The organism is Kiloniellales bacterium, assembly GCA_030064845.1.
GTDB lineage: Bacteria > Pseudomonadota > Alphaproteobacteria > Kiloniellales > JAKSDN01 > JASJEC01.
Window position 1 is genome coordinate 55,952 of sequence record JASJEC010000006.1, and the last position, 57,671, is coordinate 113,622.

49 protein-coding genes (2 of these 49 running past the window's edge) are annotated in these 57,671 nt (G+C 65.3%); 18 read left to right on the top strand and 31 right to left on the bottom strand.

The features are described 5' to 3' along the window. Nucleotides 1–386: the end of an alpha/beta hydrolase gene (locus tag QNJ67_03780; GenBank protein ID MDJ0608070.1), read on the top strand. It extends 421 nt beyond the left edge of the window; the window shows 386 of its 807 coding nt (coding positions 422–807); its start codon lies beyond the left edge, outside the window; its stop codon occupies nucleotides 384–386. Nucleotides 387–543: 157 nt separating this feature from the next. After that, the gene (gene acnA / locus QNJ67_03785) at nucleotides 544–3,216 is read left to right on the top strand and encodes an aconitate hydratase AcnA (GenBank protein MDJ0608071.1); all 2,673 of its coding nucleotides are present in this window, start codon (nucleotides 544–546) and stop codon (nucleotides 3,214–3,216) included. Nucleotides 3,217–3,298: 82 nt separating this feature from the next. Here the strand turns inward: acnA and QNJ67_03790 are convergent, their stop codons facing one another. Genes QNJ67_03790 through QNJ67_03820 form a run of 7 tightly spaced genes read right to left on the bottom strand, consistent with a single transcriptional unit; the run spans nucleotide 3,299 to nucleotide 13,751 of the window. Then, complete coding sequence (locus QNJ67_03790) at nucleotides 3,299–4,093, bottom strand: peptidylprolyl isomerase (GenBank protein ID MDJ0608072.1); 795 nt, start codon at nucleotides 4,091–4,093, stop codon at nucleotides 3,299–3,301. Nucleotides 4,094–4,098: 5 nt separating this feature from the next. Further along, nucleotides 4,099–4,836 (bottom strand): respiratory nitrate reductase subunit gamma, encoded by a 738-nt coding sequence (narI, locus tag QNJ67_03795; GenBank protein ID MDJ0608073.1) that lies wholly within the window; start codon nucleotides 4,834–4,836, stop codon nucleotides 4,099–4,101. Nucleotides 4,837–4,860: 24 nt separating this feature from the next. Continuing rightward, nucleotides 4,861–5,601 carry a nitrate reductase molybdenum cofactor assembly chaperone gene (gene narJ / locus QNJ67_03800; protein ID MDJ0608074.1) on the bottom strand — a complete coding sequence of 247 codons (741 nt, stop codon included), beginning with the start codon at nucleotides 5,599–5,601 and terminating at the stop codon, nucleotides 4,861–4,863. Beyond that, nucleotides 5,601–7,127, bottom strand: a complete 1,527-nt coding sequence (narH, locus tag QNJ67_03805; protein ID MDJ0608075.1) for a nitrate reductase subunit beta — start codon at nucleotides 7,125–7,127, stop codon at nucleotides 5,601–5,603. Before narH ends, narJ begins: the two co-directional genes overlap by 1 nt. Next, nucleotides 7,124–10,870: a nitrate reductase subunit alpha gene (locus QNJ67_03810; GenBank protein MDJ0608076.1), complete on the bottom strand. Its 3,747-nt coding sequence runs from the start codon at nucleotides 10,868–10,870 to the stop codon at nucleotides 7,124–7,126. The genes narH and QNJ67_03810 overlap by 4 nt, the downstream gene beginning before the upstream one ends. 25 nt (nucleotides 10,871–10,895) lie before the next feature. Continuing rightward, nucleotides 10,896–12,287, bottom strand: a complete 1,392-nt coding sequence (locus QNJ67_03815; GenBank protein MDJ0608077.1) for a NarK family nitrate/nitrite MFS transporter — start codon at nucleotides 12,285–12,287, stop codon at nucleotides 10,896–10,898. 60 nt (nucleotides 12,288–12,347) lie between these two features. Further along, nucleotides 12,348–13,751 carry a nitrate/nitrite transporter gene (locus QNJ67_03820; protein ID MDJ0608078.1) on the bottom strand — a complete coding sequence of 468 codons (1,404 nt, stop codon included), beginning with the start codon at nucleotides 13,749–13,751 and terminating at the stop codon, nucleotides 12,348–12,350. A 272-nt stretch (nucleotides 13,752–14,023) separates the two neighbouring features. Here QNJ67_03820 and QNJ67_03825 point away from each other — a divergent pair, with 272 nt between their 5' ends. Continuing rightward, entirely contained in the window at nucleotides 14,024–14,722 is a 699-nt protein-coding gene (locus QNJ67_03825) for a cyclic nucleotide-binding domain-containing protein (protein MDJ0608079.1), read from the top strand. A 178-nt stretch (nucleotides 14,723–14,900) separates the two neighbouring features. Here QNJ67_03825 and QNJ67_03830 read toward each other — a convergent pair whose 3' ends face one another. From QNJ67_03830 to QNJ67_03860, 7 genes are all read right to left on the bottom strand, one after another. Next, entirely contained in the window at nucleotides 14,901–15,206 is a 306-nt protein-coding gene (locus QNJ67_03830; GenBank protein MDJ0608080.1) for a nucleoside monophosphate kinase, read from the bottom strand. 171 nt (nucleotides 15,207–15,377) lie between these two features. Continuing rightward, nucleotides 15,378–15,704, bottom strand: coding sequence for a hypothetical protein (locus QNJ67_03835; GenBank protein MDJ0608081.1), 327 nt, complete (start codon nucleotides 15,702–15,704; stop codon nucleotides 15,378–15,380). A gap of 10 nt (nucleotides 15,705–15,714) precedes the next feature. Continuing rightward, complete coding sequence (locus tag QNJ67_03840) at nucleotides 15,715–16,161, bottom strand: phasin family protein (protein MDJ0608082.1); 447 nt, start codon at nucleotides 16,159–16,161, stop codon at nucleotides 15,715–15,717. A gap of 284 nt (nucleotides 16,162–16,445) precedes the next feature. After that, complete coding sequence (locus QNJ67_03845) at nucleotides 16,446–19,166, bottom strand: sensor histidine kinase (protein ID MDJ0608083.1); 2,721 nt, start codon at nucleotides 19,164–19,166, stop codon at nucleotides 16,446–16,448. Nucleotides 19,167–19,168: 2 nt separating this feature from the next. Continuing rightward, nucleotides 19,169–19,435: a hypothetical protein gene (locus QNJ67_03850; protein ID MDJ0608084.1), complete on the bottom strand. Its 267-nt coding sequence runs from the start codon at nucleotides 19,433–19,435 to the stop codon at nucleotides 19,169–19,171. Nucleotides 19,436–19,476: 41 nt separating this feature from the next. Beyond that, complete coding sequence (locus QNJ67_03855) at nucleotides 19,477–21,612, bottom strand: exonuclease domain-containing protein (protein MDJ0608085.1); 2,136 nt, start codon at nucleotides 21,610–21,612, stop codon at nucleotides 19,477–19,479. Then, nucleotides 21,605–21,970: a response regulator gene (locus QNJ67_03860; GenBank protein ID MDJ0608086.1), complete on the bottom strand. Its 366-nt coding sequence runs from the start codon at nucleotides 21,968–21,970 to the stop codon at nucleotides 21,605–21,607. The genes QNJ67_03855 and QNJ67_03860 overlap by 8 nt, the downstream gene beginning before the upstream one ends. A gap of 467 nt (nucleotides 21,971–22,437) precedes the next feature. Here QNJ67_03860 and QNJ67_03865 point away from each other — a divergent pair, with 467 nt between their 5' ends. Continuing rightward, complete coding sequence (locus tag QNJ67_03865; protein MDJ0608087.1) at nucleotides 22,438–22,854, top strand: response regulator; 417 nt, start codon at nucleotides 22,438–22,440, stop codon at nucleotides 22,852–22,854. Between the two features lie 14 nt (nucleotides 22,855–22,868). On the opposite strand, the gene QNJ67_03870 is transcribed toward QNJ67_03865, so the two are convergent. The 4 genes from QNJ67_03870 to QNJ67_03885 form a co-directional block, all read right to left on the bottom strand. Further along, nucleotides 22,869–23,399, bottom strand: a complete 531-nt coding sequence (locus tag QNJ67_03870; GenBank protein MDJ0608088.1) for a hypothetical protein — start codon at nucleotides 23,397–23,399, stop codon at nucleotides 22,869–22,871. 129 nt (nucleotides 23,400–23,528) lie between these two features. Continuing rightward, nucleotides 23,529–25,394: a putative nucleotidyltransferase substrate binding domain-containing protein gene (locus QNJ67_03875; GenBank protein MDJ0608089.1), complete on the bottom strand. Its 1,866-nt coding sequence runs from the start codon at nucleotides 25,392–25,394 to the stop codon at nucleotides 23,529–23,531. 100 nt (nucleotides 25,395–25,494) lie between these two features. After that, on the bottom strand, nucleotides 25,495–27,273 hold the full coding sequence (locus QNJ67_03880; GenBank protein ID MDJ0608090.1) for a cation acetate symporter: 1,779 nt from the start codon (nucleotides 27,271–27,273) through the stop codon (nucleotides 25,495–25,497). A 16-nt stretch (nucleotides 27,274–27,289) separates the two neighbouring features. Beyond that, a complete protein-coding gene (locus QNJ67_03885; GenBank protein MDJ0608091.1) occupies nucleotides 27,290–27,571 on the bottom strand; it encodes a DUF4212 domain-containing protein in 282 nt (93 codons plus the stop codon). Nucleotides 27,572–28,012: 441 nt separating this feature from the next. Between QNJ67_03885 and ppa the strand changes: the two genes are divergently transcribed. Both ppa and acs read left to right on the top strand, forming a co-directional pair. Beyond that, nucleotides 28,013–28,543 (top strand): inorganic diphosphatase, encoded by a 531-nt coding sequence (gene ppa, locus QNJ67_03890; GenBank protein MDJ0608092.1) that lies wholly within the window; start codon nucleotides 28,013–28,015, stop codon nucleotides 28,541–28,543. 90 nt (nucleotides 28,544–28,633) lie between these two features. Beyond that, on the top strand, nucleotides 28,634–30,577 hold the full coding sequence (gene acs, locus QNJ67_03895) for an acetate--CoA ligase (GenBank protein MDJ0608093.1): 1,944 nt from the start codon (nucleotides 28,634–28,636) through the stop codon (nucleotides 30,575–30,577). 130 nt (nucleotides 30,578–30,707) lie between these two features. Here the strand turns inward: acs and QNJ67_03900 are convergent, their stop codons facing one another. Continuing rightward, the gene (locus QNJ67_03900) at nucleotides 30,708–31,412 is read right to left on the bottom strand and encodes a helix-turn-helix domain-containing protein (protein MDJ0608094.1); all 705 of its coding nucleotides are present in this window, start codon (nucleotides 31,410–31,412) and stop codon (nucleotides 30,708–30,710) included. A 197-nt stretch (nucleotides 31,413–31,609) separates the two neighbouring features. On the opposite strand from QNJ67_03900, the gene QNJ67_03905 reads away from it, so the two are divergent. From QNJ67_03905 to QNJ67_03925, 5 genes are all read left to right on the top strand, one after another. Continuing rightward, nucleotides 31,610–33,640 (top strand): PAS-domain containing protein, encoded by a 2,031-nt coding sequence (locus tag QNJ67_03905; GenBank protein ID MDJ0608095.1) that lies wholly within the window; start codon nucleotides 31,610–31,612, stop codon nucleotides 33,638–33,640. A gap of 149 nt (nucleotides 33,641–33,789) precedes the next feature. Beyond that, nucleotides 33,790–34,524, top strand: a complete 735-nt coding sequence (locus QNJ67_03910) for a response regulator transcription factor (protein ID MDJ0608096.1) — start codon at nucleotides 33,790–33,792, stop codon at nucleotides 34,522–34,524. Between the two features lie 173 nt (nucleotides 34,525–34,697). Then, nucleotides 34,698–35,450 carry an ABC transporter ATP-binding protein gene (locus tag QNJ67_03915; protein MDJ0608097.1) on the top strand — a complete coding sequence of 251 codons (753 nt, stop codon included), beginning with the start codon at nucleotides 34,698–34,700 and terminating at the stop codon, nucleotides 35,448–35,450. Next, the gene (locus QNJ67_03920; GenBank protein MDJ0608098.1) at nucleotides 35,450–37,984 is read left to right on the top strand and encodes an FtsX-like permease family protein; all 2,535 of its coding nucleotides are present in this window, start codon (nucleotides 35,450–35,452) and stop codon (nucleotides 37,982–37,984) included. The genes QNJ67_03915 and QNJ67_03920 overlap by 1 nt, the downstream gene beginning before the upstream one ends. 128 nt (nucleotides 37,985–38,112) lie before the next feature. Beyond that, on the top strand, nucleotides 38,113–38,841 hold the full coding sequence (locus QNJ67_03925) for a Bax inhibitor-1/YccA family protein (protein ID MDJ0608099.1): 729 nt from the start codon (nucleotides 38,113–38,115) through the stop codon (nucleotides 38,839–38,841). A gap of 74 nt (nucleotides 38,842–38,915) precedes the next feature. Here the strand turns inward: QNJ67_03925 and QNJ67_03930 are convergent, their stop codons facing one another. Then, the gene (locus QNJ67_03930) at nucleotides 38,916–39,674 is read right to left on the bottom strand and encodes a glucose 1-dehydrogenase (GenBank protein ID MDJ0608100.1); all 759 of its coding nucleotides are present in this window, start codon (nucleotides 39,672–39,674) and stop codon (nucleotides 38,916–38,918) included. A gap of 45 nt (nucleotides 39,675–39,719) precedes the next feature. Further along, nucleotides 39,720–40,370, bottom strand: coding sequence for a protocatechuate 3,4-dioxygenase (locus QNJ67_03935; GenBank protein MDJ0608101.1), 651 nt, complete (start codon nucleotides 40,368–40,370; stop codon nucleotides 39,720–39,722). Between the two features lie 131 nt (nucleotides 40,371–40,501). Here QNJ67_03935 and QNJ67_03940 point away from each other — a divergent pair, with 131 nt between their 5' ends. The 3 genes from QNJ67_03940 (at nucleotide 40,502) to QNJ67_03950 (ending at nucleotide 42,501) form a co-directional block, all read left to right on the top strand. After that, entirely contained in the window at nucleotides 40,502–40,798 is a 297-nt protein-coding gene (locus QNJ67_03940) for a DUF1330 domain-containing protein (protein ID MDJ0608102.1), read from the top strand. A 146-nt stretch (nucleotides 40,799–40,944) separates the two neighbouring features. Next, nucleotides 40,945–42,150, top strand: a complete 1,206-nt coding sequence (locus QNJ67_03945) for a PAS domain-containing sensor histidine kinase (GenBank protein MDJ0608103.1) — start codon at nucleotides 40,945–40,947, stop codon at nucleotides 42,148–42,150. A 105-nt stretch (nucleotides 42,151–42,255) separates the two neighbouring features. Further along, entirely contained in the window at nucleotides 42,256–42,501 is a 246-nt protein-coding gene (locus QNJ67_03950; GenBank protein ID MDJ0608104.1) for a hypothetical protein, read from the top strand. Nucleotides 42,502–42,520: 19 nt separating this feature from the next. Here QNJ67_03950 and QNJ67_03955 read toward each other — a convergent pair whose 3' ends face one another. The 7 genes from QNJ67_03955 to QNJ67_03985 are packed head-to-tail and all read right to left on the bottom strand — an operon-like array spanning nucleotide 42,521 to nucleotide 47,873. Further along, on the bottom strand, nucleotides 42,521–43,159 hold the full coding sequence (locus QNJ67_03955; protein ID MDJ0608105.1) for an ABC-type transport auxiliary lipoprotein family protein: 639 nt from the start codon (nucleotides 43,157–43,159) through the stop codon (nucleotides 42,521–42,523). Further along, nucleotides 43,159–44,160 (bottom strand): MlaD family protein, encoded by a 1,002-nt coding sequence (locus tag QNJ67_03960; GenBank protein ID MDJ0608106.1) that lies wholly within the window; start codon nucleotides 44,158–44,160, stop codon nucleotides 43,159–43,161. The genes QNJ67_03955 and QNJ67_03960 overlap by 1 nt, the downstream gene beginning before the upstream one ends. A 17-nt stretch (nucleotides 44,161–44,177) precedes the next feature. Next, nucleotides 44,178–45,032: an ATP-binding cassette domain-containing protein gene (locus QNJ67_03965; protein ID MDJ0608107.1), complete on the bottom strand. Its 855-nt coding sequence runs from the start codon at nucleotides 45,030–45,032 to the stop codon at nucleotides 44,178–44,180. A gap of 4 nt (nucleotides 45,033–45,036) precedes the next feature. Continuing rightward, entirely contained in the window at nucleotides 45,037–45,825 is a 789-nt protein-coding gene (locus QNJ67_03970; GenBank protein MDJ0608108.1) for an ABC transporter permease, read from the bottom strand. Between the two features lie 15 nt (nucleotides 45,826–45,840). Next, nucleotides 45,841–46,194, bottom strand: coding sequence for an STAS domain-containing protein (locus QNJ67_03975; protein MDJ0608109.1), 354 nt, complete (start codon nucleotides 46,192–46,194; stop codon nucleotides 45,841–45,843). 3 nt (nucleotides 46,195–46,197) lie between these two features. Then, the gene (locus QNJ67_03980; protein ID MDJ0608110.1) at nucleotides 46,198–46,641 is read right to left on the bottom strand and encodes an ATP-binding protein; all 444 of its coding nucleotides are present in this window, start codon (nucleotides 46,639–46,641) and stop codon (nucleotides 46,198–46,200) included. Next, nucleotides 46,638–47,873, bottom strand: coding sequence for a PP2C family protein-serine/threonine phosphatase (locus tag QNJ67_03985; GenBank protein MDJ0608111.1), 1,236 nt, complete (start codon nucleotides 47,871–47,873; stop codon nucleotides 46,638–46,640). Before QNJ67_03985 ends, QNJ67_03980 begins: the two co-directional genes overlap by 4 nt. A 277-nt stretch (nucleotides 47,874–48,150) precedes the next feature. Here QNJ67_03985 and QNJ67_03990 point away from each other — a divergent pair, with 277 nt between their 5' ends. Both QNJ67_03990 and QNJ67_03995 read left to right on the top strand, forming a co-directional pair. Next, nucleotides 48,151–49,233: a patatin-like phospholipase family protein gene (locus QNJ67_03990; protein ID MDJ0608112.1), complete on the top strand. Its 1,083-nt coding sequence runs from the start codon at nucleotides 48,151–48,153 to the stop codon at nucleotides 49,231–49,233. A 242-nt stretch (nucleotides 49,234–49,475) separates the two neighbouring features. Beyond that, a complete protein-coding gene (locus QNJ67_03995) occupies nucleotides 49,476–49,970 on the top strand; it encodes a GNAT family N-acetyltransferase (protein MDJ0608113.1) in 495 nt (164 codons plus the stop codon). Between the two features lie 152 nt (nucleotides 49,971–50,122). Here QNJ67_03995 and QNJ67_04000 read toward each other — a convergent pair whose 3' ends face one another. Continuing rightward, a complete protein-coding gene (locus QNJ67_04000) occupies nucleotides 50,123–51,406 on the bottom strand; it encodes an FAD-binding oxidoreductase (GenBank protein MDJ0608114.1) in 1,284 nt (427 codons plus the stop codon). 12 nt (nucleotides 51,407–51,418) lie between these two features. Continuing rightward, nucleotides 51,419–52,765 carry an FAD-binding oxidoreductase gene (locus QNJ67_04005; protein ID MDJ0608115.1) on the bottom strand — a complete coding sequence of 449 codons (1,347 nt, stop codon included), beginning with the start codon at nucleotides 52,763–52,765 and terminating at the stop codon, nucleotides 51,419–51,421. Between the two features lie 235 nt (nucleotides 52,766–53,000). Between QNJ67_04005 and QNJ67_04010 the strand changes: the two genes are divergently transcribed. Both QNJ67_04010 and QNJ67_04015 read left to right on the top strand, forming a co-directional pair. Then, nucleotides 53,001–53,576, top strand: a complete 576-nt coding sequence (locus tag QNJ67_04010; GenBank protein ID MDJ0608116.1) for a DUF3365 domain-containing protein — start codon at nucleotides 53,001–53,003, stop codon at nucleotides 53,574–53,576. A gap of 156 nt (nucleotides 53,577–53,732) precedes the next feature. Further along, nucleotides 53,733–55,259, top strand: coding sequence for a GH3 auxin-responsive promoter family protein (locus QNJ67_04015; GenBank protein ID MDJ0608117.1), 1,527 nt, complete (start codon nucleotides 53,733–53,735; stop codon nucleotides 55,257–55,259). Between the two features lie 230 nt (nucleotides 55,260–55,489). Here the strand turns inward: QNJ67_04015 and QNJ67_04020 are convergent, their stop codons facing one another. Next, nucleotides 55,490–57,671, bottom strand: the 3' portion of a protein-coding gene (locus QNJ67_04020; protein MDJ0608118.1) for a hypothetical protein. The gene runs 245 nt beyond the window's last position; 2,182 of the gene's 2,427 nt are visible here — the last part of the coding sequence; the start codon falls outside the window, past its right edge; it ends in the stop codon at nucleotides 55,490–55,492.

The following is a 57,671-nucleotide window of genomic DNA, read 5'->3' on the forward strand; positions in this document are numbered from 1 at the left end:
ACGTCTTCGTCGAGGCCGTCACCCTGGCCGGCATCCGCCAGGCGGTCGCCGCCTGGGACGCGGGGGAGCTGCGCTGGCGCCTGGAGCGCTACCACGGCGACAAGACCGAGAGCGCCTTCCGCGGCTGGGCCGAGACCTGGCTGAGCCCCGCGTTCCGCAACTGGAACATCGTCGAGCGGCTGCCCGGCATCACCTGTCCGCTCCTGGTCATGCAGGGCGCGGACGACGAGTACGGGACGCCGGCCCAGGTCGCCGCGATCGCCGAAGGCGCCGCCGGCCTGGTCGAGACCTGCCTGCTGCCCGACTGCGCCCACATTCCCCACCTCCAGGCGCGCGACCGGGTGCTGGCGGAGATGTCCGCCTTCGTGAATGCGGTTAGGGCCTAAAGCGCGGTCTCACGAGGCGTTCAACAACTGGACATTGCCCCGCAACTGCACCATTTTTCGCAGGGGAACACCCGGCCGTGCACCGCAAAGGGCGCTCGGGCCGACAAAGCGCATTCAGGAAGAAACCTCGTCTGAACCCTTGGAAGGAGCACCCGCCGTGAGCCTCGGCCAAGACACACTGAAGACCCGCCGCAAGCTGACGGTCGGCGGCAAGGACTACGACTACTTCAGCCTCGAAGCCGCGGAGGAAAGGCTAGGCGATCTCTCGCGCCTGCCGTTTTCCCTCAAGGTGCTTCTGGAGAACCTCCTGCGCTACGAGGACGGCCAGACCGTGACGGTCGAGGACATCGAGGCCATGGCCGGCTGGCTCACCGAGCGGCGGTCGAGCCGCGAGATCGCCTACCGACCCGCGCGGGTCCTCATGCAGGACTTCACCGGCGTTCCCGCCGTCGTCGACCTGGCCGCCATGCGCCAGGCGATGGACGACCTGGGCGGCGACCCCAAGAAGATCAACCCGCTGTCTCCGGTCGATCTGGTGATCGACCACTCGGTCATGGTCGACGCCTTCGGCACGGCGAACGCTTTCAGGCAGAACGTGGAACGCGAGTTCGAGCGTAACGGCGAGCGCTATTCCTTCCTGCGCTGGGGCCAGGGCGCGTTCGACAATTTCCGGGTCGTGCCGCCGGGCACGGGGATCTGCCACCAGGTCAACCTGGAGTATCTGGCCCAGGTGGTCTGGACCAAGGACGACGCCGGCAAGATCGTGGCCTACCCCGACACGCTGGTCGGCACCGACAGCCATACGACCATGGTCAACGGCCTGGCGGTGCTCGGCTGGGGCGTCGGCGGCATCGAGGCCGAGGCGGCCATGCTGGGTCAGCCGGTGACCATGCTGATCCCCGAGGTGATCGGCATGAAGCTGACCGGAACCCTGAACGAAGGCACCACGGCGACCGACCTGGTTCTGACCGTGACCCAGATGCTGCGCGCCAAGGGCGTGGTCGGCAAGTTCGTCGAGTTCTACGGCCCGGGCCTCGATCACCTGACCCTGGCCGACCAGGCGACCATCGCCAACATGGCGCCGGAGTACGGCGCGACCTGCGGCTTCTTCCCGGTCGACGAGGAGACGATCCGCTATCTCACCTTCACCGGCCGCGACCCGGAGCGGGTCGCGCTGGTCGAGGCCTACGCCCAGGCCCAGGGCATGTGGCGCGACGCCTCGACGCCCGATCCGGTGTTCACCGACACGCTCGAGCTGGACCTGGGCAGCGTCGAGCCGAGCCTGGCCGGGCCGAAGCGGCCCCAGGACCGGGTCGCGCTCTCCAGCCTCGCGGGCGAGGCCGGCAAGATCATTGGCGACTCGGTCGGCCAGGCCTCGACCAAGGCGGTCGGGGTCAAGGGCGCGAACCACGCTCTCCGCCACGGCGACGTGGTGATCGCGGCGATCACCAGCTGCACCAACACCTCGAATCCCAGCGTCCTGATCGCGGCCGGCCTGGTCGCCCGCAAGGCGCGCGAACGCGGCCTCGAGACCAAGCCCTGGGTCAAGACCTCACTGGCGCCCGGCTCCCAGGTGGTGACCGACTACCTCGAGGCGGCCGGACTCCAGGCAGAGCTGGACGGGCTCGGCTTCGATCTGGTCGGCTACGGCTGCACCACCTGCATCGGCAACTCCGGCCCCCTGCCGGAGCCGATCGCCGAGGCGATCGAGACCGGCGACCTGCACGTCGCCGCCGTGCTGTCCGGGAACCGGAACTTCGAAGGCCGTGTCAACCCGCTGACCCGGCTGAACTACCTGGCGTCGCCGCCGCTCGTCGTGGCCTACGCCCTGGCCGGCTCGATCACCCTCGACCTGATGACCGAGCCGCTCGGCAAGGGCAGCGACGGCGAGCCGGTCTACCTGCGTGACATCTGGCCCAGCAACCGGGAGATCCAGGATGTCATGGACAGCGTCCTGACGCCCGAGATGTTCCGCAGCCGCTACGCCGACGTCTTCCAGGGGCCGGCCGAGTGGCAGTCGGTCCAGGCCGCGCCGAGCCTGACCTACAAGTGGCAGGACGGCAGCACCTACGTGCAGTACCCGCCGTTCTTCGAGGGCATGGGGCCGGAGCCGGGCGAGGTCGGCGACATCGTCGGCGCCCGGCCGCTCGCCCTGCTCGGCGACTCCGTCACCACGGACCACATCTCGCCGGCCGGCGCGATCAAGCAGGACAGCCCGGCGGGCGGCTACCTGATCGAGCATCAGGTGCGGCCCTACGACTTCAATTCCTACGGCTCCAGGCGCGGCAACCACGAGGTCATGATGCGGGGCACCTTCGCCAACATCCGCATCCGCAACCTCATGGTGCCCGGGGTCGAGGGCGGCGTCACCAAGCACCAGCCCTCGGGCGAGGTCATGCCGATCTACGACGCGGCCATGCGCTACCAGGCCGAGGGCGTGCCCCTGGTGGTGATCGGCGGCAAGGAGTATGGCACCGGCTCGTCACGCGACTGGGCCGCCAAGGGAACCCGCCTCCTGGGGGTCAGGGCGGTGATCGTGCAGAGCTTCGAGCGCATCCACCGCTCCAACCTGATCGGCATGGGCGTGCTGCCCCTGCAGTTCAAGCCGGACCAGGCCCTGGCGCTGGGCGGCGAGGAGATCTTCGACATCGAGGGCATCGCCGAGGGCATCACGCCGGGCATGGACGTCGCCTGCCGGATTCACCGGCCGGGCGGCGAGACCGAGGAGATCACGCTCACCTGCCGCATCGACACCGCCGACGAGGTCGAATACTTCCGCCACGGCGGCATCCTGCACTACGTCCTTCGCAACATGCTCAAGGCGGCGTGAAGGGGGAATCGAGCCAAACGTCTAGAGCGGATCGGGAACGGGGCCTACCGCAGCCCCTTGGCCACCCCGCCGCGCAAGGTTCTCATTGGACCAGCGGCGTCCTGGCACCCTCCAGGTCGATTCCGTGGATTTCCGCCCGGCCGGCGAGGATATGGATGTACTGCGCGACCGCCCGCTGCCAACTTGCCGTCTGCAGATAGTCGGCAATACGGTCCCGCACCGCTTCGAAAGGCAGTTGCCGGCCGTCGATGCGGCGGTCGAGCCGCAGGACGTGGACGCCATAGCGTGAGCGCACCGGCACCGGACAGAGCTGCCCTTCCTCGAGATTGGCCAGGAAGGTCTCGAACTCCGGCACCGTGTCGCCGCGCGATACCTGCCCCAGCCGGCCGTCGTTCTGTGCCGAGCTGCAGGCCGAGAGCCGGCGCGCGAGATTTGCGAAAGCGCCGGGGTCTTTCTGAAGGGCGGCGATCACCTGCTCCGCCTCGGACACCGCCTTCTCGTAGGCCGCCCCATCGTCGGGCGCCGCGGAGAAGAGAATGTGGGCGGCCTCGAAGAGGTCCGGGCTGCGAAAGCGTTGCGGGTTGTTGTCGAAGTACCGCCGGCAGGTCGCCTCGTCCGCCTCAGGAACCGTCACTTCGCGCTCCAGCAGGGTGCGGATCGTGGCTTCCTCACCGATCTCCTGCCGGCCTTTGTCGTCGGTTTCCGGGGCCGCCGCGATGCCCTGGCGCCCTGCCTCCTGGAGCAGCAGTTCGCGGACAGCCAGGGCTTGGGCCGCGGCCGCCAGCGCCGCTTCCGGGGTCTCTGCCGGATGGTTCTGAGCTTCGGCCTGGATCGCCGCCTGCGAAATGCAGGCGGCGTTGATCTTGATGCCCTCCACCGGCCCTATTCCGCAGGCGTCGCCGTGCCAGCCGCACGATGGGCGCCGGCTGCACGATGGGCGCCGGCCGGACGACGGGAGCGGACGACCTGATAGCCCGGCCGCCAGACATAGCGGATGGGCACACTGAGCATGTGCACCAACCGGGTGAAGGGGAAGAGGAGGAAGATTGTCAGCCCCAGGAAGATATGCAGTTTGAAGATCGGATGCGCACCAGCCATCAGGGCGGCGGCACCGAAGTCAAAGGTGAAGATGCCCTGTGCCCAGTTCATAAAGCGCACCATCTCCTCGCCGTCGAGGTGACCCAGGGAAACGGGGATGGTCCCCAGGCCCAGGGCCAGCTGGATCCACAGCAAGACGATAATGGCGCTATCGCTGAAGCTGGAGGTCGCGCGGATACGCGGATCGAAGAGCCGGCGATGCGCCAGCATAGTGGCGCCGATGATGGCCAAGACCCCCGCGATGCCGCCCAGCCCGATGGCCATCAGCTGTTTGAAGGTGTGGCTGACACCGATGAAGTCGAACACCGCGATGGGTGTCAGCAGGCCGACGAAATGCCCGAGAAAGATGAAGAGCACACCGGCATGAAACAGCACGGAACCCACCACCAACTGGCGCCGGCGCAGAAGCTGGCTGGAGCCCGAGCGCCAAGTGTAGGGCTCACGGTCATAGCGGACAATCGATCCGAGGACCATGACCGTCAAGGCGATGTATGGGTAAATCCCGAAGACGAGCGTGTTCATAAAAGAGCCCATAGCGCGAACTCCTCAATCCGAGTTGTTGGCCGCAAGGCCTGAAGCGGAGGTTTGAACGTTGGGTGCATCCATGCGGGCAAGGCTGTCGCGGGCGACCGGGCAGCCTCCTCCCGGCGAGACGCCGCCCGATCCCGAACCCGGCCCGAAGGTAACCGGCTGGTCTTCCCAGGCGCGATCCAGCGCCTCGAGGTCGCTTGGATCCTCATCCGGTTCGGCCAGCAGGTCATCCATGGCCGCTTTCGCCGGCTTTCCCGTGGCGATGCCCTCCAAGGCAAGGAAGACCCAGTTATAAGGGCTCTTGCGTTTGCGCAGCCGCTCGGCCAAGGCAGCGATGACATGGAGCGGCTGACTCAGCAGATCGCGCGCCTCCTCTGCGGGCCGGGTGCCGAGGAACTCGAGAAACAGCGGCAGGAAGTCTGGCAGTTCCCGCGCACCGATCACCAGACCATGCTTCTCGTAGTGCGCCGCCAAGTCGACCAGCGCCTGGCCGCGGTCGCGGCTTTCGCCGTGAATGTGCTCGAAGAGATGTAACGACAGCGAACGGGTGCGGTCGAAGAGCAGGACATAGCGCTCCTGCAGGTCGTAAAGGTCGCCGGCCGCAAGCTCATCGATCAGGCCAAAAACCCCTTTCGCGCAGTTGGCCGGCACCATTTTCTCGTCCGCGAGGACCTGTTTCATTTCGGCAGCCGCCGCCTGGATTTCCTTCTCGGGATAGGTCAGCAGCAGGGAGAGCACCTTGAAGGTCTTGCCCATCACATGACCTCCGTGGGGGTGTGCACTTTCTTCTTGCGTCCGGCGCCGAAGAGGTTGGTGTCGCTGGCACCTTCCGAGCAGCCGTTGCCGAAGCTGAAGCCGCAGGAACCGCGCAGGTCGTAGGCGTCTTCGCCGACCTCGCGATGTGCCGTCGGGATGACGAAGCGGTCCTCGTAGTTGGCGATCGCCATGACGTGGTACATGTCCTCGATCTGCCTTGGCGTGAGACCTACGCGCTGGGCCACCGCCTCGTCCAACATGCCGTCCACCGTTTTGGCGCGCATGTAGGCGCGCATGGCGAGCATACGTTGCAGCGCTTTGGCCACCGGCTTCTCGTTGCCGGCCGTCAAGAGATTGGCGAGGTAGCGGATGGGAATGCGCAGGGAGTTGACGTCGGGTAGCCCGTCGTCCCAGGCAATCTTGCCGGCCTCGGCCGCCGACTGAATTGGCGAGAGCGGCGGCACGTACCAGACCATCGGCAGCGTCCGGTATTCCGGGTGCAGCGGGAAGGCGATCTTCCAGTCCATTGCCATCTTCCAAACCGGAGACCTGCGCGCGGCCTCCAGCCAGTCTTCCGGAACCCCGTCTTCACGCGCCTGGGCGATCACCTCGGGGTCGTTGGGGTCAAGGAAGATGTCGAGCTGGGCCTGATAAAGGTCGCCGGGATCTTCGGTCGCCGCCGCGTCGCTGATCCCGTCGGCGTCGTAGAGCAGCACACCCAGATAGCGGATACGTCCGACGCAGGTCTCGGAGCAGACCGTCGGTTCGCCGGCTTCGATGCGTGGATAGCAGAAGATGCACTTCTCCGACTTTCCGGAAGACCAGTTGTAGTAGATCTTCTTGTAGGGGCAGCCGGATACGCACATGCGCCAGCCGCGGCATTTCTCCTGGTCGATGAGGACGATCCCGTCCTCCTCGCGCTTGTAGATGGCGCCCGAAGGACAGGCAGCCACGCAGGTCGGGTTCAAGCAGTGCTCGCAAAGCCGCGGCAGATACATCATGAAGGTGTTTTCGAAGGCGCCGTAGATCTCCTTCTCGACCCCTTCGAAGTTTACGTCCTTGGAGCGCTTGGCAAACTCGCCGCCGAGGATCTCTTCCCAGTTCGGCCCCCATTCGATCTTCTCCATGCGCTCGCCGGAAATGAGCGACCGCGGCCGGGCCGTCGGCGTGGCTTCAAGCTCCGGCGCAGTCTGGAGATGCTCGTAGTCGAAGGTGAAGGGCTCGTAGTAGTCGTCGATCTCCGGAAGGTCCGGATTGGCGAAGATCTTCGCCAATATGCGCCATTTGGCACCCATCTTCGGGCGCAAACGGCCGTTTCCGGTGCGCTCCCAGCCGCCGTTCCAGCGTTTCTGGTTCTCCCATTCCTTGGGATAGCCGATGCCCGGCTTGGTCTCGACGTTGTTGAACCAGGCGTATTCCATGCCTTCCCGGTTGGTCCAGACGTTCTTGCAGGTGACGGAACAGGTGTGACACCCGATACACTTGTCCAGGTTCAACACCATGCCGATTTGCGCGCGGATCTTCATTCTGCAGCCTCCATGTCGTCGCGGGCCGGCCGCTCGAGCCAGTCGACCTTGTCCATCTTGCGGACAATGACGAACTCGTCGCGATTGGAACCGACCGTTCCGTAATAGTTGAAGCCGTAAGACTGTTGGGCATAGCCGCCGATCATATGGGTCGGCTTCAGCACCGTGCGGGTCACCGAATTGTGGATGCCCCCGCGCTGGCCCGTGGTTTCTGCCCCCGGCGTGTTCACGATCTTCTCCTGCGCGTGATACATGAAGATGGTTCCCTCATGCATGCGCTGAGAGACGACGACCCGCGCCGTCAGTGCGCCATTGGTGTTGTAGACTTCGACCCAGTCGTTGTCTTGGATCGCCGCCTTCTTGGCGTCTACCTCGCTGATCCAGACCACCGGGCCGCCCCGGTTCAACGTCAGCATCAAAAGGTTGTCGGTGTAGGTGGAGTGGATCCCCCACTTCTGGTGTGGTGTGATGAAATTCAACACCACTTGCGGGTTTCCATTGTCCTTCTCGGCAATGACCGGATTCACCGACTTGGTATCGATCGGCGGGCGGTAGACGCAGAAGCCCTCGCCGAACGCCCGCATCCAGAGGTGATCCTGATAGAGCTGCTGGCGGCCGGTCAAGGTGCGCCAGGGAATCAGCTCATGCACGTTGGTGTATCCGGCGTTGTAGCAGACCGACTCCGACTCGATTCCCGACCAAGTCGGTGACGAGATGATCTTGCGCGGTTGGGCGACCACGTCCCGGAACCGGATCTTCTCATCCTCCTTGGGCAGTGCCAGATGCTGGTGATCGAGGCCGGTCGCCTTGCCCAACGCTCCCCAGGCTTTGACTGCTACCTCGCCATTGGTCTCGGGCGCCAGCATCAAGATCACTTCGGTGGCATCGACGTCACTCTCGATGCGCGGCATACCCTGGGTCGGACCCTCCTCGGTCACCACGCCATTCAGACTGCGGAGGTGGTCGACCTCATGCTCGGTGTTCCAGGAAATGCCCTTGCCGCCGTTGCCCAGTTTGTTCATCAGCGGCCCGAGGGCGGTAAAGCGCTTGTGGAGGTTCGGATAGTCGCGCTCGACCACCGCAACCTGCGGCATGGTCTTGCCGGGAACGGGCTCGGTCTCACCCTTCTTCCAGTCCTTCACGTCCATCGCCTGAGCAATCTCAGCGGGGGTGTCGTGCAGGATCGGCACCATGACCACATCCTTCTCGACGCCCAGAACCTCGGGCGCGACCTCGGAGAAGGCCTTGGCGATTCCCTTGTAGATCTCCCAGTCGCTGCGGCATTCCCAGACGGGGTCCGCCGCCGCACTCAGCGGGTGGATGAAGGGGTGCATGTCGGAGGTGTTGAGGTCGTTCTTCTCGTACCAAGTCGCCGTCGGCAGCACGATGTCGGAATAGACGCAAGTCGTCGACATGCGGAAGTCGAGCGTCACCAAGAGGTCGAGCTTGCCTTCCGGCGCCTGATCGTGCCAGGCGGCTTCCTGCGACCGCTGACGGCCGTCCTCGCCAAGGTCCTTGCCGAGCACGCCGTGCGAGGTGCCGAGCAGATGCTTGAGGAAGTATTCATGGCCCTTGCCCGAGGAACCCAGCAGATTCGAGCGCCAGACAAAGAGGTTGCGCGGCCAGTTCACCGGATTGTCCGGATCCTCGCAGGAAAGTTTCAAGTCGCCGGCCTTGAGCCGCTCGGCCACGTAGTCCTTGGGATCCTTGCCAGCCTCCGCGGCCGCCTTGGCAACCTCGAGCGGGTTGGTTTCCAGCTGCGGTGCGGAGGGCAGCCAACCCATGCGCTCGGCCCGGATGTTGTAGTCGATCAGGGCGCCGTCCCAGGGGCCTTCGGGCGCCGTGGGCGACAGGATTTCGTCGACCCCGAGGCTCTCGTAGCGCCACTGGTCGGTGTGAGCATAAAAGAACGAGGTTGAGTTCATGTGCCGAGGCGGGCGGCCCCAGTCGAGGGCGAAGGCCAGGGGCTGCCATCCGGTCTGCGGCCGCAGCTTCTCCTGGCCGACGTAGTGTGACCAGCCGCCGCCCGACTGACCGACGCAACCGCACATCACCAGCAGATTGATGATGCCGCGGTAGCTCATGTCCATGTGGTACCAGTGGTTCAGGCCGGCGCCGAGGATGACCATCGAGCGGCCCTTGGTCTTTTCGGCATTGCCCGCGAATTCCCGCGCCACGGTGACGATGTGGTCCGCCGGCACGCCGGTGATCTGCTCCGCCCAGGCGGGGGTGTAGGGCAGGTTGTCCTGGTAGCTCGTGGCGCAGAGGTCGTCGCCGAGGCCCCGGTCGAGACCGTAGTTGGCAACGAAGAGGTCAAAGACCGTGGCGACCAGGGTTTCACCTTCAGAGCCTTGAATCGCCTTAACCGGCACCTTGCGGACCAGCACGTCCGGATGATCCGTGCCCTTGAAATGATCGTGCTCGCGGTTGCCGAAATAGGGGAAGCCGACGTCGGCGACATCGTCGTGGTCCCGATCGAGGATCAGGCTGAGGCGCAGGGCGATCTCGCGGCCTTCAGCGTCTTTCTGCTCCAGGTTCCATTTGCCCTGTTCGCCCCAACGGAATCCGACGGAACCCTGAGGGGCGACGATCTGGTTGCTGTTTTCGTCGATCGCCAAGGTCTTCCATTCCGGATTGTTCTCCTGGCCGAGGTTGCCGTCCAGGTCGCTGGCGCGCAGCAGACGCTCGGGCACGTAGTGGCCGTTCTGTTTCACAAGGCGCACTAGCATCGGCATGTCGCTGTAACGCCGGGCATAGTCTTCGAAGTACTCGGCTTGGCGATCGAGATGGAATTCGCGCAGGATCACATGGCCCATTGCCATGGCCAGCGCGGCGTCGGTGCCCTGCTTGGGGTGCAGCCAGAGATCCGCGAACTTCGAGGCTTCGGAGTAGTCCGGGCTGACCACCACGGACTTGGTGCCCTTGTAGCGCGCCTCGGTATAGAAGTGGGCGTCGGGAGTGCGGGTCTGGGGTACGTTGGAGCCCCAGAGCATGAGGAAGCCGGCATTGTACCAGTCGGCGCTTTCCGGCACGTCGGTCTGCTCGCCCCAGGTCTGCGGCGACGCCGGCGGCAGGTCGCAGTACCAGTCGTAGAACGACATGCAAACGCCACCGAGCAGCGAGAGATAGCGCGCACCGGCGGCATAGGAGACCATCGACATGGCCGGGATCGGCGAGAAGCCGATCACCCGGTCGGGGCCATAGGTCTTCGCCGTATAGGCGTTGGCGGCGGCGATGATCTCGTTCACCTCTTGCCACTTGCCGCGCACGAAGCCGCCGAGGCCGCGCTTACGCGTATAGGCGGCCCGCTTCACCGGATCCTCGACGATCGACTGCCAGGCCGCCACCGGTGTCATGACCGCCCGGGCCTCGCGCCAGAGCTTCACGAGGCGCCCGCGGACCAAGGGATACTTCACCCGGTTGCCGGAATAGAGGTACCAGCTGTAGCTGGCGCCGCGGCTGCAGCCGCGCGGTTCGTGGTTCGGCAGGTCCGGGCGGGTGCGCGGATAGTCGGTTTGCTGGGTCTCCCAGGTGACAATGCCGCCCTTGACATAGATCTTCCAAGAGCAGGAACCGGTGCAATTGGCGCCATGGGTGGACCGTACGATCTTGTCGTGCTGCCAGCGCTTGCGATAGGCGTCTTCCCAGCTGCGGTCCTCGCGGGTGGTCGTGCCGTGGCCATGGGAGAACTCGCCCACCGACTTGTCGGCGAAGAAGTTCAGGCGATCGAGCAGTTGGCTCATGGAGAGTCTCCTTTCTCAGCCGCGGTCAACACGGCACAGGGGCGTTGCGACGGGTGTAGAAGAACCACGTGATCACCACGCAGAGCCCGTAGAAGATTAGGAAGGCATAGAGCGCCAGTTCCGGCCCTCCGGTCATGGCGATCGAAGTGCCGTAGGCCTTGGGAATGAAAAAGGCACCGTAAGCGGCGATCGCCGAGGTAAAGGCGATTATGGCCGCCGACTCGCCCGTCGACTGGCGCTTGTATTGTTGCTCATCGAGCTCCGGCATCAGCAGCTTGACCTGCTGGCCCATGATCACCGGGATCATCTGGAAGGTCGATGCATTGCCCACGCCGGTTCCAAAGAACAGCAGCATGAACATAGCGAAGAAGCCCCAGAAGGCGCCGGGCTGGTCCTTTATGCCGAGGAAGAAGAGCACGCCGGCCACCGCAGCGATCATCAGCAGGAAGGTCCAGAACGTGACCCGGCCGCCGCCGTACTTGTCGGAGATCCAGCCGGTGGCCGCCCGGCTGAGGGCGCCGACCAGCGGCCCGAGGAAGACGTACTGCAGAGAGTCGACCTCCGGAAACTGCGTCTTGGCCAGCAGCGGGAAGCCGGCCGAATAGCCGATGAAGGATCCGAAGGTTCCGGTGTAGAGCACGCACATGATCCAGTTGTGCCGGCGCCTGAAAATGATCGCCTGCTCCTTGAAGGACGCCTTGACCGAGGCAATGTCGTTCATGCCGAACCAGGCCGCCAGGGTGGCGACGACCAGGAATGGCACCCAGACGAAGCCGGCGTTCTGAATCCAGACTTTGCCGCCGTCGCTGATCGTCTGGGGCTCTCCGCCGATCGCCCCGAACACGCCGGCGGTGACGACCAGGGGCACCACGAATTGCATGACGCTGACCCCGAGGTTGCCGAGGCCCGCGTTCAGCGCCAGAGCGTTCCCCTTCTCCTTTTTCGGGAAGAAGAAGGAGATGTTGGACATGGAGGAGGCGAAATTGCCGCCGCCGAAACCGCACAGCAGAGCCAGGATCAAGAACACCGCGTAGGGCGTTTCAGGATCTTGCACGGAGAGTCCGATGCCCAGAGCCGGCAAAAGCAGCGAGGCGGTTGTCAGCGTGGTCCACAGGCGGCCGCCGAAAATCGGCACCATGAAGGAATAGAAGATCCGGAAGGTTGCGCCGGAGAGGCCGGGCAAGGCCGCCAGCCAGAACAGCTGATCGTGGGAGTAGGCAAAGCCGATTGCCGGCAGCTTGGCGACCACGACGGACCAGACCATCCAGACGGAAAAGGCGAGCAGTAGGCAGAAGATCGAGATCCAGAGATTCTTGGAGGCGATTCTGCGCCCGCCGCCTTCCCAGAAGCTGGTGTCCTCGGGGTTCCACTCGGTCAGCGTGTGTCCGCTGGTGGTTGTTCTTGGCGTGACACTCATCGTCTTTTCCTTCTCAGCGGGCGCGACCGGCGTCGGACTTCGGCCCCCAAGGCTTCGGATTCACTGGGCTGGGTGCATGCGCTCGACGCTGTCGCCGCGGTCGCCCGGATCCTTCTTCCGGGCCGAGCCCGGGCCGAGCACGCCGACGTGCTCCGGTCCGTGAAGCTCGGCCAATTCGGGCAGTTGGGGCAGGCCGGCCAGCTGTTCGCGGGCCACCGCCTTCTCCATGCGCAGGATGGCGAAGTGCATCCATAGCAGGGCAACGCCGACAAGGACGAAGAGCAGCATGAAGCAGCTAGTCCAGACACCGATGAAGTCGTTCATCAACCCGAAGCAAATCGGCAGAATGAACCCGCCAAGGCCGCCGATCATGCCGACCATACCGCCGACGGAGCCGACGTTCTCCGGGTAATAGACGGGAATATGCTTGTAGACGGCTGCCTTGCCGAGCGACATGAAGAAGCCGAGCGCAACGGTCAGCGCAACAAACAGTGGTAGCCCGATGGTCAGGTTGAAGGTGATCGGCCCGTCGATACCGCGTACGATATAGTTTGTCGAGGGGTAGCTCAGGAAGAAGCAGATGACGACCGAGGCGAAAAAGGTCCAATACATCACCCGGCGCGCGCCGAAGCGATCGGAGAGATAGCCGCCCAGGGCTCGAAAGACGCTGCCCGGCAACGCGTAGGCCGCCGCCAGCATGCCGGCTGTCTTGATGTCCAAGCCGTAGACGCCGACGTAGTAACGTGGCAGCCAAAGCGCGAGAGCAACGAAGGCGCCGAAAACGAAGAAATAGTAGAGCGCGAAACGCCAAACCTGCAGCTTTCGCAGGGGTGAGAGCTGCATGAGGGCCGACTTCGGCTTTTCGCCCCCGGCCTTGCGCTGAGCGGTGGCGGGATCGTCGCGCGTCGACAGGAAGAAGACAACCGCCATGGTCAACAGGATGACGGCGTAGACCTGGGCGGTCCTCTCCCAGCCGAAGGCGACAAGCAGGAAGGGGGCGCCGAAATTCGTCACCGCCGCGCCGACATTGCCCATGCCGAAGATGCCAAGCGCCGTGCCCTGGCGATCCTTTTCGTACCAGCGGGAGACATAGGCGATGCCGACGGCAAAGGAGCCGCCGGCCAAGCCGACACCCAGGGCAGCGACCAGGAACATCTCGTAGGTGGTCACCGTCGAGAGCATCCAGACCGCAACCGAGGTCAGCGCCATCACCGCGGTGAAGACGACGCGGCCACCGTACTGGTCGGTCCAGATTCCCAGAAAAATGCGGCTCAGCGAGCCGGTCAGGACCGGGGTCGCCACCAGGATGCCGAACTCGGTATCGGACAGCCCGAGCTCCTGTTTGATCCTCACGCCGATGATGGAAAAAATCGTCCAGACGGCAAAACAGACGGTGAAGGCCAGCGTGCTGATGCCAAGCACCTGATGCTGCTGGCCTCGCGTAACCCCTTGCAGGTCTTGCATCGCCCCTCTTTTCCCCACTCCCACCAGAACGCTGGGAACATTGGGGTTCCCTGCGCGGGCACAGGCGTAGAGGCATCGTAGCGAACGAGTGTTGACTCAGGTCAAATTGACTGCGTCTAGATCCAATAAATAAGCCTGGCGTACAAACTAGTGCGTTCGGGAATTGCGCTTTCTGCTTGGCAAGCTTGCGGTGTTGAGATCCGTCGCTTGAATTATGTCAAGCAAGGGCAATAATTCTGGTGTTCCCCTGGGCGCGTGTTTGGGAGGGCGCGGTGCGATCGAATGAGATTCCCATGGTACGGGAACTCGACCTCTTCGCTGAAATGGCGGAGGCCAATTTCGACGACCTGATGCAGGTCGCCTACCTGCAGCGCTTCCCGCCGCAGGTCCAGCTCATCGCTGAGGGCGACCCGGCCGACTTTCTCCATCTCGTCATCGAAGGGGGCGTCGAACTCTTTGCCAGAGCCAACGGGCGTGAGACTTCCGTGGAGATCGTCCGCCCCGTGTCGACTTTCATCCTGGCGGCGGCGCTCGAGGACCAGCCCTTTCTGATGTCGGCGCGCACCGTTGCGAATGCGCGGATCTTGATGATTCCCTCCAAGAACGTGAGAGCGGTCTTCGCGCGCGACGCGGATTTCGCGCGGGCCGTGGTGCGCGAGCTCTCGGGACGATTCCGCGACGTGGTGAAGTCGCTGAAGAACCACAAGCTGCGCAATGCCGTCGAGCGCCTTGCCAACTACCTTTTACACGAAGAATCCGTGCAGGGGTCGAATGGCACGGTGAGCTTGGGAATCGACAAGCGGACCCTGGCCGCCCTCTTGGGCATGACCCCGGAAAATCTCTCGCGCGCCTTCGGGACCCTGAAACCTTATGGCGTTGAAACGAACGGTCGCTCCATACGTCTGACCAATATCGATGACCTCCGCGTCCTGGCAAAGCCCCATCCGCTGATCGATGATCCAGCGAGCTGACTGAAGTTGACCTTCATCACTCGTCTCCTTTACCTGCCAGGAGAACGGTCTTTCGACGGCTTCCCGGTGCGGGTCAGCCGGCAGCGGCACTACGTCCTGCGCAACATGCTCAAGGCGGCATAGGCGGGACCGTCCGAACCGGATCTGCTCCGGGACGATGCGGCGAGAGGAGGGCTGGTTATCGGGTCAGCCGACCGTCAATCTGGCGCGCGACCTGGTGGGTATCTCCGATTCCTTGGGCCAATGTTTGTGGAAAGCCGTCGAGGATGAAAACGTCGTGATCGAGGTTGCGGTCGACCGCATCGGAAATCAGCGTGATGAGGATCCGGTCGGGCACGAGATCGCCTCGCGCCATGATCGCCGCGGCCTCCTGGCCGATTTGGCTTCCCGCCGAGACCGCGGCGCGCAAGAGGTGCCCGCTCGGGAGCTGCTTCAAGCCCAGCTCACGCTGCAGCCGGCCGGCCCCCGCCGAGGCGGACGGCAAGCCGGCGTTCTGCCTGAATCGCCAGGCGCCTTGCTAGAGCGGATCATGTCTTGACGGAAACGCTTCGCGGTTCCGGCAAAACATGTGAATCCGCTCTACGTCTATGGTTTAGAGCAGATTCACCGGGTTTGATGGATCGCCTCCGGCGATTCAGTCGAACCCGGATCTGCTCTAGGCGAATGTCCGGCTCGGGTAGGCCGCCTTGATGGCGGCGGCGGCAGGGCCGACGCCGCTTTCGCGGGTCACCGACCAGACGTGCTTGACGTACCAGCCGGGATGATTGGCCTCGAAGCTGTCGGTCAGCTCCCGCGGAGGCCGGTAGGAGGTGATGACCCGTCCACCGCTCGGACCGGTCTCGCTGAGCACCAGATATAGGTAGATCTTCTTGTGCATGGGTCCGCTTTCGGAAGCGGAGGTCGACTTGCGCCGGCCGCTGCGGTTGCGGTTCGCCGAGGGCCCGGCGATGGCGCCTTGCCCTCGGACGACGGCGGACTGCACGCCCACGACTTTAGGCCGCGTGCGGCGTGAAGAGCTTGTCGACGGCAACCTTGGTCCGGGCCTGGAGCGGCGCGGCAATCTCGTTCGCGGCGACAAGCGCCAACTCGGAGACCTTGGCGCTCTCGGCCATCGCCTTGTCCAACGCGGCCTGCATGTAGCCGGTCTGGAGATCGACCGCCTGCTGCACCGACTTGGCACCGCTCAGGGCCTTGGTGGCCGCGAGATTGGCCTCGTAGGCGCCTTTGACATAGGCCGCGAACTCGGCATTGAGCCGCTGCGCGCCGGCCAGGGCCGCCGTGTTGGCCTGGACGACCGCGTCCAGGTTGTCTTTGCCGATCACGACCAGCTCGTCGTAGCCCTCGAGGGCCTTGGTCACGGCCTCGACCGACTTCGCGCTAGCGGCTTGAAGGACCGCATAGGGCGCATCGACGGCGGCTTTCTGCTTCTTGGTAGCCATCGCTTGATCTTCCTCTCGTTCGTCACTTGGACGCTGGGTTGGTCCTCGCCGCGGCGCGCGTCCTCTGCACCGCCATCTGATGATGCTGCACTGCAGCATGGCGGAAACATATCTATTTAATGAGAAACTTCAAGCAAAATTGTGCAGTGCAGCATAACTTTTGCGAATCGTGATGCGAAAACTGAAGCCGGCTTTTTGGATCTTCCGCGAAGCGCGCCGATACGTGTCAGCGGGCTTCAGCTGGTTGGGCCCGCCGCTTCAGCCGTTCAAGGATGGCAAGCGAGTCATCGCGTGCGGGGAATGGCGAATATGAAGTCCGCGCCCTCGCCTTCCACGCTCTCGACCCAGATGCGGCCGCCCATGCGATCGACAATGTGCTGGCAGATGGCGAGGCCCAATCCGGTTCCCTTGGGATTTCCGGTCTGGCCAGCCCGCACTTGATGGAACTGGTCGAAAATTGCTTCGCAGTCCGCCTTTGGGATACCGGGTCCGTTGTCCTTTATGTGCGTGACCAGCTCGCTCCCCGTGCATTCAAGCGCGACCTTGACCCGGCCGGTGCCAGGGGGACAGAACTTTTGCGCATTGGAGAGCAGATTGATCACGACCTGTACGAGCCGGTCCCTGTCGGCGTGGATCAAGGGCACCGATTCGGGAAGTTCCGCCTCGAGCCGGACGTCGGCCTGCTCGAATACGCGGGAGAGCGTCGTAACGGAACTCTCGACCACGTCCTTCAGGTCGACATCCTCCATCTTCCACTGCATACGGCCAGCCTGGATCTTGGCGAGCTCGAGCACCTCGTTGATCAGACGGGTCAAGCGTTCGCTCTCGCTGATTATGATCCCCAGGAACTCCTTCTGCTCCTCCGGTTCGATTTCTGGGTCGTCGTGCAGGATCTCCGAAAAGGAGCGGATCGAGGTGAGCGGCGTACGCAGTTCGTGCGTGACCGTCGACAAGAACTCATCTTTGAGACGGTCCAATTCCCTCAGGCGCTCATTGGCCTCCTGGAGATCGCGGGTCGCGGCTTCGAGCGCTTCGGACTTCTGCTCGAGCTGACGGCTGTACTCGAGCACTTGGGTCGTTTCGTCCAACAGGCTCATGACCTGCTCGGGGCTGACGCCCTCGCCCTTCACGGCGGAAGCAATGGTGATCCGGGCCGAGGCACTGCCGATCGATCCGGCGATCAGTCTCTCGACTACCTGAACCAAGGCCGCGTCCCCATAGGCAGAGGCATCGAGGGTCACCCCACGCTCACGGGCGTGGCGCGCGAAGGCGGCCTCGGCGCGCTCCTTTCCCACGAACTTCTCGGCGAGCGCACGCAAATCCTTGACCAAGGCACTGCCTTGCCAAGCCCCGGCTGGCGCCTCGGTCTGGCCCCCCTGGCGAAACACCTCGACGAAGAGCGTTGCCTGGTTTTGTTCAAGGCTGCTCGGCCGGTCCAGAAGGGAAACCACAAGAAACGCGCCGGTGTTGAGGATCATGCTCCAGAACATCGCATGAGAGATCGGGTCCAGGCCCCCGATGCCGAGGAGCGCGTAGGGCCGAAGGAACTCCAGCCCGAAGGGTCCCGCGGTCAGAAAGCTCTCTGCGATCCAACCGGAGCGCGCAAATGAGGGAAGCAGGAGCGTATAGAGCCAAACCGCGAAGCCAGCCGACAAGCCGGCAATAGCGCCCCGGCGGGTCCCGCCCCGCCAGAAGATGCCCGCCAGCATCACCGGGGCAAACTGGGCGGCGGCGGCGAAGGACACCAGTCCGATGGAAACCAGGGCGTAGGAATCGCCGACCAGACGGTAGTAGACATAGGCCAGAAGCAGGATGACCAGAATGGCGCTCCGCCGGATGCCCAAAAGCAATCCGGACAGGTTGGTCCGTTCGGCGATCTGCAGCCGCCCCATTTGAATCAGGGCCGGCATTACGAGGTCGTTGCTCACCATGGTGCTGAGCGCGACCGTGGCGACAATGACCATCGCGGTCGCCGCGGAAAGCCCGCCGATGAAGACCAGCAGCGCCAGGAACGGCCGCTGCTCCGCCATGGGGAGCGCGAGGACAAAGGTGTCGGCATCGACCCCGCCGTCAGGGAACCAGAGGAGTCCGCCGAAGGCGATCGGCAGCACGAAGATGTTGATCAGCAAGAGATAGAGCGGAAACATCCACATGGCCTTGGTCAGGTGGCTCTCGTCGACATTCTCCACGACGGTGACCTGGAATTGACGGGGCAGGCAGATGATCGCCAGCATGGCCAACAAGGTCAGGGTCACCCAGTTGGTTCCCGCGGCATCGAACGTCATCAGCCGGGCGAGTTCCGGACGCTGCAGCGCCTGGCCAAAGAGGTCGCCGAATCCGTCGAACAGCCCGAAGGTGACGAACAGCCCGACAGCCAGGAAAGCGACAAGCTTGACCACGGACTCGAAGGCGATGGCGACGATCATGCCACCATGATGTTCCGTCGCATCCAGGTGGCGAGTGCCGAAGAGGATGGAGAACAAGGCCAGCACGGCGGTGACCACCAAAGCCGTGTCCGCAAGACCGAGCGCGCTTTGTGTCGCTCCCGAGAGCTCCGGATAGTGCAGGAGAACGTCGAAGCTGGAGGCCACCGCCTTCAGCTGCAGGGAGATGTAGGGCACGATCCCGATGGTCGCGATGATCGTGACCAAGCCGCCGAGCGCCTGGCTCTTGCCATAGCGCGACGCGATGAAGTCGGCGATCGAGGTAATTCTCTGAGCCTTGCTGATCCTGATGATCTTGCGCAGCAGAAACCAGCCGAGAACGAAGCTCAGAGTCGGCCCGAGGTAGATCGGCAGGAAGCCGACGCCGGTTTGAGCGGCCCGTCCAACGCTGCCGTAAAAGGTCCAGCTAGTGCAGTAGACGGCGATCGACAGGGAATAGATGTAGGGCGTCGCCTCGAGGCCCCGTCCCGCCTCGGTTCGCTTGTCGCCGTAGTAGGCGATGGCGAACAGCACGAGGAGATAGACCAGGGCCGTGAGCAGTATGATCCAGCCTGACAGCATCGCTAGACCGAGTCCCTCCCGTCCCGCTCGCGATCTGCCGGCGGCGCGGCTGGCTGTTGGTTCCCGCCACGCGAGGATTCCATGACCAGCGCCAAGAGGCCGATGAGGAGGGCCCAAGCGACGAAGAGGTAGAGGTAGAGGGCTGGTATCCCGAACAGCAGATGCTCTTCGGCGGCACCGAAGCTGTTGAGCACTGGGACGGAAAAGAGAACCGCTCCCAGCAACGCGAGGGCGATCGTCCGCTCGCCATACCTTCGCGTGTCATTCACGAGACTGGCCCCGGCGATTCACGGTTCGGCTCCTCATCCCTTCAGTAGCGTGCCTGCTGCCGGCGAATTTCGACGATCTTGTTCGACACCTCGATGGCCTGCCCGAGGCTGACAATGTTCCGCGCTTCCAGCAGCTCGATCATCCTGAGGAAGGCTCCGGCGGTAACCAGGGAGTCGCCCAGAGCCGTGTGCCGCCCCTGGATTTCGATTCCGAAACGCTCGGCAACCGCGTCCAGGGTATGCTGGTTCGTGTGATCGTGCAGAAAAGCCGAAAGGAGCACCGTATCCAGCACGGCGCTGTCGAACTTCACGCCGCAGAGATCCTGCTTTAGTGACAGGAACTTCAGATCGAAGGCCGCATTGTGAGCAACCAGCACCGCGTCGCCCACGAAGTCGTGGAATCGCTGCAGCACCTGCTCGATCTTCGGCTTGTCCCGCACCATCTCTTCCGTGATGCCATGGAACTTGATGGATTCCTTGGGAATCCCCCGCTGCGGGTTGACCAACTCGCTAAAGGATTCGCCGGTCAATATTCGGCCGTTCACGATCCTTACGCCGGCGATTGAGATGATTTCGTCGCCCTTCGAGGGCTCCAGGCCGGTCGTCTCGGTGTCGAAGACCACGTAGGTCAGCTCGCGCAGCGGCCGGTCGACCGCCGCCGAGGCCTCGATCCGCCGTAGGAGATCGAAGTCGTAAAACTCCGGCCGCTCCGGCAGGACCGCGCTGTCTCGTTTCGCCGCGCTGTGGTCTTCGACGGGGGCCGGGAGCGGCAGGCGAATTCTCGCCCAGCCCTCCCGGTGGACATCGCACCAAACTTCCGAGCGGTGACGCTCGAGCACGTCGCGGCCGGTCAAGCCGCCCAATTGCTCTTCGAGTGGCTCGTCCAACCAGGTTTCCAAACGGCCGGAGGGAACCACCTCGCCCTGCCAGGAAATGTCGATGTAGCACCTTCGGCTGGCCGAAGAGGCTTCGAGATCGAAGGTGGCGACATCGGAGTGCTTCGCGACCCGATGAACCATGTGATCGAGCAGTTCGACCACGCTGTGACTGTCGCAATGCAGCCAGATCGGGACTCCGGTCATCATGGAGTCGACAAGACGCTCGTCGCGCAGACGGCGGACGACGCAGTTGAGCACGTTGGCCGAATAGACGTCACTCATCGGCCAGTGGCCGGTCACCAGGTCGCGGTACTCGTCGTTGATGCCCTCCAGATGCCGCGAGAGGGCCTCGCACTCGCTGTCGAGAACGCCTTCGAACTCTTTCCGGTCCTCGGCATCCATGTCCATATCGCCGACCAGCATTTCCGTCGCTGCGCGCAGGTTCGCCAGGGGCCTTCTGAGACCGTCGATCGCCTCGCGAAGGAGGCGGTCTCGCTTGCCGAGAATGGCCAGCTTGCCGGTTGCGTCCTGGAAGGTGACGACGTAGCCGCTTGCCGTGCCCTCGTCCGCCTCGACGATGAGGCTGACCCGACCTTCCAGGACGTAGCGACCGTCGACCGTGGCGCAGACGACCAAGGCGGAATGGTCGAACCGGCCGGCATCGTCCTCCGCCTGGGCCAGGCTGTTGAACAACTGCTCCAGCGCATGGAGGAAGGGTTGCCGGTTCACCACCGTGAACAGCGATCGGCCCAGGCCGAGATCTCTGGTGAGCCGCAGGATCTGCAGTGCGCGCTGGTTGTAGAGCAGGATCTGGTGGTCGAAGTTGCAGATCATCACGCCTTCATGAAGATCCCGCAGAACGGCTTCCAAACGATTCCTCTGCTCTTCGGCCGCGCGAGTCGCCCGCGAGACCTGATCTTCAATCTGCCTGCGCGCGGTGGTCAGCGCTTCGCCCGCATCCCTTGTCGCGGCGAACAAGGCGCCGAGGGTGCCCGTCTTGGCCGATTGGATCTCGTGGTCGGGATTGGAATGGGTGAGCGTCTCCAGATCTCGGGTCAGGCGCTGAAGGGGTGCGACAAAGTCGACATCGAACCGCATCCAGACCCAGGTGATCACACCGATCAGCGCGAAGCCGGCGGCGCCGCCGAAGAGCACGAGCGGCGGCCCCGGGTTGCCGGTCAGCCGGTCCGCGGCGAGCCAAAGGCCCAGGCCCAGCAGAACCGGGACGGAAAGCGCAATGAGGGCGAAAAGGAGAAAGACACGAAACCGCAGGCCCAGTCTGTCGACCGGCTCAGTCACCCTCGTCTCCAAGCAGCGATCTGACCTTGCTGACCAGTTCCTTGGTCGAAAAGGGCTTGGTTATGTAGGCGTTGGCCCCGAGCGCCATCCCCTTCTCGATTTCGACCTCCTGTCCTCTGGCCGTTGCCATGATGATTTGGATGTGCTTAAGCGCCGGATCCGACCGGATCGTCTGACAGACGTCGTAGCCGTCGCGTTTCGGGATCATCACGTCGAGGATGATCAGATCGGGCACAGATGACTGGGCAATCTCCAGCGCCTCCTCGCCATCGCTGGCCTGAAGCACGTTGTATCCGGCCTTCTTCATCAAGTGTCGGAGCGAAAGCATGATGTTTCGCTCGTCATCGACAATGAGCACGGTCCTCTTCAACGACGCAGATTCCCCCTTCAATGCCTGCCGCCCCCTTTGCCGAGGCGAAACGGTCCAGGCTCAAGGTGGTCGGGTACAAAACCGGCCCGACACCGCTATTGGCAGCCGCTGCAGCAAACCTGTGCTTTGGCCATTGTGCCGCACTGACAGCTATCAGTGCGGACTCGAGAGCCTAGCACATAGACTTTTCCGAGCGAGAGTCTCGCGGCGGCCATTGGCGAACGGCACCGCGGGGCGGCAGGCGAGCCGAGTCGCTTCCCTGCGCCTGACGTCTCCTCGATTGGGCCTTGCACCGAAGTCACGGGCCTTACGAAGGACTGAGAAGCGCGGTGACCGAAGACTAAGTCGAAGTACTTGTTTCTACTCTGGTAAATCGAACGAGTATGGTCCGATAGGACCGCGCCTTTCTCGGGGGAGCAAGAGACAAGATCGACGGGATGTAGCCGTGATTGTCTGTGCGGCTCCAGCAATTACACGGAATTGCCATGACAAGTATGGTATTAATAGTTGAGGATGAGCCTGAGATTTTGAAGGCGCTTACATTTCTACTGAGCCGGGCAAATTTCGAGGTCCGCGTCGCCCGCGACGGGGAGGAGGCCATTGAGGCCATCGAGGAAGCCTGTCCGGCGCTTGTCCTGCTCGACGTCATGCTGCCCAAGAGAGACGGCTTCGAGGTCTGTGAGTTCATCCGCGCCAATCCGAAGTGGAATGACCTGCGGATTATCATGCTGACCGCCCGGGGACGAGAGGAAGATCGCGAAAGAGGTCTCGCGATGGGGGTCGACGCCTATTTGACCAAACCCTTTTCGACCCGCGAAGTCCTGGCGCAGGTTCAGCGCCTGGTTTCCATGAGTCCGCAGCGACAGGGGTAGGGCGGCACTGCCGGTCATTCGGCCGGCGTCGTCGAGCAGACCGCCTTGAACAGCGGGCTGTCCGGCTCGACCGCGGTCCAGTTCTGCTCCAGCGGCAAGCCGTTCTCGTCGACGCCCCCTGACGCCATGAAATCCGTCCGCCTGGCGTTCGGGCAGTCGAAGAGCTGCTGGGTCACGACCGTGGGACTCCGGCGATTGACCAGAATGACCTCGGCGAGGACATAGCCCGGCAGTTTCTCGTTCCGGCGAAGCTTCGATCGATCGACCGAGATGAAACGTTCGGTTTGCGGGAAGAGGTAGGTCCAAGGCTTCCAGGCGGCGGAGGTGCCAAAGGTCTCCACGACCTCGATCTGCGCCGGCAGGCTCGCGATCGTCCGGGGGCCCCATGAATACTCGTCCCACAGATTGTAGGCGAGCATCGCAAGGCCGGCCGCGAGCGGAATCAGATAGCGGGGCGATTTCCGGCCGCGCAACCGATAGAACAGAAGAATGACGCCGGCCGCGCAGATACCCGCGGAGAAGGTCGCCAGGAGATGGATCAGCACGGGCCGGTGTTCCGGAGCTGGCTGGCCTGCTCCAGGTCCAGAGCGCAGCGCGCAATCACGCTTCCAATCAAGACTGGGAAGCGATCCCAACTCAACACACCACGCTCCTGGACGACTGGCTTCATGGGATCAAAGAGTGCCCACGTGATAGGCGTTGGCCATGGAAGACTGGATTGTCTTTACGACGTCGAAGGCATCCTTCAAGTGGTTTCGCTCGAAATGGGACAGGTCCTCGGGAGACATGAAATTGTCCGGGGCCCGGCCATCGCGAATCTGCCTCGCCTGGTGCTTCAGCCGGGTGATCGAAATGAACTCGAAGACATCCAAGAGGTCCTGCGCACCGGATTTGCTCAACGCGCTGGCCTCGCGCTCGGCGAGCAATCGGTCGCGCGTGTTGACTTCCTTGATCCCCGCGGCCAGGGCATAGACCCGGGCGATATCGATGACCGGCACGACACCGCTGTGTTTCAGGTCAAATCGGTGCTTATGTTCGCCGCCGCGAATGAGCACGAAGTTGCGAAAGAAGCCGAGCGGCGGCGTGTGGGTCAGCGCGTTGCTGACCAGATGGGCGAGGAAAATGCTGTTCGACTTCGCCTTGGCCACGGCCTGGTCGTGAAGCGCCTCGAACAGGCCGGTCTCGCCCCAGATGGGTCTCAGGTCGAACATAACGCTGGTCAGCATCTGCGCCATGGGTTCGGGCTCATCGATCCAGGATGCGAAGTACTTTTGCCACCGGCTTAATGGCTGGCGCCACTTGTCGGTCATCGCCATCATTTCCCCGGGGCAGTAGACGTAGCCGCAGGCATTGAGGCCGTCGCAGACCCGAGTTGCCAGGGACTTGAAGTAGTCCCCGTGCAGGGCCGGATCGAAGCCGTCGTCGATCACCATGCAGTTGTCCTGGTCGGAAACGCCGGTCTGCTCCTGTCGCGCCTGGGAACCGCTGGCAAGCCAGACATAGGGCAGGGGCGGCGGCCCCAGTTCTCTCTCGGCCAGGGTCAGCAGTCGCCGGGTCGTCGCATCGCAGATACTGGTGACGATGTGCCCGATGCTGTCGGCCGTGGCGCCGGACTCGACGAGGTCCATAAGCAGTTTAGGCACTTGCGCGACGACCTCCGCCAGTTGGTCGTGAGTCACGCGCCTGGCGATATCCCCCACCATGAAGACCGCTGATTGGGTCTGTTGGCGAACCAGGTTGGTGTTGGTGATGATGCCGGCCAGCCGCCCTTTGTCGGTCACGGGAAGGTGGCTGATGCCTCTCTGGGTCATGGTCAGGAGCGCGTCGAAGGCTGCGCTCTCCGCGTCGAGCGTCACCGGCGCCGAAGTCATGACGGAATCGACCGGCCCCTCGACATCCAGGCCTTCCGCCACCACACGGTCCCTGAGATCTCCGGTGGTCAGAATACCGACCAGTTCCTCGCCTTCCACCACCGGCAGGCAGGAGATGTCGTGTTGGCGCATGAGCTTCGCCGCATCGCGCAGGGTGGTGCCGCGTTCGATCGTGATCGGCTCTCGTTCCAAGAGATTGCGTAGCGTCAGCGACATCAGCCCGAACTGCGCTTTCGCGCGGGCTCTAGCCCAGGGTTTCCCGCGTCGGAATTCGCCGGCCTTCATGGGAACGAAATAGTCGGCGAACTCGGTGTGCGCTTTTCTCAGTCGCAAAAAGTCGGCCCGGGGTATCAAGTAGAGTTCGATGTCTTCCAAGGCCGACACTTCGTTGGGCGCCGTACCGTCGCCCAGCATGGCCCGCACGCCGAAGGCCTCGCCGTCGCCAATCTGCATCAGGAGTTCACCGTCGGACGTCTTGATCTCGACCGCGCCGGAGCGAACCAGATAGAGCGATTGGATCTTCTGGCCTGGCTCGAGCAAGATCGCGCCGCGCTTCTCACGCACCACCTGGATCGCCGCGCACAAGGCGCCGAGATCCGCCGCATCCAGAAGGCTGAAAGGATGACAGTCGGCCAGGTAGTCACGGATAGTGCTGAGTTCGGCCACCATTGACTCTCCGCCAAAAGAAAGAACAGACCCTACCGGAAGCAGGGTCTGTTGAGTTCAACTTACGACAAGTACAGGGAGGATTTCTCCGGTTTTTGCCCCCTTAGTGGCTGGTCGCGGCACCCGCGCCCTTCGGGATGCGGATATCCTCGACCAGCTGCTGGATATGCTCCGGCGGCGCCTGGGTCATCTTCGACACGGCGAAGGCCACACCGAAGTTGATCATGGCACCGACCGCTCCGAAGGCCTCCGGAGCGATGCCCAGGAACCAGTTGTCCGGCGTATTGGCCATCATCTCGGTTCCCTTGATGAAGAACCAGCCCTTGAACCAGAAGATGTAGATCAAGGTGCACCCGAGGCCCGTCAACATGCCGGCCACGGCGCCAACGTTGTTCACGCGCTTTGAGAAGATCCCCATCATCAGGGCCGGGAAGATCGAGGAGCCGGCAAGGCCGAAGGCGAGCGCCACGACCTGGGCGGCGAACCCCGGTGGATTGAGCCCGAGATAGCCGGCCACGGCGATAGCCCCCGCCATCGATATACGCGCGGCCATAAGCTCGCCCCGCTCCGAGATGTTCGGCATGAACATGCCTTTCAGCAGATCATGCGAGATCGCCGAGGAGATCGCCAGGAGCAGGCCGGCGGCAGTCGACAGGGCCGCGGCCAGGCCGCCCGCGGCGACCAGGGCGATCACCCAGTTCGGAAGGCTGGCGATCTCGGGATTGGCGAGGACCATGATGTCGCGGTCGACCTTGACCATCTCATTGCCCTGCCAGCCCCAGGCCTCTGCCTTCTTGGCGAAGTCCGCGTTCTTGTCGTTGTAGTACTGGATACGGCCATCGCCATTCTTGTCTTCGAAGACCAGAAGGCCGGTCTTCTCCCAGTTCTTGAACCACTGCGGACGTTGCTCATAAGCGAGATTGCCTTCCGGCGAACCGATCTCGCCGATTTGAATGGTGTTGGTGATGTTGAGCCGCGCCATTGCTCCGACCGCCGGCGCGACGGTGTAGAGAATGGCGATGAAGACCAGGGCCCAGCCCGCGGAGAAGCGCGCGTCCTTGACCTTGGGCACGGTGAAGAAGCGGATGATGACGTGCGGCAGGCCCGCCGTTCCTATCATCAGCGACAATGTATAGAGCACAAGATTGAGCGTGCCCCCCGCTTGGGCCGTGTATTGCTTGAAGCCCAGATCCGTCACCGTCTGGTCGAGCCTCTCCAACAAGGGTGTCCCACTGCCCTCCACCCCGCTGAACAGTCCAAGCTGCGGCAGCGGATTGCCCGTCAGCTGCAGAGAAATGAAGACCGCGGGAATCGTGTAGGCCAGGATCAGCACGCAATACTGGGCGATCTGCGTGTAGGTGATGCCCTTCATGCCACCCAGCACCGCATAGACGAAGACGATGCCCATGCCGGCGAAGAGGCCCGTCGCGAAGTCCACCTCGAGGAAGCGGGAGAAGGCGACGCCGACGCCCTTCATCTGTCCAATCACATAGGTGATCGAGGCTACGATCAGGCAGATGACCGCCACGACCCTTGCGGCGTCCGAGTAGTAGCGGTCGCCGATGAACTCGGGGACTGTGAACTTGCCGAACTTGCGCAGGTAAGGCGCCAGAAGCATGGCGAGCAGAACGTAGCCGCCGGTCCAGCCCATGAGGAAGATCGAGGCATCATAGCCGCGGAAGGCAATCAGGCCCGCCATCGAGATGAACGAGGCCGCGGACATCCAGTCCGCCGCGGTCGCCATGCCGTTGGCCACCGGATGCACGCCCCGGCCCGCAGCGTAGAATTCACCGGTGCTGCCGGCCCGTGCCCAGATCGCAATGCCGAAGTAGAGCGCGAAGGTCGCGCCCACGACAATGTAGGTAAGGGTTTGAAGATCCATCGTTCAGTTCCCCCAATCAGGCCTTTTCTTCTTCGTCTTGCTCTTCGACGCCGAAGCGGCGGTCCAAGCTGTTCATCTTCACGGCGTAGACGAAGATCAGTATGAGAAACACGTAGATCGAGCCTTGTTGTGCGAACCAGAATCCCAATCCAGCACCACCCACATCGACCACGTCCAACATCGGGCGCAGGACTATGCCGAAGCCGTAAGAAACCAATGCCCAGATGACGAGGCAGATGGCCACGAGCCTCACGTTCGCTTTCCAATACTCCTGTCCGGATTTGTCGGCTTCAGCCATAACGATTATTCCCTTCCAGAAACCTTGATCCCGGCCAGGCGCCTGCCCTGATCGAGTCGATCATCAGCCCGGTGACGCGCGGACGGTTTGAAAGGCCTTATAGGTCGCTCGCCGTGGCGGCGCGCTGATAGGTGTCAGTGTGCGGGCCAGAAATGTGGCCTATCGGAAGATCGGACCACTTGGTCGGCGCCGTTCGCGAGATGGTCGAGGTCCGCAACAAGCTGCGAAGGCCCCATAAGGCCAAGGGCAAGGCCGCCTGAGGCGCGGCGTGCCGGCCTTGGCCGCGGCGCTGCGCCGTTCAATTGATAGGTGTCAGTGACAGGAGGCCCGCGAGTGGTCTCAATGCGCCCGACGGGAGCAGACGTTTCCGCGAATTGCGCCGCGGGCCTGCCGGACAGGACGGCGGCCGCCGCATCGCGTCGAGCGAGGAAGGGAAGAAACTTGGATCTCAACAAAGTCGCCGTCGGCAACAACCCGCCTTGGGAGGTGAACGTTGTCATCGAGGTGCCACTGGGCGGTGAGCCGATCAAGTACGAGCTCGACAAGGACTCCGGCGCGATCTTCGTCGACCGCTTCCTTCACACGGCGATGCGCTATCCCTGCAACTACGGGTTCATTCCGCACACGCTGGCGGACGACGGTGATCCGGTGGACATCCTGGTCGTCGCCGGCACGCCGGTCGTTCCGGGCGCGATCGTGCGCGCCCGCCCGATCGGCGTGCTCATCATGGAGGACGAAGCGGGAGAGGACGAAAAGATCCTCTCCGTCCCGGTCGACGAACTGCACCCCTTCTACTCCAACATCAGCTCATACCGCGGTTTACCGAAGATCCTGCTGGAGCAGATCGAGCACTTCTTCGCCCACTACAAGGATCTCGAGTCCAACAAGTGGGTCAAGATCAAGCGCTGGGGTGAGGCCGAGGAAGCAAATCGCATGATCGAACAAGCCATCATCAAGGAAGCCGAAGCCTAGTCCGGGCCCCTCCCCTCCGGGCGGCACGCCAGACCTTGCCAGGCCATGGGCCGGATGTTCACGGCCTGACTGTTGGAAAGGGACATTGACATGACGGAAGCCACGCTCTTCGAAGTTCCGGAATTAATCGCCCAGCAAGCCTGGTGCGACACGGCCAAGTACCGCGACCTCTATGACAAGTCGGTCAGCGATCCCGAAGCCTTTTGGGCCGAAGAAGGAAAGCGCATTCATTGGTTCAAGCCCTACACCCAGGTCAAGGACGTCTCCTTCGGGCCGGGCGATGTGCACATCCGCTGGTTTCACGACGGCACGACTAACGCCTGCTACAACTGCGTGGATCGGCACTTGGCCGATCGCGGCGACCAGGTCGCCATCATCTGGGAAGGCGACGACCCTTCCGAGAGCCGGAAAATCACCTACCGCGAACTCCACGACCAGGTTTGCCGGCTTGCCAATGCCATGAAAGAACGCGGGGTCAAAAAGGGCGACCGGGTGACAATCTATCTCCCGATGATTCCAGAGGCGGCCTACGCCATGCTGGCTTGCGCCCGGATCGGCGCGGTTCACTCGATCGTCTTTGGCGGCTTCTCGCCGGACTCACTGGCGGATCGGATCAATGGTTGCGAGAGCAGCTGCGTGATCACCGCGGACGAGGGCCTCCGCGGCGGCCGCAAGGTTCCGCTCAAGGCCAATGCCGACAAGGCGCTCGAGCGTTGCCCGGGCGTCGAGACCGTCTTCGTGGTGCGCCGCACCGGAGGCGAGATCGATTGGACCGACGGCCGGGATGTTTGGTGCCATGAGGCCTGCGCCGCCACCACGGCGGACTGCCCGGCGGAGGAAATGGGCGCGGAGGATCCGCTCTTCATCCTCTTCACCTCGGGCTCGACCGGTCAGCCGAAGGGCGTGCTGCACACCACCGGCGGCTATCTGGTCTACGCCGCCATGACTCACCAGTACATCTTCGACTACCACGACGGCGAGGTTTACTGGTGCACGGCCGATGTCGGATGGGTGACCGGGCACAGCTATATCGTCTACGGCCCCATGGCCAACGGCGCGACAACGCTCATGTTCGAGGGGGTGCCCAACTATCCGGACAACTCCCGCTTCTGGCAGGTCTGCGACAAGCACAAGGTCAACATCTTTTACACCGCGCCGACCGCCATCCGCGCCCTCATGCGCCACGGGGAAGAGCCGGTGAAGCAAACCGAGCGCTCGTCCCTGCGCATCCTGGGCAGCGTTGGCGAGCCGATCAATCCCGAAGCCTGGCTGTGGTACTACCGCGTCGTCGGCAACGAACGCTGCCCGATCGTCGACACCTGGTGGCAAACGGAGACCGGCGGCATCCTAATCTCACCCCTGCCGGGCGCCACCGACTTGAAACCCGGCTCGGCGACGCTTCCCTTCTTTGGGGTCAAGCCCGAGATCGTCGACCACGAGGGCAAGGTTCTGGCCGGCGCCACGGAAGGCAATCTCTGCCTGGCCGACAGCTGGCCGGGTCAGATGCGGACCGTGTTCGGCGACCACGAGCGCTTTGTCCAAACCTATTTCTCCACCTTCCAGGGAAAGTACTTCACCGGCGACGGCTGCCGGCGTGACGAGGACGGCTACTACTGGATCACGGGGCGGGTGGATGACGTCATCAACGTCTCAGGGCACCGCATGGGAACCGCGGAGGTGGAGAGCGCCCTGGTCGCCCACGACTTGGTCGCGGAGGCGGCCGTCGTCGGCTTCCCCCATGACATCAAGGGTCAAGGGATCTACGCCTACGTGACCTTGTCCGCCGGCGTGGATGCCACGGAAGATCTGCGCAAGGAATTGGTCAAATGGGTGCGTTCGGAGATCGGACCCATCGCGTCGCCGGATTTGATTCAATGGGCGCCGGGACTGCCCAAGACACGATCGGGCAAGATCATGCGTCGGATTCTTCGCAAGATCGCCGAGAACGACTACGGCAGCCTGGGCGATACATCGACACTGGCGGACCCAGGCGTGGTGGACAACCTGATCGAGAACCGCATGAACCGTAGCTGAAAGTCGCGAGTCGGCGGATCAGCTCGAATTGCCGCGCTGAGCTGCGCGTTGTTGATCTCTCTCGGCTTGGCGCCCCAGGGTCCAGAAAGGACAATGCCTGTTTCGCAGCAGCCGGGAAGCTGGCGTGAAGTCAATACCCTCGAGGGATGTTGGAAAGCGCGCACTGATCGACCAAGGTGATCATATCGGGCGTATCCATCCTGATGACGCCCGACTGCTTGAGTTTGGTCAGACAGCGACTGACGGATTCGGGCGTGGTCCCGAGGAAGTCGGCGATGTGATAGCGCGTCATGGGGATCGAGATGGGATTCTCCGGCTCGCCTCTTTGGGCGGCCCGCTTCGAGAGGTAGAGCAGGAATGCCGCGACCCTCGAACATGCCGTCACGCCGCCAAGCAGAAGCACGTGGTCTTCGGCGATGCTCAGTTCGTTCGCCAAGGCATCGAGAACGATCTGTCCGTAGGTAGAGCTGCAGACCTCCTTCGAAGACAAACGGCGGCGGCCGTAGCAGACAAGAGTGCAATCCGTGATCGCTTCCGCCGTGGTGCGATAGCAATCCGAGAAGATGGATCCGAAATAGTCGCCCTCGGAGAGGAAGCCGGTGACCCGCCGGTCGCCGTTCTCCATCACCAGCGATGTGCTGACCGTGCCGCCGATGAGCCGAAAAAGGTATTCGGCGGGGTCGTCCTGCATGTAAATGTTTCGGCCGGCCGGCACGAACTCGGTCCGCCCGAGCGATCTTGTCCGCCGCTTGGCTTCGATGCCGCTTGTTAGAAGGTGGCCAACGTGAAGCTTCTCGGTTTGGACAGCACCGGCGCTTTCGAAATCTGCATACATGTCAACGCCCTCCCGATACGTTCGGCTCATTCGAATTGAGCCTTTTTGCTAGGTGAGAGGACTAAGCGGCCACTGTTGCAGAAGTGTTGTTCGAATGTATCCAATTGTTACAAGGTTCCCCGCGCAGCCTTTTCGTCTAATGGTTCGGAATCGCTGGGTGCGCCAGGCCGGGCTCGAGTCACCGGAGGTTTTTCCCTTTGGCTTCTGAGGTCGAAGCACGCTCGGAGTTCGCCACGCTCAAAGCCGGGCTTGATCACATCGATCAGGGCATCTCGGTTTTTGACGAACGGCTCAGGCTGGTTTTTTGCAATCAGCGCTATCTCGACCTGCTCGAGCTACCCAAGGAGCTGGCTGTCGTCGGCTCGTCCTACGCGGATTTCGTGCGGTTCAACGCCGAACGCGGCGAATACGGTGACGGATCGATTGAGCAGCAGATCTCCGAAAGGGTCGAGGCGGCGCAGAACTTCATCGCCCACTATCAGGAGCAGACGCGCCCGAATGGCGTGGTCCTGGCAATTCATGGCGTACCCCTGCCCGAGGGCGGTTTCATCTCGGTCTACTCCGACATTACCGAGCAGCAGCGCGCCGAAGAGCTTATAAGGGAAAGAAACGAAGAGCTGGAGGCGCGCGTGCAGAGACGCACGCAAGAGCTGCAACGGGCCAACGAGCAGCTGCGCGACCTGGTAAAATCGGAACAAAGCATCTCCGAGGCCCTGAAGTACAGCGAAGCGCGGCTCCGTCTCATCACCGACGCCGTGCCCGCGGGTATCGCCTACATCGACGCCCATCAGCGCTACCAATTTGCCAACGATAGGATCGCCCGCGCCTTCGGCTACACGAAGGAAGACATCATCGGCAAAACGACGCGAGAGGTGCTCGGCGAAAAGCTCTATGACCAGCTGATCCCCTTCCTGGAGAAGGGGCAAATGGGCGAGGAGGTCACGTTCGAGTACACGCTGGGGCTTCCCGACGGCAGGAACGCCCTTATCCGAACCAACATCATCACCGATCTCGAAACGGATCACGCGTTCCCCGGCTACTATGTCCTCTCGCTCGATGTTTCCGACCAGAAGAAGGCCGAAACCGCCTTGGCCCATGCACAAAAGATGGAGGCGGTCGCCGAGTTGTCGGGCGGCCTTGCGCACGACTTCAACAATCTCTTGACTGTCGTCCTGGGAAATCTCCTGCCGCTGCGAGAGCGCTCTCGAGGCGCGGACGCGGAACTCGTCGACCCGGCGATCGAAGCCGCCAGGCGCGGGACCAAGCTCATTCGTCGGCTCCTGTCCTTCTCGCGCCAAGAGATGCTCGAGCCGGCGCCGGTGAAGGTCGAAGCCCTGATCGAGAGTCTCGTCGGACTGCTGAAGAGCACGCTGCCCAAGGAAATCGCTATCGTCAGCGAGACCGAGGATCGGGATCTTCTCGCCTTCGTCGATCTTCACCAGTTGGAGAATGCCTTGCTGAACCTTTGCTTCAACGCGCGCGATGCCATGCCTGGGGGCGGTACGCTTCGGGTCACCGCGGGGCTGGAATCCATCGCCGAGGGGGCGCGCACGGAGGTCGAGCTGCCGACCGGCCGCTATGTCGCCATATCGGTTGTCGACGACGGCAGCGGCATGGATCAAGCCACCGTGGATCGGGTGTTCGAGCCCTTTTTCACATCGAAGGAGGCGGGCCAGGGGACCGGCCTCGGCCTGAGCATGGTTTACGGCTTCGCCAAGCAATCCGGCGGTGCGGTCGCACTGGACAGCGCAGTCGGACAAGGCACCCAGGTACGCTTGCTCCTTCCCTGCGCGGAAGCGGCCATAGCGTCCACTGAGCAGGGCGCGACGCGCGAGGACTCCGCGGAACGGACGCTGGTTCTGCTGGTGGATGACGATCATGACGTTCGGGAGGTGATTCGCCGCCAGTTGATCGAACTCGGCTTTGTTACAATCGAGGCCGCGAACGCCGACGAGGCCCTTGGTCTCCTATCCAGCATCGACGAGATCGCGCTTCTTCTGTCCGATGTGGTCATGCCAGGTGGAATGAACGGCTATGACCTGGCCCAGCGGGCACTGGAGCGAAGGCCGGATGTCAAAGTCCTGCTGATGAGCGCCTTCACGGAGGGAAAGACCAGGGGTGGCGCCGAACCTCCCATGCCGGTCCTGCGCAAGCCCTTCGAGGCGCACGAACTCCACCGGGCCATCCGGAGCCGGTTGCAGAACGATGGCCCGGTCACCGAAAAATAGCCTAACACATTGCGAAATATAGATTTATCCGATTGTCCTGAGCCAATCCATGATACAGTGACCCTGCAATCGCCTGTTTTGGCGTGATGAGCTTGTGATAGCATTTGCGTTGAACAGAAATCGGCAAACGCAGTGAACGAGATCTAGCCGTGGCCCCGCAGTCGGAAGGGATCGTCGTTGTCGAGGACAACATCGAGGTTGCTCAAACCGTTCTCCGTTCTCTCGAATCGGCGGGCTATCAGACCAGGCACTTCACTCGCGGGCAGGAGCTGAGGAGCTATCTCCAGAAACAGACGCCGGCGCTTTGCATTATTGACCTGGGGCTGCCCGACGGCGACGGGTTGGATCTCGTCCGAAGTCTCCAGGGCACTCCCGATACGGCCATCGTCATCTTGACGGGACGGGGCAAGGCGACCGACCGGGTGATCGGCCTGGAGGTCGGCGCGGACGACTATATCGTCAAGCCTTTCGAGCCTCGAGAGCTGGTCGCCCGGGTCAAGGCGGTCCTTCGCCGGACCCGGCAAGGGGAGGAAAGCAGCGCGCCCGAGACCCTGCGGAACGCTCGTTTCGAGAACTGGACCTATAGCCCGGACACCTATTCCCTGACCTCCGAAGACGGCAAGACCTTGACGATCAGCGCCGCGGAAGCCCGTCTCCTTGCCGTGTTCCTCAAGGCACCGAAAAGAATTCTTTCCCGGGAACAGCTGCTCGAGCTCACGTCGGGCGAAGACTCCGCCGCCTTCGATCGGGCCGTGGATGTCCGGGTTTCGCGGCTGCGCCGCAAGCTCGAGGCCAACAATGAGGATCCGCAGCTCATCAAGACGATCTATGGCGCGGGATATCTCTTCAACGCGTCTGTCGAGTGGCTGGAAGAGCCCCGGTAAAGGCCGCCGGCGGCATCCTGCACTCCGTCCTCGGAAACATGCACAAGGCGGCGTGACCCGGCCGGCGGGCGGCCCGGCGGCGGTTCGGCCGGGCCGGGCCGTCTGTTGAAACCGGGTGGCGCGTCGCCATATGGCCGTGTGATCGAACGCCCGCCACGGAGCGTAGTATTTTCATGTCCGCGACCACCCTCAGCCCCGACGGGCAAGCCCTTATGGACGGAACCATGATCCGCCTGGAGGACCTGGAGCTGACCCTGCCGTCGGCGGCGGGCCCGGTCGAGATCCTGCGCCGCATCGACCTGGAGGTCGGCGCCGGTGAGACGGTCAGCGTGGTCGGGCCTTCGGGCTCCGGTAAATCGTCGATGATGATGATCGTCGCCGGCCTCGAGCGAGCCACCGCCGGACGGGTGACCGTCGCCGGGCAGGAGCTGGCGAGCCTGTCCGAGGACGGCCTCGCGCTATTCCGCCGCTCCAGCGTCGGGATCGTGTTCCAGTCGTTCCACCTGGTGCCGACCATGACGGCGCTGGAGAATGTGGCCATTCCCCTTGAATTGGCCGGCCGCGGCGACGCTTTCGAGCGGGCCAGGGCCTGCCTCGACCAGGTCGGCCTAGCGCACCGTTTGACCCACTATCCGGGGCAGCTGTCCGGCGGCGAGCAGCAGCGCGTGGCCCTGGCGCGCGCCTTCGCGCCGCAGCCGTTATTGCTCCTGGCGGACGAGCCGACCGGCAACCTCGACGGCGAGACCGGCCGCGGGGTGATCGACCTTCTGTTCGACCTGACCGCGGGCCACGGCACGACCCTCATGCTGATCACCCATGACCCGAACCTGGCGCAACGCTGCGGGCGCCAGATCCGCCTGGTCGACGGCCAGATCCGGGAAGACGCCCTGGCGCAGGGCGCGGTGCCGACCGCCAGGGCGAGCTGATGCGCGAGTTCGGGCTGGCGCTGACCCTGGCGCGGCGGGAGCTGCGCGGCGGGCTCAAGGGCTTCGGCGTGTTCCTGGGCTGCCTCACCCTCGGCGTGGCCGCGATCGCCAGTGTCGGCTCGCTGTCGCAGTCCGTGCTCGGCGGCTTGGCGGCCCAGGGCCAGAGCCTGCTGGGCGGCGACCTCGATCTGAGAATGGTGCACCGCACCGCCGGGCCGGAGGAGCTGGCCTGGCTGAAGCAGCGGGCCGATGTCTCGGTCTCGACCCACATGCGGGCCATGGTGCGCGCGCCCGGCGAGGAGCGTCGCTCCGTGCTGGTGGAACTGCGCGCGGTCGACGACGTCTTTCCGCTCTACGGCGAGGTGGTGCTCGACCCGCCGCTGCCGCTGGACCAGGCGCTCGGCCAGTCCGACGGTCTCTGGGGCGCGGCGATAGACCGCACCCTGGTATCCCGGCTGGACCTGGGCGACGACGCCCTCGGGACCGAGATCTTTGTGGGCGAGGGGCGCTACCAGATCCGGGCCATCCTGGAGCGGGAGCCGGACCGGATCGGGACCCAGATGATGTTCGGCGCCAGCTTCATGGTGTCCACGGACAGCCTGCCGCAAACCGGGCTGCTGCGCCCCGGCGCCCTGAACCACACCCATTACCGGCTGCGCGTGCCGCCCGGGGAATCGCCCGCGGCGCTGAGGGCCGAGATCCTCGAGACCTTCCCCGAGGCCGGCTGGCAGGTCCGCGGCACCGCCGAAGCGGCGCCGGGGGCCAAGCGCTTCATCGAGCGGCTCGGCATGTTCCTCAGCCTGGTCGGCCTGACATCTCTGCTGGTCGGCGGGGTCGGGGTCGGCAACGCCGTGCGCAGCTACCTCGAGGGCAAGACGGCGACCATCGCGACCCTGAAATGCCTCGGCGCTTCCGGCCGACTCGTCTTCCGGGTCTACCTGGCCCAGGTGCTGGCGCTCGCTTCCCTCGGCATCGCGATCGGCCTGGCGCTCGGCGCCGCCACGCCCTTCGCGGTCAATGCCCTGGTCGGCGACAGCTTCGGCTGGCAGGGGGTCTCGGCGGTCTTCCCGGCGCCGCTCGCGCTCGCCGCCGCCTTCGGTGTCCTGATCACCCTGGTGTTCTCGCTCTGGCCGCTGCAGCACGCCCAGGCGGTGCCGGCAGCCAGCCTGTTCCGCGATCTGATCGCGCCCGACCAGACGTCGGTGGGCGCCAAGGCCTGGGCGGGCATCGCCCTGCTTGGTCTGCTCCTGGCCGGTCTGGCCGTGGTAACGGCGGTCGACAAGCGGCTCGCGCTCTACTTCGTCGCCGGCGCGCTGGGCGCGCTCGCCACATTCCGGCTCGCGGCCTACGGGGTCATGACCCTGGCGCGGCGCGCCGGACGGCCGCGCCACGCTGGCCTGCGCCTGGCGCTGGCCAACCTCTACCGCCCGGGCGCGCGGACCGGGGGCGTCATCATGTCGCTCGGGCTCGGCCTGACCCTGCTCGTCACCAACGCGCTGATCGAGGGCAACCTGGCCAAGCAGGTCGGCGACAGCCTGCCCGAAGAGGCGCCCAACTTCTATTTCCTCGATATCCAGCCGAGCCAGGCAGAGAACTTCGAGCAGGCCGTCGGCGAGGTGGCGGGCGTGCGGGAGATCCGCCGCGTGCCCATGCTGCGCGGACGCATCGCGCAGGTGAACGGCAAGTCCAGCCGGGAACTGGATATTCCGCCCGAGATCGAGTGGGTATTCCGGGGCGACCGGGGACTGACCTGGACCCGCGAGCCGCCGGAAGACACCGAGCTGACCGCCGGCGAGTGGTGGCCGGCCGACTACAGCGGCAAGCCGCTGGTCTCGCTCGACGATAACGTCGGACGGCTGCTCGGGATCGGCCCGGGCGACACCATGACCATCAATCTGCTCGGGCGGAACATCGAGGTGACCATCGCCAACCTGAGGGTGATCGACTGGTCGCGGATGACCATCAACTTCGTCATGGTCTTCTCGCCAGGGATCCTTGAGGCGGCGCCCCAGACGCAGATCGCCACGGTCAAGGTCTCGGCCGAGCAGGAAGACCAGGTCGAGCGGGCGGTGACCGGCAACTTCGCCAACATCTCGGCGATCCGCGTGCGCGACGCCCTTACCGCGGTCGGCGAGCTGATCGGCAACGTCGGGATCGCGGTGCGCGCGGTGGCGGGCGTGGCGCTCTTCGCCGGGATCCTGGTCCTCGCCGGGGCCGTGGCGGCGGGGCATCACCGTCGGATCTACGACGCCGTCATCCTAAAGGTGCTGGGGGCGACCCGCGGCCGGATCGTGCAGGCCTTCCTGATCGAGTACGGCCTGATGGGCCTGGTCAGCGCCGCGATCGCCAGCGTCATCGGCACCCTGGCCGCCTATTTGATCATGACCGAGGTGCTGCGCGGCCCCTTCACCTTCATCCCCCAGGCCGTGGCCAGCACGGCGGTGGTCGCCCTGATCATCACGCTCTGCCTGGGCTTCATCGGGACCTGGCGGGCGCTGGGCCACAAGGCCGCTCCGCTTCTGCGCAACGATTAACGAAATGTAACCGCACTTTCATGAAAATCGCCCCCCTTCGGCCCCTTGGGGTTATTGATTCGTGGGCCGCGTGGTACAATATTACTTGCGAACGGTTATCACTGAACTGAGGCATCTAGAGGGACACCATGGCATTCGATCCTGATCGCAGAACCATGACCCGGGCGCAGACCAGCGCGGCTGAGATCGATGTCGGCCTGCGCAACTACATGCTGCGGGTCTACAACTACATGTCGCTGGGCGTCGCCTTCACCGGCGCCATAGCGCTCTTCGTGGCCAGCGACCTTGCAATGGTCCAGGCCGTTCATTCGGTCTTCTGGCTGTTCTTCATCGGCATCCTCGGCATGGGCTTCATCGCGCCGCGGGTCATGATGTCCAAATCGATCGGCGCAGCCCAGGCCTGTTTCTGGGTCTATGCGGCTATGTGGGGCGCGATCATCGGTCCGATGATCTACGTCTACGGGCAGGTCGATCCGATGCTGGTGCCCAAGGCGTTCTTCATCACCGCTGCAGCCTTCGGTGCGATGAGCCTCTACGGCTACACCACCAAGCGCAACCTGGGTCCGATCGGCGCCTTCCTCTGCATGGCCACCTTCGGCATCCTCATTGCGCTGCTGGTTAACGTGTTCCTGATCCAGAGCCCGGTGTTCGACCTGATCCTCTCGGTCGTCGTGGTTCTGGTGTTCTCCGGGCTGACCGCCTACGAGACGCAGCAGATCAAGAACATGTACTACGAGGCGGATGCGGGCGACGTGGCGACGCGCAAGGCGATCTTCGGGGCCTTCATGCTCTACGGCTCCTTCGTCACGTTGTTCATCTGGATCCTGCACCTGCTCGGGATGATGCGCGGCGAATAGCCCGCCCGGCAGACGCTCGAGTTCGAGGGCCCGGAAGGCAACTTCCGGGCCTTCTTCTTTCGGGCGGCGTCGGTTCAGGCGGTGCGGCCGCCGTCGACCGGCAGGCAGACGCCGGTCAGGAATCCGCCCTCGTCGGCCGCCAGATAGAGCGCGGCGGCGGCGATGTCCTCGGGCGTGGAGAGGCGGCCGAGTGGCACGGTCTCGATGAACTTCCGCCGGTTCTCCGGCGTGTCCGGCACACCCATGAAGCGCTGCAGCAGGCCGGTGTCGCCGATCACCGGGCAGATGGCGTTGACCCGGATGCCCTCCGGCGCCAGTTCCAGCGCCATGGACTGGGTGATCACGTTCACCGCCCCCTTGGAGCCGTTGTACCAGGTGAGTCCCGGGCGGGGCCTCAAGGCCGCCGTGGACGAGGTGTTGATGATGCAGCCGCCGCCCTGGCGCCGGAAGACCGGCACGGCCTCCAGGGCAGCCAGGTAGATCGACTTGACGTTGACCGCGTAGACCCGGTCGAACTCGGCCTCCTCGGTCTCCAGCAGCGGTTGGTTCAGATGGGTGTAGCCCGCGTTGTTGACCAGGATGTCGAGCCGGCCGAAGGACTCCGTCGCGGCCTGGATCATCGCCCGGACGTCCGTGCACCGCGTCACGTCGGCGTGGACGTAGGCCGCGCGGCCGCCGGCCTCGGCGATCTGGCCGGCCACGCTGCGGCCGCCGTTGTCGTTGATGTCGGCGACCACGACCGCGGCGCCCTCGGCGGCGAAGCGGCGTGCGATCCCCGCGCCGAAGCCGGACCCGGCGCCCGTCACCACCGCTATCTTTTCCTCTAAGCGCACGATATCCCCCAAGCCTTGCCGACCCGAGAGAGTAGCAGCGCGCGGTCAGCCGCGCAGCAGGCGATCGTCGAGCACGATGTCGAAGCGTCCGGCAAGCGCGCCCGGCTCGATCTCCGGCGCCGGCGCGAGCGCGACAGCCACGGCGGCCTGCGCCGATCGGTCCAGCCGGCGATAGATGAAGTCGCGCGCGTTCCGGGGGTCGCCGGCGACGTACATCTGAGTGGTCAGCCGCTCGATCCCCTGTCCGGCGATCGCGCAGTGGATGTGCGGCGCCCGCCCGGGATAGGGCACGGGCTTGATCGTGCGGAAACGGAAGCCCGCGTCGCTGTCCACCGCCATGCGGCCGAACCCCTGGAAATTCGGGTCGGCGGCGCCGCCATCGCGCGGATGGTGGTAGCGGCCGAAGGCGTCGCACTGCCAGATCTCGACGCGCACGCCGGTCAGCGCCCGACCGCTCTCGTCGAGGACGCGGCCGAAGAGATGCAGCACCTCGCCCTCGGCCTTGCCGGGGCGTCCGGCGACCGAAACCAGGTCGTTGTCCGAATCGAGCGGCAGCGTCTCCGGATAGAACGGCCCCGGCGTCTGCCGCGGCGTCGGCGTCAGCGCCGCCCGCGCGCCGCCTGCGAGCCCGGCGGCAGCGCCGAGAGCGAGCGCAGCTCGCAGCAGGCGCCGGCGGTTCAAGCGTGTAGCGGTCATCGTTCCTCTCTCCGATGATCAGAGATATGGGATCTCAGGCGGCGCGCGCCAGACCTCCTTTGCCGGTAGTGCGCCGACCGGGCGGGTGGCAGAATGCGCAGCAGCCGCCTGGATTCGAGGGAGCCGAGGCCATGTCCGCCTATCTGATTGCGCAGCTCACCGTGACCGACCCGGAGGATTTCGGCCGCTACCGTGAAGCGGTCACCGGGTTGGTCGCGCGCTACGGCGGCCGCTACCTGGTGCGCGGCGGTGCGACCGAATGCCTGGAGGGCGAATGGGCCGCGTCGCGCATGGTGATCATCGCCTTCGACAGCGTCGCGCAGGCGAGGCGCTTCTACGACTCGGCCGAGTACCAGGAAATTCTGCCTCTGCGCCTCAATGCCTCGGAGGGTGTGGTTGTTCTGGCCGAGGGTTCCGGGCCCGACTAGAACAGAACCAGCTTCGCGGGAATCCCCGGTGGCGATTGTCGCGCAATAGTAGGAAACAGTTCACAAACTTCAAACGTGCCGTCGCCGCTCCAAGGGTGTATTCTCGAAACGCGGGAAAAGAGGCGAGGGCGGAGAGCAGCTAGGGTATGAGGGACAAGTCTCACGATCCCCCGGCCCCCTTCGAAGACGCGGGCGCAGCGAGGGTGATCGAGGCGAGCCTGGCCGGCGAGCGGGGGCAAGGCTATGGCGACATGCTGCGGTCCGCAGCCGACTGGCATTGGGAAACCGACCGCGAGCTCCAGCTCGTCCAGGTCTCGCCCGGACTGACCGCGGCACTCGGAACGCCAGGACAGATTCTGCTCGGTCATTCCATTCTCGACCTGATCGATCCCCAGCAGCGTGACGCACAGGCGATCCGCGACGCCGTAGACCAGCGGCGGGCGTTCCGCATCGAGGGGCTGCGGCTTCAAGGACCGAACGCCGGACGGACGACCTGGCGAATCACTGGCATCCCCTACTACGCGAGCGCCAGCGGCCGGTTCGCCGGCTACCGCGGCACCGGCACGGCGAGCGAGGGGGCGCTGGAACGGCCCGCCGGGACATCGGTGCAGCTGCTCAAAATTCTCGACGCCGCCCTGGCCCGCAAGGACGAGCTGGAGCACCGCCTGACCGAGACGGGCGACTCGGCGCTGGAGGCGCGCCTGGCCGCGATCGCGCACGAGTTGCGCACGCCGCTCAACGCCATCATCGGCTTCGCCGAGGCCATGAAGGAGGGCCATCTGGAGCGCAACGTGGACTACGCACGCAACATCCACGAGAGCGGCCAGCATCTCCTGGCGGTCATCGAGAGCCTGATGAGGTCCCAGGAGCCGGTCGAAGACGGCGAGCCCGAGCTCGACGTGGCGGCGGTGGCGGCCAGCGCCCTGCGCATGCTCGAAACCAAGGCCGAGACGGAGGATATCACCGTCATCAACGCCCTGCCCGACTATCTGCCCAAGGCCCGGGGCGAGGGGCACCTGGTGCGCCAGATCCTGCTGAACCTGCTGACCAACGCGATCAAGTACACGCCGCGGGGCGGCTCGATCGGCATCGAGGCCACCGTCGAGGAACCCGACAGCATGGTCGTGATGATCTGGGACACCGGCATCGGCATCGCGCCGGAGCATCAGGAACGGGTCTTCCAGCGCGCCTATCGGGCCCCGCAAACCGAAGAGAGCCGCCCGGGCAGCGGCCTCGGCCTCGCGATCGCGCGAAGCCTCGCCCAGGGCATGGGCGGGGACATCGAGATAGCCAGCACGCCGCACAAGGGCACGCGCGTGTCGCTGCGCCTGTTGTTAGCTAAGGAAACCTGATTTTACAGAGGTTTCTGTCGTTTTCTTCATTCTAAATCTGGATTGACCCCGAGCGCCGCGCTATAGTCGCCGGCAGGCTAGGAAAGCGCAGTTTGGGGGAGTGCTATGAAAGCGATTTTGGTTCTCATTGTCGTCGTCGGCAGCATGGGCAGCAGCAACTATGGCGATCAGCGCGTCCAGGTGCGCGAGATCGAGTTCTCGAGCATCGACGCCTGCCGGAAGGCCGCGGTTCAGATGGTCAGCGCCAGCCGCGGCGCCAACGACCGGGCGCGGACCTTCGACGTCGACCGGTCGAACGGTCGGGTGCTGGTTCCGGGGCCGGTCGTCATCGCCGAGTGTCTGGAGCTCTGAACCCGCACCCGGATCTGCTCTAGGGGTCGGGGGTTCCAACGGCGGCCAGATGGCTGCCGCGGGCGTCGCTGAGAAAGCGCCCGAAGAGATCGGCCGCCGCCAGGTTCAGGGCCGCCACCCCGGCGTCGACGCTGGCGGCGCCGGTCGGCCGGTTCACGGCGTAGCTGTCGATCACCAGAGCCCGCCGGTCGCTCAGCCGGACCAGGGCCAGCTCGACCTCGATTGTGACCATGGGTCGCCCGCCCGCCCGGTTCTGCTCCAGGCGCTTCAGGCGGCCGCGCACCTCGTAGTCGGGCGCGACCCGGAGGTCCGGCGTCACGATCATCCGGGCGAAGCCGCTGGCGCGCAGGTACTCGATCAGCTGGGCCCGCAGCATGCGGCTCGGAACGTCGACCCAGTGGTGGTAGTCGTGCTGCCGCAGGGTCAGCCCGTCGTCCGAGACGGCGAAGATGAGCGGCCGTTCCCGGAGCAGCCCGTCGGCCTCGAAGGGCGAAACCGAGACCACCCCGTCGAGCGGCGCCTTGGCCCGATTCTCCGCCGGTGCGGCGCTCACGACGATGCGGTGAAAGTTGTCCTTCGGCACCGGCGGAGCCGAGGTCCCGCAGCCGGCGGCCAGCAGCGGGAGGACGAACAGGAGAAAGCGGAGCCGACGGCGCATCAGTAGAACCCTCCACCGTCGGCTTCCTGCGCCGTGCCGTTGAGCAGGAGGCTGGGGTTCTGCCGGATCAGCCGGCTGAACTCGTTCATGTTGCGCGAGGCGCCGTCCAGGTTGTGGACCATGGAATCGATGTTGCGCGCGACCGAACCCAGGCTGTAGCGCAGGTCTTTCAGCGACTGGTCCACGGTCTCCCGGTTCTCCTCGATCAGCCCGTCGAGGTCGGTGACCAGGGCCTGAACCCGGACCATGCTGTCACCGAGCCGCTCGCTGGTTTCCAGGAACACCGCCGAGGTCCGGTCAAGGTTGGAGATCATGCGGCCGACCGCCGCGGCGTTGGCGGGCGAGGCCACCGTCTGCAGCGACTCGGCGCTGGCGTCGAGCCGCGCCAGAACGCCGGCGACCTGGTCGGCCAGCGCCGGCATGCGGTCGTTCATCTGGCGGGCCAGATCGTTGAGGCTGGCGATCAGGATACCGGCTTCGTCCGCGATCGCGCCGCCCTTGTTCTCGATCAGCGCCGTGACCTGGTCGATCAGCGGCATCAGGCCGTCGCGGCTGAGGTCGCCGAAGGTGCCCGCGACCTCGGCCATGACCGCGAACATGTCCTGGGGCTGGGCGCTGGGGATGCGCGCGCCCGGCGCCAGCACCTCGGCGGCGCGGCCGCTCTCGATATCGATCGTCTTGGCCGACAGCACGCTGGTGCTGCCGATGCGGGCGAGGCTGTCGACCGGCAGTCGCCACTGCTGATCGATCGAGAGCTCGACCCGGAACCGCATGCCGCTGCCCTCGGCGAAGGGCACGATCCGGTCGACCTGCCCGATCGGATAGCCTTCGTATCGCACCTGCGTGCCGAACCCGATGTCGGCGACGTTGTCCAGAATGGTGTGATAGTCCGTCCGGGCGCCGACCTGTCCGGTCAGCAAGGCGACCGCGGTCAAGGTGCCGGCGATCATGGCGGCGACGAAAGCGCCGACGAGGACGTATTGGGTGTTTGCCTTGCGCATCTTTGTCTAGTCCATCGTCATGCCCGCGGCTCTCCGGCGAGGCGGTTCAGATAGGTGGTGGGATCGATGTCGGGGCGCTCGGCCCGGCGCTGCAGGAGGTTCTGGATCCGCGGATTGTCGCTGCGCTTCAGGGCGTCCGGCGACTCGACCGCGATCATCCGTCCGTGGTCGAGCACCGCGATCCGGTCGGCGATCTTGAAGGCGCTCTCCATCTCGTGGGTGACCACGACGATGGTCATGTCCATGGCGTCGCGCAGCCGCAGGATCAGTTCGTCGAGCGCGGCCGAGACAGTGGGGTCAAGCCCGGCCGAAGGCTCGTCGAAGAACAGCACCTTGGGGTCGAGCACGATGGCACGGGCCACGGCGGCTCGCTTGAGCATGCCGCCCGAGAGCTGGGCCGGCATCAGGGCCTCGAAGCCCGAGAGATTGACCACCTCGAGCTTGAGGCGGGCGACGATGTCCATGGTCTTCTCGTCGAGGCCGCCGAACTCGCGGAGCGGCAGCTTGACGTTCTCGGCCACGCTCATCGAGCTGAACAGGGCGCCGCCCTGGAAGGCCACGCCGATCTGGCGCCGCAGCTCCGGATTCTCGCGCAAGCCGACCTCGGCCCAGCTCTTCCCGAGTACCCGGACCGAGCCGCCGCTCGGATCCTGCAGGCCGATCAGGTGGCGCAGGAAGGTGCTCTTGCCCGAACCGCTGCCGCCCATGATGACCATGATCTCGCCCGCGTCGACCGCGAGGTCGACGTCGAACAGGACCTGCGTCTCGCCGTAGTGGGCGGTCAGCCTCGCGACCTCGATGACGGGCGCGGCCCCGGCGGCCGGGGCCTCGGCGCTCGGCGCTGTGTTGGGCGGGGCGGGCGTCGCGGTCATGGCTTCACTGCGTTACGGCGAAGGCGAAGAGCATGTCGGTCAGGACGATGGCGCAGACGCCCTGCACCACGGAGCGGGTCGTGGCGCGCCCGACGCCCTCGGCGCCGCCCTTGACCTGGGAGCCGTTGACGCAGGCGATCAGCGCAATCAGCACCGAGAACATCACGCTCTTGCCCAGGCCGTGCCAGACGTCGTTGGGCGAGAGAACATCGATCGTGTTGGACACGTAGGCCGCCATGCCGAGATCGAGCGCCGCCGAGACGTAGAGGCCGGCCGAGAAGAGCGCGACCAGGTCGGACCACGCGGTCAGGGCCGGCAGCATGACCATCATCGCGAGCAGCGGAGGCGCGACCAGAAAGCGCACCGGATTGAGGCCCATCACCTGCAGGGCGTCGACCTCCTGGTTGATCGTCATGATGCCGATCCGCGCCGCCAGCGCCGAGCCGGAGCGCCCGGCCACCAGGATTCCGATGATCAGCGGCGAGAACTCCCGGGTGACGGCGAGCGCGATGCCAACGTGGGCGTAGGACTGGGCGCCGAAGAGACCGAGGGAGTAGAGGCTCTGGATCGCCAGCATGAGGCCGACCGTGGCCGACAGCAGCGTGGCGATGGGCAGGGCGTGGATGCCGATCTGCATCATCTGCGCGACCACCGCCTGCAGGCGCACCGGCTGCCGCCAGCGCCAGCCCATGCAGCCCCAGAAGGCCGCGTCGGACAGCAGGGCGAAGGCGTAGCCCAGCTCGTCCAGCGCCTTGACGGTTCCGCGGCCCAGGGTCTCGACGGCGCGCAGCACGATAACCGCTCCCGCCTAGGCCCTGATGGCGAGCGCCGACGCGAGGTCGGCGTGAATCGGGAAGACCTTGTCGAGGCGGGCGAGCTCGAAGACCCGCTTGACCTGGCTGCTCGCCGCGAACAGCCGCAAGGCCGTGCCGTTCTTGTTGGCGATCTGCATCGCCTCGATCAGGCTGGCCACGCCGGAGCTGTCGAGATAGGTCACCTCAGAGAGGTCGATCAGCAGATCCTTGCCCTTGGCGACCGCGCCCAGCAGCAACTTGCGGATCGGCGCGCAGTGCTCCAGGTCGACGTCGCCTTCCAGCTTGACCAGCAGCTTGCCCTCGACCTCGCGCAGCCCGGGCTCGGCACTGTCTTGGAACTTGATCATGATCTACTCCAGCTTCTTGAAGAGTTTCAGCAGGTTGCCCTGTCCATTCGCGGCCGGCCGCAGCTCCGCCCGGTCCATGATTTCGCGGATCAGGTGGGTGCCGAGCCGTCCGGGCCTGATGTCGTCGAGGTCCCGGGGCTTGACCCGGCTGGGATCGACAGCCGGCGCGCTGTCGTGCAGCTCGATCACCAGGCCCTCCGGATTGTGGAGCACGCGCAGCACGACGCCGCCTTCGGCGCCCTCGCCGTAGGCGTGGCGGATGATGTTGGTGACCGCCTCGTCGACCGCGAGCACGATGTCGAGCGCCGTCTCCTCGCTGAAGCCGCGCTTCAGGGCGGTCGACTTGACGATCGTCCGCACGTCCTTCAGCCGCTCGATCCGCGCGATGAAGTCGAGCTCGAACAGGAGATCGCCGTCCAGCGGCGCCGCTGCGCAGGGGCTGTTCATGAGTCCGTCCAACCGTCGTCGATCGCCAGGAGCGTCAGGTCGTCGCGGGCCTCCCAGCCTTCGCGGTCGAGCTCGGCGAGCAGCGCGCCGAGCCGGGCCTCAAGGGGCAGATCGGCGAAGCTCTCGATCAGCTGAACCAACCCCTCGACGCCGAGATCCTCCTGCTCCTCGTAGCGGTACTCGGTCAGGCCGTCGGTGAAGACGTAGAACTCGCCGCCGCCCAGCTCCGCCTCCTCGATCTCCAGGCTGAAGTCCTCGACGATGCCGAGCGGCGGCCCCGAGGCCGGGTAGGAGCGGTAGCTCCGGTCCGGCGCGCGCAGCAGGGGCGGCTCGTGGCCGGCGTTGGCGAAGCGCACCCGGCCGGTCGACCGGTGGTAGACGCCGGCCACCATGGTCACAAACATGCCGTGGCTCGCGGTCTCGCAGAGCTCGCCGTTGATCTGGGCGAGCAAGGCCGCCGGGTCGTCACTGGTCTTGCCCAGACAACGGAACAGGCTCGCGGTCTTGGCCATCAGGAGGGCGGCGTTGAAGCCCTTGCCGGAGACGTCGCCCAGCGCGAAGGCGATGTCGCCGTTGCGGCCGAGGAAGAAATCGAAGAAGTCGCCTGACACCTGCTTTATCGGGCGGTTCAGGCCGTGAATCGGCCAGGCGTGGCCTTCCGTCGCCGGCAGCAGACCGCGCTGGATCTCGGCGGCCAGGTCCAGCTCGCGGGCCAGGCCTTCCTGGAACGCGATGGTGTCGCGCAGCCGCAGGTTGGAGAGCGCCAGGGAGAGCAGCGACGCGGTCGTCCGGAGGCAGGTCTCGACGTCCTGCTTGGCCGCCGCCGCCGCATCGGTCGCCACGACCACGGCGCCCAGTCCTGCGCCGCCCTTCAGCAGGGGCGCGCAGACCAGGGGCGTGCCGCCCTCGACGGCGGCCTCACGCCAGAGCAGCCGCCGATCCCCGATGCTCTGCTCGACCAGGGCGGTGAGCGCGCCGGGGCTCTCGGGCAGAACGTCCTGGGAGCCGAAGGTCATGGCCTGCACGTAGCCGTCTTCGCCATCGGGCAGGAAGAGGGCGACGACCCGCGCCTCCAGGGTCCGGGCGAGCGGTGACAGGCAGCGCGGCAGGGTCTGGCCCAGACCCAGGTCGCCGGCCAGCAGCTCGCCCAGCTCGGCCAGATAGGCGAGACAGCCGGGCTGCTCGTGCTGGCCGAGGGCGGAGGGCGGACTGCTGTGGGGCGACAGGACCATGGCTCCGGGCTGAGGTGGCCGTTTCCGGCATTCAGACTAGTCTTTAATTCTTAATCATCGCTTGGCCGCCGAGCCCCCGGGGAACGCCAACCGCCCAAATCGCCGTCGAATCCGCCTTCCCGTGGCGCTCGAACTGGCGTAAATCCGCTGGTGGCGAGGATTCTCCGGGCCGGCACGATCCAGCGAGCCGAGGCTCTGATGATAAAATATAATTAATTCAATGGTTTAACTGAGCTCGGCGGGAGCCGGTGAGCGAAAAGCAGAGGCGGAGGGGTCCATGACGCAAACAGCGGCGAAGCCCGGACGGCGGGCGGGCAGCGCCAAGGCGCCGGCTGCGCGCCGAAAAGGCGAGACGAGGCAGCTGAACCTGGCCCTCCAGGGCGGCGGGGCCCACGGCGCTTTCACCTGGGGCGTCCTGGACCGCCTGCTCGAAGAGGAGACGATCGTCCTGGAGGGCATCACCGGCACCAGCGCCGGGGCCATGAACGCCGCCGTGACCGCCTGCGGCCTGAGCACCGACGGACGCCGCGGCGCGCGCCGCAAGCTCGAGGAATTCTGGAGCGAAATCAGCAAGTTCGGACGCCTGGGCCCGCTCCAGCCGAGCCCGCTCGACCGCGCCGCCGGCAACTGGAACATGGACCATACGCCGGCCTACCTGGCGATGGACATGGTCACCCGCCTTCTGTCGCCCTACCAGACAAATCCTTTTGGTTACAACCCCTTGCGCGAGGTGCTGGAGCGGATCCTGGACCTGGACCGGCTGCATGCCTGCACCGAGGTCAAGATCTTCGTCTCGGCGACCAACGTGCGCAGCGGCAAGATCCGCGTCTTCAAGAACCAGGAGGTGACGATCGACGCCCTCCTGGCCTCGGCCTGTCTGCCGACGCTCTATCAGGCCGTGGAAATCGACGGCGAAGCCTATTGGGACGGCGGCTTCATGGGCAATCCGGCGCTCTTTCCCCTGTTCTACGAGTGCGGGACCGGGGACGTCGCGATCGTCCAGGTCAACCCGATCGAGCGCAAGGAGGTGCCGAAGTCCTCGCGCGAGATCCTCGACCGGATCAACGAGATCAGCTTCAATTCCTCGCTGATGCGCGAGATGCGGGCGGTCGCCTTCGTGACCGACCTGATCGACCGGGGCCTGCTGGACGACAAGGCCTACAAGCGCGTGCGGGTCCACCTGATCGAAGCCGCCGCCGAGATGAGCCGGCTCGGCTTCTCCAGCAAGCTGATGGCGGACTGGGAGTTTCTCTGCCACCTCAGGGATCTCGGCCGCACCACGACGGAAACCTGGCTGGCCGCCAACGGCGACAGGATCGGGGTCGAATCCACGGTCGATCTCCGCGAGACCTTCCTATAACCAGCCAACCCTGCCCAATGGCCTGCCCGAAGAATTCGCGCCCCTGTGGCCTTTGCCACATGCCGGACGGGCGCGACGTTCTAAGTATAGCGCTTGGAAGCGATGTGCCTCTCTCCGCTTCCGAGCCGCCCCGTAGCCTGCAGCGGCGCGGCTCACAGACTTGGCCCCGCCGTGCGTTCCCCGCAAGCGGCGGGGTTTCTTTGTGGCCAGGACATCGAGACGAAACAGAAGGCGAAGCAGCCATGACCGAGTCGATTGCGATCCGGCCGGCGACCGAGGGCGACCGCCCGACGGTCCTGGCCTTCCTGACGGCCCTCTCGGACTACGAGCTCCCGCTCTACGACGGCCTGCGCGAAGGCGCCGACTGCGCGGAGGAATACTTCGAAACCACCAGCCGGGCCGTCGAGAACAACAATGCACTCATGCTGATCGCGGAGAAGGACGGCCGGCCCGCCGGATTCATCTGGTTCTGCGAGGAGATGGACGACGACGTCCTGCTGCGCGAGGACGCGCGGCGCCACGGCTATATCACCGACCTCTTCGTGCTGCCGGAGTTTCGCGGCCAGGGCGTTGCCCGCGCCCTGATGGCGGCGGTAGAGCAGCGCTGCCGCGCCCTGGGGCTCGACCGACTGCGCATCGACGCGATCGGCGCCAACCAGCCGGCGCGCCGCTTCTACGAGGCCCGGGGCTACGTCCCAGTCATCGTGACCCACGAGAAACGCCTCAATGAAACCTAAGCGCGGTTGCTCTTGATCACGGTCATCCTTCGACACGCTCAGGATGAAGGGTCTTTGTCTGAAGACATTCTGCCCTCACCCGCGCGAAGCGCCGGGCTACGCCCCTTGTCGAAGGGTGACGGTGCCATCTGAGCACCCCCCTACGCTGCCTGTTAAGGAAGCTTGTCGCGCAGGCTGTAGTAGAGCATGCCGGCGACGAGGCCCGGCCAGCGCAGGAGGGTGCCGCCGGGAAACTGCCGAGAGGGGATGCGGGCGAAGACGTCGAAGCGCTCGGCTGTTCCGGCCGCCGCTTCGGCGATCAGCTTGCCGGCCAGGGAGCTCAGCGCCACGCCGTGCCCGGAGTAGCCCTGGGCGTAGAAGATCTCGGGCTCGAGACGGCCGAAGGCGGGCAGGCGGTTCAGGGTGATCGCGAGCGTGCCGCCCCAGGCGTAGTCGATCCGCGTCTTCGCCAGCTGGGGAAAGACCCGCAGCATGACCCGGCGGACGAAGCTGCCGATATCGCGCGGAAAACGGTTCGTGTAGGTTTCGCCGCCGCCGAACAGCAGCCGCCGGTCGGCCGAGAGGCGGTAGTAGTCGACCACGAACTTGGTGTCCGAGACCGCCACGTCGTCGCGGATCAGCGCGCGGGCGCCGGCCTCCCCGAGCGGCTCGGTGGCGAGGATGAAGTTGTTGATCGGCATGATAGATCCGGCGATGCGGGGCTCGAGCCGCCCCAGATAGCCGTTGCAGGCCAGCACGACGATCCGGGCCCGCACCTGGCCCTCGCGCGTCCGCAGATGGGTCGGCCGGCCGGGCTCGTAGTCGAGCACGCGGCTGCCTTCGAAGACCCGGACTCCGGCCTCGCGCGCCGCCCGTGCGAGGCCGAGGGCGTAGTTCAGGGGATGGAGGTGGCCGCCGCCCCGGTCGAGCACACCGCCGTGGTAGATCTCCGTGCCCAGGCGCTCGGCGACCTCGGCCTTGGTGAGGGGCACGTCGTCTTCATAGCCGTAGTCCCGCGCGAGACGCGCCGCGCTCTCATGGAGATCCGCCACTTCGCCCCGCTTGAAGGCGGCGTAGAGAATGCCGGACCTGTAGTCGCAGGCGATGCCATGGCGGGCGATGCGCTCGCGGACGGTCGCCTTGGCCTCTTCCGCCAGGTCCCAGAGCTGGCGCGCCGCCGCCGTTCCCAGCATGGCCTCGAGTTCCTCCTGACCCTGGCGCTGGCCCGACCCGACCTGGCCCCCGTTGCGGCCGGAGGCGCCCCAGGCGATGCGCTCGGCCTCCAGCAGGACCGTGTCGTAGCCCCGCTCGGCCAGATGCAGCGCCGCGGAGAGGCCGGTGTAGCCGCCGCCGATCACGCAGGCGTCGCAGTCCAGCGATTCGGTCAGCCGGGGATGGTCCTCGAGACCCTCGGCCGTCGCCAGGTAATAGGAGTCCGGATAGGGTTGCGCGATCATGGGTCACCGAGCTCAGGTTGCGGTATCGGTGAAGCGGTAGGCCAGCGTGGCGGCGCGCAGGTACCAGATCCTCAGCGCCGGGAAGGGAAAGCGCGGCGCCGGGCCGGCGATGGCGGCGGGCAGCGCCCGGTTGCTCTTCTGGCCGGCGACCATGCGGGCGAGCTGCCGTCCGGTCCAAGGCGCGGTGTTGACCCCGTTGCCGTGGTAGCCGAAGCCGTAGAACACGCTCTCGTCCTCGTCCAGACGGCCGACCGCGGGGGTCAGCCGCCGGGTCATGGCGATCAGGCCGCGCCAGAAGTGGCTGATCTCGACCGACTGCCACGCCGGAAAGACCTCGCGGAAGCGCCCGGTCAGCCAGGCCCGCATGCGCGCCGCCGACGCGGCGTCGCCGCGGCTGTCGCCGCGTGCCCCGAACAGTAGCCGCCGGTCCGGCAGCAGGCGGTAGTAGAACAGGAGGGCCCGCGTGTTGCACAGCGGGTTCTCGCTGCGCCACGACTGCGCCGCGAGCTCGTCCGGGGTCAGCGGCCGAGTGGTGATGATGTTGGACAGGACCGGCAGGACGCGCCCGTCGAGGGCGGGATGCAGGCCGTCGGTCAGGAAGCCGTTGGCCGCCACCACGACCCGCTTCGCCGCCAGGCTGCCCCGCGCCGTGACCAACCGATGACGGCCGCCCTCGCGCCGCCAGTCGTCGACCGCGCTGAGACCGTGCAGCCGGGCGCCGTGGCGAGCCGCGGCGGCGGCCAGGCCGCTCAGGAACTTGAGCGGATGGAGCCCGAAGCCGGCCCCGGTGAAGAGCGCGCCGAACTGCTCGGTCGAATCGTGGCCGACCGCGCGGAAAGCCTCGGCCGAGTAGAGCCGTGTCTCGATGCCGAAGTGCCGTGTCAGCGCCTCGGCCTCCTCTTCCAGCTCGCGGTAGCGCGACGGCTTGTGGGCGACCGCGAAGATGCCCTCGCCCTGGAGATCGAAGTCGATCCCCTCGGTCTCGCCGAGCTCGCGCACCAGATCGATCCCCTCGAGCTGCGCGGCGTAGAAGCGCTTCGTCTCCTCCAGGCCGAAGCGCCGGATCATGGCATCGATCGAGAGCTTGGTCGCCGCCAGGCAGCAGAAGCCGCCATTCCGCCCCGAAGCGCCCCAGCCGATGTGCCCTGCCTCCAGCACACGAACCTCGACACCGTGGTCGCGCGCCAGGTGCAGCGCCGCCGAGAGCCCGGTGAAGCCGCCGCCGATCACCGCGACGTCGCAGGCCTGATCACCCTCGAGGGGACCGAAGCCCGCCTGAGGCGGCGGCGCGCTCTCCTCCCAGTAGCTCGGCACCGCGCGTCCGTGGTCGTAAACGTCGTCGTGAAACAGCCTCGCCATGGCGGCCCTCCCTCCCGCTCTACCTCTGAGGTTTAGAGCAGATTCACCGGGTTTGATGGATCGCCTCCGGCGATGCAGTCAAACCCGGATCTGCTCTAGCGCCACGGCGGATGCCCTGTTAAGCGCGGCGCTGTCGCGAAACTTGCATCAGAATGGCGCAACACTCTGACCTCGATCAAGGAACGGAAGTAGCGCCGCTGTTCTCCTGACGCCCGGCAATCTAAGGAGTATCGTGATGCGCAAAGCGCTCGTAGGTCTCGCCGCTCTCGGGGCACTGGGCCTCGGAACCGCCGTCGCCGGGGACACGCCGGATCTTACCGCGCTCAACGCCGAGAGCCGGGCCAAGATCAAGAACTTCGCAGGGTCCTTGAAGGGCGCCCTGCAGACGGCGATCAAGGAAGGCGGGCCGGTCAAGGCGATTTCCGTCTGCAACGTGCGCGCGCCGGAGATCGCCGCCGAGCTGTCGGGCGGCGACTGGACCGTGGGCCGCACCAGCCAGAGGACGCGCAACCCGGAGAACGGGCCCGACGCGTGGGAAACCATGGTCCTGGAGGCCTTCATCGACCGCGCGGCCGCCGGTGAGAGCCTGAAGACCATGGAGGCCGCGGCGGTGGTCGAGAGCGGCGGCGCCAGGACCTACCGCTACATGAAGGCGATCCCGACCGGCGAGGTCTGCTTGACCTGCCACGGCTCGGACCTCGAGCCGGAGCTGGCGGCCAAGATCCGCGCGGTCTATCCCGAAGACCGCGCGACCGGCTTCAAGCTCGGCGAGCTGCGCGGCGCCTTCACGGTCACTAAGACGGTCAAGTAGCGGGCCAGATCGGATCATGGCCGAGAGAGACCGGAGACTCGTCGTCGAATCACCGAAAGGAGTCTGGCGGCTGGCTCGGCTTGGCGCCTAAACTCGCTCGTATTCCCCTGTCGCAATGACCGGGGGATCGCTTCCAACGTAGCCGCAACGCCGTTCATGTTCGACACCACGCCGTGGTTCCGTCTCTACGCCGGCTGGCGGCTCCCCTGGCTCGCGCGCCAGAACCCGGCCGACCTGCAGGAGGACCAGCTGCTCTCGCTGGTCCGCCGGGCCGAGGACACGCGCTTCGGCCGCGCCCACGGCTTCGCCGGCGTGCAGTCGGTGGCGGACTTCCAGGCCGCCGTGCCGCTGCGGCACTACGAAGATTTCTGGCGGGAGTGGTGGCAGGCGGACTTTCCCAGGCTGACCGACGTGTCCTGGCCTGGCACCGTGCCGTTTTTCGCCCTGACCTCTGGCACCACGACCGGCGTCACCAAGTACATCCCCTGCACCGACGAGATGAACGCCAGCAACCGGCTGGTCAGCGCTGACCTGATCGGCTTCCACCTGCACCGCCGGCCGGACAGCCGCCTGATGGGCGGGCGCAGCTTCCTGCTGGGCGGCTCAACCGATCTCCGGGAGCTCGCGCCCGGCATCCTGGCCGGCGACCTCAGCGGCATCACCGCCAGCGTCATTCCCTGGTGGGTACGGGCGCACTACTTCCCGCCGCAAGAGCTCGAGTTCTTGGCCGATTGGGAGGAGAAGATCGCGCAACTGGCGCCGCTCTCGATCGAGCAGGACATGCGCAGCGTCGCCGGCACGCCCAACTGGCTGCTGATCCTGTTCGACCGCATCGCCAGCCTGCGCCCGGATCTGCCGCGCCGCCTCGCGTCCTATTGGCCGAACCTGGAGCTCCTGGTGCACGGCGGCATCAACTTCTCGCCCTACCGTTCGCTGTTCCGCGACTGGCTCGAAGGCGGCCACGCGGAGACACGCGAGGTCTACGCGGCGAGCGAGGGCTTCATGGCCGTGGCCGACCGTGGCGACGGCGAGGGCCTGCGGCTGTCGCTCGACGCCGGCCTGTTCTACGAGTTCATCCCGCTCGAAGAGCTGGAGCACGACCAGCCCACGCGCCACTGGCTCGGCAACGTCGAGCTCGGCGTCAACTACGCGGTCGCGCTCAGCACCTGCGCCGGGCTCTGGAGCTACATCGTCGGCGACACTCTGCGCTTCGTCGACCTCGCCCCGCCGCGCGTCCTCGTCACCGGCCGGGTCTCCTACAGCCTGTCGGCTTTCGGCGAGCACCTGATCGCCGAGGAGATCGAAGAGGCTGTGACCCAGGCGGCGTCCGCGATCGGCACAGCGGTCGTGGACTATTCGGCCGGCGCCGTCTTCCCGGAGGCCGAGGAGCCCTCGGGCGGGCACCTCTTCATCGTCGAGTTCGCCGGAGAGGTGCCTCGCGGCGCCGCGCTGGCCGCCTTCGCCGAGCAGCTCGATGCCGCGCTGGGGAAAACGAACGAGGACTACGCGGCTCACCGCGCCGGCGACTTCGGTCTGCGGGCGCCGCGCGTGCACGCGGTCTCCGCGGGCGGCTTCGCCGCCTGGATGAAGTCGCGCGGCCAGCTCGGCGGTCAGCACAAGGTGCCCCGGGTGATCAACGATCCCGAGCTCTTCGCCAACCTGCGCGCCTTCGTCGGCGCCTGATCAGGTCTCCGCATTGATTGCCGACTCGGCGGCGCAGGGTCTATGGGAGGAAACCGAGACTTGCAGCTGGGTCTCCCCGGCCTAGAGCAGATCCGGGTTTGATGGAATCGCCACGGGCGATCCATCAACCCGGTGAATCTGCTCTAAACCTTAGATGTAGAGCGGATTCACATGTTTAGTTGGAAACCACGTAGTGGTTCCATCTAAACATGATCCGCTCTAGCGACAACTCATTCCGCCAGAGGCCTGTGGAAGGCGAGGGCGGCGGCGCCGTAGAGCGCCAAGGCCAGGACGATCACGACGGTGAAGCCGAAGTGGATCGCCAGCATCATGGCGAGGACCGCGCTGATCACCGAGGCGCAGCCGTTCACCCCCCAGGCCCAGGGCACGAGGTCGGGCGCCGCGTCGGAGACGCGGGACAGCCCGAGCGGGAAAGGCATGCCCATGAGAAAGGCGAGGGGCGCCACGAGAACCAGGGAAGCCGTGACCTTGGCCGCCTCGGGCCAGCCGAGCATCCAGGAGAACAGTGGCGGCAGCAGCAGGATGTAGAGCACGGCGGTCGCCGCAATGGCCAGGACGCAGAGACCGATGGGCGAGACGCCGGATGGCCGGTCGCCCCGCCGGAGACGTTCCGCCGCGCGGCGCGACAGCCCGCTGCCGAGCCCGGCGAAGAACAGGAAGCCGCCGAGCAGGATCGCCACGGCGTAGACCGGATCGCCGAGAAAGACGATGAAGCGCTGAATGAAGGCGATCTCGACGAAGAGAAACGCCAGACCCAGGGCGAAAAAGTAGGCGAGGATCCGAAGCCGGGCCCGGTGGCGGGCCCCGCTCTTCTTGCGCAAGGCCAGGGGCAGCAGGATCAGCGAGAGGCTGAGCACCAGGGCCTGAACCAGCGTGGCGAAGAGGATCAGGTAGCCCCATTCGAGCAAGCCCGCGCCGCCCGCGGTGCGCAGGGCCAGGAATTCCGGCAGGCTTCGCCACCTGAAGAAATCGAAGAAGTAGGGGCGATCGTCGCTGGCTGGCGTGAGATCGAACTTGTAGCGATCGAGGAAGTCGCGGCGGCCCTCGCCCAGCAGTTCCGTCACCGCCTGATGGAAGTAGGGCGATTCCAGGGCGTTGAACCGATTGGCCTCCTCGGGCTCGATGCCGGGGTAGTAAGCCAGATCGAAGGAGCGTTGCTCGGCGAAGTGGCGCACCGCTTCGATCTCGGCCGCGCCGAAGGTGCCGTTCTTGATCAGCAGGGTGGTGGTATCCAGGCCGCGTATCAGCACCAGGCGCGATGCGAGGTCGCCGATGCCCTGGCGCTCCAGCGCCACGGCGGCGGTCGCGATCAGCTTGAGGCTGTCGCGCGGCGGCAGCTTGAGCCAGCGGGTTATGGCGAGCATGCCGCCCGGCCGCAGGCGGGCGAGGTATTCGCCGAGAGCCTCGCGTGTGTAGACGTAGCTCTCGCTCAGGCTCTGCACGCCCGCCGCCGACGCGGCCGCCGAATCGAGCAGGGGAATCTGAATCAGGTCCCAATGGTCGGTGCTGCGCGTGACGAAGCTGCGCGCTTCGGCCACGTGGATCCGGACGTCTTCCCTGTCGTAGAGCCCGCCGGCGAACCCGCCGTGCTCGCGCCGGACCAGCGCGACCAGCTGCGGATTGAGCTCGACGGCGTCGACCCGCCCGGAACCGTAATAGACCGCCTGCAGCACGTCGGCGCCGCCGCCCGCCCCGAGGATCAGCACCGAGGGCTTCTCCATCAGATGATAAGGCAGGGCCGAGGTCGTTTGGCCGAGATAGGCGAGAGGCTCGCGCCGGCCGTCGAAGGCCGTGATCACCGTCAAGGAGTCCCCATCGGTGAAGACGCCGATCTGCGGCGGCGGCTCGGTTCTGTTGTTCAGGCTGAGGCCCGGCACGTGGCGAAAGGGGACCACTGGGCTCTCCACGACCGTCAGGAGCCCGAGGGGGCTCGAGACCTCTGCGACCGTCCGCGCCCCCGGGACCCGAAGCGCGCCGCTCAGTCCCTTGAACTCGGAGAGGCGGGGGGCGGTCCAGGATTCGGGCGCGGCGAAGGGCAGCAGCAGGGCCGCCGCGAAGAGGACGGCGGCTGGCGCGCCCCTCCGCCTGGCCGTGCTTCCCACATAGGCGAGGCCCGCGGCGCCGAGGGCGAGCCCCATGATCACCCGGAGGCAGTCGGGCGGCGGCAGGAGATGGAGGACCGCGACGATCCCGAGCGCTCCCGCGCCCGCGCCGATCAGGTCGTAGCGGTAGATCCGGCCGATACGCTCGCCGAAGGTGATGAAGGCGAGGCCGATGCAATTCGCGCCGAAGAAGAAGGGCACGACGAAGACGGCGTAGAGGAGGGCGAGGTACGCCATCTGCCGGACGTCCCACACGACCGCGAGGGCGTTGAAGGGGACACGCTGGCCG

Coding starts and splice junctions, on each gene's coding strand:
- narI (MDJ0608073.1), bottom strand. CDS start 4,836: ATGAACACGCTCGTCTTCGGGATTTACCCATACATCGCCTTGACGGTC.
- narJ (MDJ0608074.1), bottom strand. CDS start 5,601: ATGGGCAAGACCTTCAAGGTGCTCTCCCTGCTGCTGACCTATCCCGAG.
- narH (MDJ0608075.1), bottom strand. CDS start 7,127: ATGAAGATCCGCGCGCAAATCGGCATGGTGTTGAACCTGGACAAGTGT.
- QNJ67_03810 (MDJ0608076.1), bottom strand. CDS start 10,870: ATGAGCCAACTGCTCGATCGCCTGAACTTCTTCGCCGACAAGTCGGTG.
- QNJ67_03815 (MDJ0608077.1), bottom strand. CDS start 12,287: ATGAGTGTCACGCCAAGAACAACCACCAGCGGACACACGCTGACCGAG.
- QNJ67_03820 (MDJ0608078.1), bottom strand. CDS start 13,751: ATGCAAGACCTGCAAGGGGTTACGCGAGGCCAGCAGCATCAGGTGCTT.
- QNJ67_03840 (MDJ0608082.1), bottom strand. CDS start 16,161: ATGGCTACCAAGAAGCAGAAAGCCGCCGTCGATGCGCCCTATGCGGTC.
- QNJ67_03845 (MDJ0608083.1), bottom strand. CDS start 19,166: ATGCTGTCAGGCTGGATCATACTGCTCACGGCCCTGGTCTATCTCCTC.
- QNJ67_03875 (MDJ0608089.1), bottom strand. CDS start 25,394: ATGGTGGCCGAACTCAGCACTATCCGTGACTACCTGGCCGACTGTCAT.
- QNJ67_03880 (MDJ0608090.1), bottom strand. CDS start 27,273: ATGGATCTTCAAACCCTTACCTACATTGTCGTGGGCGCGACCTTCGCG.
- QNJ67_03885 (MDJ0608091.1), bottom strand. CDS start 27,571: ATGGCTGAAGCCGACAAATCCGGACAGGAGTATTGGAAAGCGAACGTG.
- acs (MDJ0608093.1), top strand. CDS start 28,634: ATGACGGAAGCCACGCTCTTCGAAGTTCCGGAATTAATCGCCCAGCAA.
- QNJ67_03900 (MDJ0608094.1), bottom strand. CDS start 31,412: ATGTATGCAGATTTCGAAAGCGCCGGTGCTGTCCAAACCGAGAAGCTT.
- QNJ67_03915 (MDJ0608097.1), top strand. CDS start 34,698: ATGTCCGCGACCACCCTCAGCCCCGACGGGCAAGCCCTTATGGACGGA.
- QNJ67_03920 (MDJ0608098.1), top strand. CDS start 35,450: ATGCGCGAGTTCGGGCTGGCGCTGACCCTGGCGCGGCGGGAGCTGCGC.
- QNJ67_03925 (MDJ0608099.1), top strand. CDS start 38,113: ATGGCATTCGATCCTGATCGCAGAACCATGACCCGGGCGCAGACCAGC.
- QNJ67_03935 (MDJ0608101.1), bottom strand. CDS start 40,370: ATGACCGCTACACGCTTGAACCGCCGGCGCCTGCTGCGAGCTGCGCTC.
- QNJ67_03940 (MDJ0608102.1), top strand. CDS start 40,502: ATGTCCGCCTATCTGATTGCGCAGCTCACCGTGACCGACCCGGAGGAT.
- QNJ67_03945 (MDJ0608103.1), top strand. CDS start 40,945: ATGAGGGACAAGTCTCACGATCCCCCGGCCCCCTTCGAAGACGCGGGC.
- QNJ67_03950 (MDJ0608104.1), top strand. CDS start 42,256: ATGAAAGCGATTTTGGTTCTCATTGTCGTCGTCGGCAGCATGGGCAGC.
- QNJ67_03955 (MDJ0608105.1), bottom strand. CDS start 43,159: ATGCGCCGTCGGCTCCGCTTTCTCCTGTTCGTCCTCCCGCTGCTGGCC.
- QNJ67_03960 (MDJ0608106.1), bottom strand. CDS start 44,160: ATGCGCAAGGCAAACACCCAATACGTCCTCGTCGGCGCTTTCGTCGCC.
- QNJ67_03965 (MDJ0608107.1), bottom strand. CDS start 45,032: ATGACCGCGACGCCCGCCCCGCCCAACACAGCGCCGAGCGCCGAGGCC.
- QNJ67_03975 (MDJ0608109.1), bottom strand. CDS start 46,194: ATGATCAAGTTCCAAGACAGTGCCGAGCCCGGGCTGCGCGAGGTCGAG.
- QNJ67_03980 (MDJ0608110.1), bottom strand. CDS start 46,641: ATGAACAGCCCCTGCGCAGCGGCGCCGCTGGACGGCGATCTCCTGTTC.
- QNJ67_03985 (MDJ0608111.1), bottom strand. CDS start 47,873: ATGGTCCTGTCGCCCCACAGCAGTCCGCCCTCCGCCCTCGGCCAGCAC.
- QNJ67_03990 (MDJ0608112.1), top strand. CDS start 48,151: ATGACGCAAACAGCGGCGAAGCCCGGACGGCGGGCGGGCAGCGCCAAG.
- QNJ67_03995 (MDJ0608113.1), top strand. CDS start 49,476: ATGACCGAGTCGATTGCGATCCGGCCGGCGACCGAGGGCGACCGCCCG.
- QNJ67_04000 (MDJ0608114.1), bottom strand. CDS start 51,406: ATGATCGCGCAACCCTATCCGGACTCCTATTACCTGGCGACGGCCGAG.
- QNJ67_04005 (MDJ0608115.1), bottom strand. CDS start 52,765: ATGGCGAGGCTGTTTCACGACGACGTTTACGACCACGGACGCGCGGTG.
- QNJ67_04010 (MDJ0608116.1), top strand. CDS start 53,001: ATGCGCAAAGCGCTCGTAGGTCTCGCCGCTCTCGGGGCACTGGGCCTC.
- QNJ67_04015 (MDJ0608117.1), top strand. CDS start 53,733: ATGTTCGACACCACGCCGTGGTTCCGTCTCTACGCCGGCTGGCGGCTC.